At 62.1% G+C, this 57,387-nt stretch carries 52 protein-coding genes (2 of these 52 cut by a window edge); 23 read left to right on the top strand and 29 right to left on the bottom strand.

Going from position 1 to position 57,387, the window contains the following annotated elements; genetic code table 11:
• Both BUA36_RS06085 and BUA36_RS06080 read left to right on the top strand, forming a co-directional pair.
• Positions 1–38 carry the 3' portion of an SDR family oxidoreductase gene (locus tag BUA36_RS06085; protein ID WP_072782329.1) on the top strand. 628 nt of this gene lie to the left of the window's left edge, so the window shows 38 of its 666 coding nt (coding positions 629–666); its start codon lies off the left edge, out of view; the stop codon is at positions 36–38.
• Between the two features lie 59 nt (positions 39–97).
• Positions 98–1,009 (top strand): polysaccharide deacetylase family protein, encoded by a 912-nt coding sequence (locus BUA36_RS06080; RefSeq protein ID WP_084560035.1) that lies wholly within the window; start codon positions 98–100, stop codon positions 1,007–1,009.
• Here BUA36_RS06080 and BUA36_RS06075 read toward each other — a convergent pair.
• The 6 genes from BUA36_RS06075 to BUA36_RS06050 all read right to left on the bottom strand — a co-directional run bounded on the left by BUA36_RS06075 (position 980) and on the right by BUA36_RS06050 (position 11,429).
• Entirely contained in the window at positions 980–4,024 is a 3,045-nt protein-coding gene (locus tag BUA36_RS06075) for a sensor histidine kinase (protein WP_084560017.1), read from the bottom strand. The two genes, BUA36_RS06080 and BUA36_RS06075, sit on opposite strands and share 30 nt — an antisense overlap.
• A 5-nt stretch (positions 4,025–4,029) precedes the next feature.
• Entirely contained in the window at positions 4,030–7,047 is a 3,018-nt protein-coding gene (locus BUA36_RS06070) for a sensor histidine kinase (RefSeq protein WP_072782322.1), read from the bottom strand.
• Positions 7,048–7,114: 67 nt separating this feature from the next.
• Positions 7,115–8,449, bottom strand: coding sequence for an amino acid permease (locus BUA36_RS06065; RefSeq protein WP_072782320.1), 1,335 nt, complete (start codon positions 8,447–8,449; stop codon positions 7,115–7,117).
• 41 nt (positions 8,450–8,490) lie between these two features.
• Positions 8,491–9,834, bottom strand: coding sequence for an amidohydrolase family protein (locus BUA36_RS06060; protein ID WP_167544259.1), 1,344 nt, complete (start codon positions 9,832–9,834; stop codon positions 8,491–8,493).
• Position 9,835: 1 nt separating this feature from the next.
• Entirely contained in the window at positions 9,836–10,972 is a 1,137-nt protein-coding gene (locus BUA36_RS06055) for a dipeptidase (RefSeq protein ID WP_072782312.1), read from the bottom strand.
• 10 nt (positions 10,973–10,982) lie between these two features.
• On the bottom strand, positions 10,983–11,429 hold the full coding sequence (locus tag BUA36_RS06050; protein WP_084560016.1) for a RidA family protein: 447 nt from the start codon (positions 11,427–11,429) through the stop codon (positions 10,983–10,985).
• Between the two features lie 86 nt (positions 11,430–11,515).
• Here BUA36_RS06050 and BUA36_RS06045 point away from each other — a divergent pair, with 86 nt between their 5' ends.
• Positions 11,516–12,217, top strand: coding sequence for a helix-turn-helix transcriptional regulator (locus tag BUA36_RS06045; protein ID WP_072782309.1), 702 nt, complete (start codon positions 11,516–11,518; stop codon positions 12,215–12,217).
• Here the strand turns inward: BUA36_RS06045 and BUA36_RS06040 are convergent, their stop codons facing one another.
• Entirely contained in the window at positions 12,218–13,600 is a 1,383-nt protein-coding gene (locus BUA36_RS06040; protein WP_229255622.1) for a YfcC family protein, read from the bottom strand.
• A gap of 2 nt (positions 13,601–13,602) precedes the next feature.
• Positions 13,603–14,676 carry a succinylglutamate desuccinylase/aspartoacylase family protein gene (locus BUA36_RS06035; RefSeq protein WP_229255621.1) on the bottom strand — a complete coding sequence of 358 codons (1,074 nt, stop codon included), beginning with the start codon at positions 14,674–14,676 and terminating at the stop codon, positions 13,603–13,605.
• A gap of 251 nt (positions 14,677–14,927) precedes the next feature.
• Here BUA36_RS06035 and BUA36_RS06030 point away from each other — a divergent pair, with 251 nt between their 5' ends.
• The 3 genes from BUA36_RS06030 to BUA36_RS06020 are packed head-to-tail and all read left to right on the top strand — an operon-like array spanning position 14,928 to position 19,913.
• The gene (locus BUA36_RS06030; RefSeq protein ID WP_072782302.1) at positions 14,928–15,869 is read left to right on the top strand and encodes a MurR/RpiR family transcriptional regulator; all 942 of its coding nucleotides are present in this window, start codon (positions 14,928–14,930) and stop codon (positions 15,867–15,869) included.
• Between the two features lie 25 nt (positions 15,870–15,894).
• Positions 15,895–18,639 carry a TonB-dependent receptor gene (locus BUA36_RS06025; RefSeq protein WP_072782300.1) on the top strand — a complete coding sequence of 915 codons (2,745 nt, stop codon included), beginning with the start codon at positions 15,895–15,897 and terminating at the stop codon, positions 18,637–18,639.
• Positions 18,640–18,692: 53 nt separating this feature from the next.
• Positions 18,693–19,913: a cyanophycinase gene (locus BUA36_RS06020; protein WP_072782297.1), complete on the top strand. Its 1,221-nt coding sequence runs from the start codon at positions 18,693–18,695 to the stop codon at positions 19,911–19,913.
• On the opposite strand, the gene BUA36_RS06015 is transcribed toward BUA36_RS06020, so the two are convergent.
• Positions 19,891–20,175 (bottom strand): FlxA-like family protein, encoded by a 285-nt coding sequence (locus BUA36_RS06015; protein WP_072782295.1) that lies wholly within the window; start codon positions 20,173–20,175, stop codon positions 19,891–19,893. The genes BUA36_RS06020 and BUA36_RS06015 overlap by 23 nt on opposite strands.
• Before the next feature lie 114 nt (positions 20,176–20,289).
• Here BUA36_RS06015 and BUA36_RS06010 point away from each other — a divergent pair, with 114 nt between their 5' ends.
• The 6 genes from BUA36_RS06010 to BUA36_RS30920 all read left to right on the top strand — a co-directional run bounded on the left by BUA36_RS06010 (position 20,290) and on the right by BUA36_RS30920 (position 26,909).
• Positions 20,290–21,183: a MurR/RpiR family transcriptional regulator gene (locus tag BUA36_RS06010; RefSeq protein WP_072782292.1), complete on the top strand. Its 894-nt coding sequence runs from the start codon at positions 20,290–20,292 to the stop codon at positions 21,181–21,183.
• Between the two features lie 127 nt (positions 21,184–21,310).
• Positions 21,311–22,489 carry a polysaccharide lyase family 7 protein gene (locus BUA36_RS06005; RefSeq protein ID WP_084560014.1) on the top strand — a complete coding sequence of 393 codons (1,179 nt, stop codon included), beginning with the start codon at positions 21,311–21,313 and terminating at the stop codon, positions 22,487–22,489.
• Positions 22,490–22,491: 2 nt separating this feature from the next.
• A complete protein-coding gene (gene gspK / locus BUA36_RS06000) occupies positions 22,492–23,331 on the top strand; it encodes a type II secretion system minor pseudopilin GspK (RefSeq protein ID WP_072782289.1) in 840 nt (279 codons plus the stop codon).
• 109 nt (positions 23,332–23,440) lie between these two features.
• Entirely contained in the window at positions 23,441–25,765 is a 2,325-nt protein-coding gene (locus BUA36_RS05995; RefSeq protein WP_072782286.1) for a GH92 family glycosyl hydrolase, read from the top strand.
• A gap of 54 nt (positions 25,766–25,819) precedes the next feature.
• The gene (locus tag BUA36_RS05990) at positions 25,820–26,149 is read left to right on the top strand and encodes a DMT family transporter (RefSeq protein ID WP_072782283.1); all 330 of its coding nucleotides are present in this window, start codon (positions 25,820–25,822) and stop codon (positions 26,147–26,149) included.
• A 136-nt stretch (positions 26,150–26,285) separates the two neighbouring features.
• On the top strand, positions 26,286–26,909 hold the full coding sequence (locus BUA36_RS30920; protein WP_072782280.1) for a PEP-CTERM sorting domain-containing protein: 624 nt from the start codon (positions 26,286–26,288) through the stop codon (positions 26,907–26,909).
• A gap of 48 nt (positions 26,910–26,957) precedes the next feature.
• On the opposite strand, the gene BUA36_RS31415 is transcribed toward BUA36_RS30920, so the two are convergent.
• The 14 genes from BUA36_RS31415 to BUA36_RS05920 form a co-directional block, all read right to left on the bottom strand.
• A complete protein-coding gene (locus BUA36_RS31415; RefSeq protein WP_255490671.1) occupies positions 26,958–27,089 on the bottom strand; it encodes a hypothetical protein in 132 nt (43 codons plus the stop codon).
• 51 nt (positions 27,090–27,140) lie between these two features.
• Positions 27,141–27,410 (bottom strand): hypothetical protein, encoded by a 270-nt coding sequence (locus BUA36_RS05980; RefSeq protein WP_139260358.1) that lies wholly within the window; start codon positions 27,408–27,410, stop codon positions 27,141–27,143.
• A 27-nt stretch (positions 27,411–27,437) separates the two neighbouring features.
• A complete protein-coding gene (locus BUA36_RS05975; RefSeq protein ID WP_072782274.1) occupies positions 27,438–27,791 on the bottom strand; it encodes a hypothetical protein in 354 nt (117 codons plus the stop codon).
• Positions 27,788–28,579 carry a hypothetical protein gene (locus BUA36_RS05970; protein ID WP_084560013.1) on the bottom strand — a complete coding sequence of 264 codons (792 nt, stop codon included), beginning with the start codon at positions 28,577–28,579 and terminating at the stop codon, positions 27,788–27,790. Before BUA36_RS05970 ends, BUA36_RS05975 begins: the two co-directional genes overlap by 4 nt.
• Before the next feature lie 121 nt (positions 28,580–28,700).
• Positions 28,701–29,000 (bottom strand): YciI family protein, encoded by a 300-nt coding sequence (locus BUA36_RS05965; protein WP_072782271.1) that lies wholly within the window; start codon positions 28,998–29,000, stop codon positions 28,701–28,703.
• Positions 28,997–29,374 carry a glyoxalase superfamily protein gene (locus tag BUA36_RS05960; protein ID WP_072782268.1) on the bottom strand — a complete coding sequence of 126 codons (378 nt, stop codon included), beginning with the start codon at positions 29,372–29,374 and terminating at the stop codon, positions 28,997–28,999. Before BUA36_RS05960 ends, BUA36_RS05965 begins: the two co-directional genes overlap by 4 nt.
• 9 nt (positions 29,375–29,383) lie before the next feature.
• Positions 29,384–29,758, bottom strand: a complete 375-nt coding sequence (locus BUA36_RS05955; RefSeq protein WP_229255620.1) for a VOC family protein — start codon at positions 29,756–29,758, stop codon at positions 29,384–29,386.
• Positions 29,759–29,834: 76 nt separating this feature from the next.
• On the bottom strand, positions 29,835–30,461 hold the full coding sequence (locus tag BUA36_RS05950; protein ID WP_084560012.1) for a hypothetical protein: 627 nt from the start codon (positions 30,459–30,461) through the stop codon (positions 29,835–29,837).
• A 58-nt stretch (positions 30,462–30,519) separates the two neighbouring features.
• Positions 30,520–31,365, bottom strand: a complete 846-nt coding sequence (gene ppk2, locus BUA36_RS05945; protein WP_371851426.1) for a polyphosphate kinase 2 — start codon at positions 31,363–31,365, stop codon at positions 30,520–30,522.
• A 118-nt stretch (positions 31,366–31,483) separates the two neighbouring features.
• Positions 31,484–32,848 carry a wax ester/triacylglycerol synthase family O-acyltransferase gene (locus tag BUA36_RS05940; RefSeq protein WP_072782265.1) on the bottom strand — a complete coding sequence of 455 codons (1,365 nt, stop codon included), beginning with the start codon at positions 32,846–32,848 and terminating at the stop codon, positions 31,484–31,486.
• A gap of 23 nt (positions 32,849–32,871) precedes the next feature.
• Entirely contained in the window at positions 32,872–34,425 is a 1,554-nt protein-coding gene (locus tag BUA36_RS05935; RefSeq protein ID WP_072782261.1) for a fatty acyl-CoA reductase, read from the bottom strand.
• A 161-nt stretch (positions 34,426–34,586) separates the two neighbouring features.
• Positions 34,587–36,383, bottom strand: coding sequence for a thiamine pyrophosphate-requiring protein (locus BUA36_RS05930; protein WP_072782257.1), 1,797 nt, complete (start codon positions 36,381–36,383; stop codon positions 34,587–34,589).
• A 79-nt stretch (positions 36,384–36,462) separates the two neighbouring features.
• Complete coding sequence (locus BUA36_RS05925) at positions 36,463–37,443, bottom strand: 2-dehydropantoate 2-reductase (protein WP_072782254.1); 981 nt, start codon at positions 37,441–37,443, stop codon at positions 36,463–36,465.
• 135 nt (positions 37,444–37,578) lie between these two features.
• Positions 37,579–38,931, bottom strand: a complete 1,353-nt coding sequence (locus BUA36_RS05920; RefSeq protein ID WP_072782252.1) for an MFS transporter — start codon at positions 38,929–38,931, stop codon at positions 37,579–37,581.
• Between the two features lie 135 nt (positions 38,932–39,066).
• Between BUA36_RS05920 and cyoA the strand changes: the two genes are divergently transcribed.
• From cyoA to BUA36_RS05875, 9 genes are all read left to right on the top strand, one after another.
• On the top strand, positions 39,067–40,062 hold the full coding sequence (cyoA, locus tag BUA36_RS05915; protein ID WP_072782250.1) for a ubiquinol oxidase subunit II: 996 nt from the start codon (positions 39,067–39,069) through the stop codon (positions 40,060–40,062).
• Complete coding sequence (gene cyoB, locus BUA36_RS05910) at positions 40,059–42,065, top strand: cytochrome o ubiquinol oxidase subunit I (protein ID WP_371851420.1); 2,007 nt, start codon at positions 40,059–40,061, stop codon at positions 42,063–42,065. The genes cyoA and cyoB overlap by 4 nt, the downstream gene beginning before the upstream one ends.
• On the top strand, positions 42,058–42,687 hold the full coding sequence (gene cyoC / locus BUA36_RS05905; protein ID WP_072782246.1) for a cytochrome o ubiquinol oxidase subunit III: 630 nt from the start codon (positions 42,058–42,060) through the stop codon (positions 42,685–42,687). Before cyoB ends, cyoC begins: the two co-directional genes overlap by 8 nt.
• Positions 42,684–43,094, top strand: coding sequence for a cytochrome o ubiquinol oxidase subunit IV (cyoD, locus tag BUA36_RS05900; protein ID WP_072782244.1), 411 nt, complete (start codon positions 42,684–42,686; stop codon positions 43,092–43,094). Before cyoC ends, cyoD begins: the two co-directional genes overlap by 4 nt.
• Entirely contained in the window at positions 43,091–43,879 is a 789-nt protein-coding gene (locus BUA36_RS05895; RefSeq protein WP_072782242.1) for an SURF1 family protein, read from the top strand. The genes cyoD and BUA36_RS05895 overlap by 4 nt, the downstream gene beginning before the upstream one ends.
• Positions 43,880–43,904: 25 nt before the next feature.
• Positions 43,905–45,230, top strand: a complete 1,326-nt coding sequence (locus BUA36_RS05890; protein ID WP_072782241.1) for an ATP-binding protein — start codon at positions 43,905–43,907, stop codon at positions 45,228–45,230.
• A complete protein-coding gene (locus tag BUA36_RS05885) occupies positions 45,227–45,766 on the top strand; it encodes a response regulator transcription factor (protein ID WP_072782239.1) in 540 nt (179 codons plus the stop codon). Before BUA36_RS05890 ends, BUA36_RS05885 begins: the two co-directional genes overlap by 4 nt.
• Positions 45,767–46,351, top strand: a complete 585-nt coding sequence (locus BUA36_RS05880) for a 2'-5' RNA ligase family protein (protein ID WP_072782237.1) — start codon at positions 45,767–45,769, stop codon at positions 46,349–46,351.
• A 138-nt stretch (positions 46,352–46,489) separates the two neighbouring features.
• On the top strand, positions 46,490–47,638 hold the full coding sequence (locus tag BUA36_RS05875) for a putative peptide maturation dehydrogenase (protein ID WP_072782234.1): 1,149 nt from the start codon (positions 46,490–46,492) through the stop codon (positions 47,636–47,638).
• Positions 47,639–47,689: 51 nt separating this feature from the next.
• Here the strand turns inward: BUA36_RS05875 and BUA36_RS05870 are convergent, their stop codons facing one another.
• Both BUA36_RS05870 and BUA36_RS05865 read right to left on the bottom strand, forming a co-directional pair.
• Complete coding sequence (locus BUA36_RS05870) at positions 47,690–47,944, bottom strand: NHLP-related RiPP peptide (protein ID WP_072782232.1); 255 nt, start codon at positions 47,942–47,944, stop codon at positions 47,690–47,692.
• A 106-nt stretch (positions 47,945–48,050) separates the two neighbouring features.
• Positions 48,051–53,078, bottom strand: a complete 5,028-nt coding sequence (locus tag BUA36_RS05865; RefSeq protein ID WP_229255619.1) for a hybrid sensor histidine kinase/response regulator — start codon at positions 53,076–53,078, stop codon at positions 48,051–48,053.
• Positions 53,079–53,205: 127 nt separating this feature from the next.
• On the opposite strand from BUA36_RS05865, the gene BUA36_RS05860 reads away from it, so the two are divergent.
• Entirely contained in the window at positions 53,206–54,156 is a 951-nt protein-coding gene (locus tag BUA36_RS05860) for a 2-hydroxyacid dehydrogenase (RefSeq protein WP_072782229.1), read from the top strand.
• On the opposite strand, the gene BUA36_RS05855 is transcribed toward BUA36_RS05860, so the two are convergent.
• From BUA36_RS05855 to BUA36_RS05840, 4 genes are read right to left on the bottom strand one after another with little or no spacing between them, the layout of a single operon-like run.
• Positions 54,153–54,914: a GGDEF domain-containing protein gene (locus BUA36_RS05855; RefSeq protein WP_084560034.1), complete on the bottom strand. Its 762-nt coding sequence runs from the start codon at positions 54,912–54,914 to the stop codon at positions 54,153–54,155. The genes BUA36_RS05860 and BUA36_RS05855 overlap by 4 nt on opposite strands.
• 8 nt (positions 54,915–54,922) lie before the next feature.
• Positions 54,923–55,309, bottom strand: a complete 387-nt coding sequence (locus tag BUA36_RS05850) for a DUF1987 domain-containing protein (RefSeq protein ID WP_072782224.1) — start codon at positions 55,307–55,309, stop codon at positions 54,923–54,925.
• Positions 55,310–55,332: 23 nt separating this feature from the next.
• Positions 55,333–55,890, bottom strand: a complete 558-nt coding sequence (locus tag BUA36_RS05845; protein WP_072782222.1) for a SiaB family protein kinase — start codon at positions 55,888–55,890, stop codon at positions 55,333–55,335.
• 12 nt (positions 55,891–55,902) lie between these two features.
• Positions 55,903–57,105, bottom strand: a complete 1,203-nt coding sequence (locus BUA36_RS05840) for a SpoIIE family protein phosphatase (protein WP_072782220.1) — start codon at positions 57,103–57,105, stop codon at positions 55,903–55,905.
• A 204-nt stretch (positions 57,106–57,309) separates the two neighbouring features.
• Between BUA36_RS05840 and BUA36_RS05835 the strand changes: the two genes are divergently transcribed.
• On the top strand, positions 57,310–57,387 hold the 5' portion of the coding sequence (locus tag BUA36_RS05835; RefSeq protein ID WP_072782218.1) for a methyl-accepting chemotaxis protein. Its footprint extends 1,533 nt past the window's final position; the window shows 78 of its 1,611 coding nt (coding positions 1–78); the start codon lies at positions 57,310–57,312; its stop codon lies off the right edge, out of view.

The raw sequence follows: 57,387 nt of genomic DNA, 5'->3' as shown, positions 1-57,387 counted from the left end.
GCGCTGTGGTGGATGTCGATGGTGGAGGTGTGCTGTGAAGCGCCGCCAGTTTTTGTCTGGCGCGGCCGGCAGTGTGGCCCTGGCGGTGAGCGGCATCATGACCACCGATGCGCAGGCCGGCGATGCGCCAGCTGCTGGCAGCATTGGTAGCACTGGCGGTTTCTGGCCGGGTGACACGCGGCTGGTCATTTCCATCTCAATGCAGTTCGAGGCAGGCGGCCAGCCCGCCAAGGGCGCGGACTCGCCGTTCCCGAAAGTCGACTTTCCATTCAGCGTGAAAGCCGATGCCGTCACCAATACCTGGTTTGCCTACGGCTACCGCGAAGGCATCCCGCGCATGCTGGATCTGTGGGACAAGCACGGCGTCAAGGTGACCTCGCACATGATCGGCGAAGCGGTGCAACGCCATCCAGAGCTGGCGCGGGACATCGTCCGGCGTGGCCACGAGGCTGCGGGCCATGGTCCGCGCTGGAGTTCGCAGTTTGCGATGAGCCGCGCCGACGAACGCGCTTTCCTGGTGGCCGGCCGGGATATGGTGCAGCAGGTGACGGGCGAACGCACCGTCGGCTATAACTGCAACTGGCTGCGCCGCGGGCCGAATACGCTGTCGCTGCTGCAGGAGCTGGGCTTTGTTTATCATATCGATGACCTTAGCCGCGATGAGCCGTTTATTGAAAAGGTCGATGGCAAGGATTTCGTGGTGGTGCCATACACGCTGCGGAATAACGACATCCTGCTGATCGAGGGCCGTAATTATTCGCCGCAGCAGTTCCTTGACCAGATCAAGGGCGAGTTCGATCAGCTGTATGAGGAAGCGGGAAAACGCCGCCGCATGATGTCGATTAGCGCGCATGACCGCATCAGCGGTACGCCGCAGATGGTGCGGGTATGGGACGAATTCCTCACTTACGCCCGCAGCAAGGCTGGCGTGGCCTTTATGCGCAAGGACGATATCGCCCGTTATGCGCTGGCCAGCCCACTAACGCTGCGTGAAACGGAAACGATCTAGGCCTAGGCGCGGCGTGTCCAGATAGGCTGCGCGGGCCGGCACGGTCAGTGTCACGCGCAGGCCGCCGGCTGGATTGGCAACCAGCTCCAGTGCGCCGCCAGCGCGGGCGGCGCGTTCGCGCATGCCGACCAGGCCGTAATGCTTTTGCTTGCCCGCCGCATCCGCTGCGATGCCCACGCCGTCATCGCTGATCTGGAGTTTGAATGCGTCCTTCTCGTAGATGACACGCGCTTCCACATGGCGCGCATTGGCGTGCTGGAAGGCGTTGCGCAATGCCTCGCGCGCAATTTCGCAAGCTTCTTCGGCGACCGTGTCCCGCAGCTTGCGGCGCGGCCCGGCCATGGCGCTGCCAAACGCGGTGGCTGGATGCTCCTGCTGCAAGAACTGGCCAGCTTCCTCGATGGCTGTCTCTACATCGTCCACACGGCCGGTACGGAGTTCGTACACCTGGTCGCGGCCTTCAACAATGGTGTCGTTGGCCTGGTCCAGTATCGGCATCAGCTTTTGACGTGCTTCTTCCGGCAGGCTGTGCGACACGATATCCAGACGCAGTATCAGCGCCTGTACGCTTTGCAGGAAGGTGTCGTGCAGCGTGCGGGCGATGCGTTCGCGTTCGGCCATGCGTACCGTGAGCTGGTCGGCTACACGCCTGGTCGCCACCCGCATGCGGTATTGATACAGCAGGTAGAGCAGGGCCGCAGCGGCGATTGCGCACAGCGCCTTGAACCAGATGGTTTGCACAAACCTGGGTTCGATCGTGAACTCCAGCACGGCATCGTTCACGCCAGGCACGCCGTCTTCGTTGATTGCCCGGACCCGGAAGGTATAGCTGCCAGGCGCCACGTTGGTGTAGTAGGCGGTGCGGCGTGCGCCAGCTTCCTGCCATTCTTCATTGATGCCGGATAGCTGATACTGGAAGCGCATGGCTTCCGGCTTGCCCAGGCCCGGTGCAGTGAACTGGATGCTGAAGTTTTGTGCGCCCGGCGGCAGGCGCTGCCCCGGCACCGCTGCGTAGCTGGTGCCGCCTGCATCCAGCTGCATCACCTGCGGCACGGGCGCGATGGCGTTGCGGCGAATCTGGCCGGGTGACAGACGCAGCACGCCAGCGCTGGTAAGAAACCAGATCTGGCCGTCGCGGCCCATGTAGACGCTGGGCAGGCGGGTTTCCAGCATGGCTTGTCCGATGTAGCCGTCCAGTGCCCCGAGCAGTTCGTACTGGAGCGCGACATCGGGATTGGCTACTGCCGCGCGCCAGTCGTCGCGGCGCACATGCACCACACCGTGGCCGCCGTTGAACCAGCGGTCGCCGTCGGCGCTGACCGCCATGCCGGAGATGTTGGCCAGGTCCTCAGGCCTGGCGGCCTTGATCTTGCGGAAGCCATGGCCGTTGAAGATGGCCAGGCCAAGGTCGCCACCGATCAGGACATCGTCGTTGACAGCGACCATGGTGGCGAGGCCAATGTCTTTTGCATCGTAAGTGGTCAGCTTGCCGTTGTCGTTCAAGACCACGGTGGCGTCGCCGGTTGCCTGCCAGCGTACGCCGGGTTTGCGGCCTGCGCCCGCAATAAAGATACGCGGCGGCAGACTGAAGGCGCTGCGCGGTTGCCAGCGGCCGTCGATATATCCCATCAATCCGGTTTGCTGGGAAGTGGTCCACAGCACTTTGCCGTCATCCTGCAAGCCTGCGACGTCCAGATCCATCACTTTGCCGTCGCGCGCCGGCGGCAGTGGGATGTAGCTGACTTGCCCATGGAAGCGTCGCTCGATATCACGGGCTCTGACCATCAGTAACGCACCGTCGCGGTCATTGGTCATGGCCTGATAAAAAGTGCTGGAACGCTGAGGTTCGCCGCCGGCGGACAGGCGCCAGGTCATCTTATTGACCATGTCGGACAGCCAGACGCCGCCCTCGGTATCGCCGGCCATGCTGAAATGGCCGCTGACCGGCGGCAGGCGAACGGGGACCAGCCGGTTTTCACGAAAGCGATCCAGGCCGCCCTGGGTAGCGATCCATACGTTGCCTTCCTGGTCTTCCAGTACCGCATTGGCGGATGGCGAGGACAGCGTCAGTTGCGGATTGCGTTTGTCACTGGCTTCACGCGACGGGAAATACGCGCCGCCCTGGCGTTCGCCCGCGCGCGCGACGATGCACAAACCTTCTGGGCAGGACCGTGTCCATAAATTGCCATCACGGTCAAACTGGGCAAGGTAGCGTGATTCAGCGGAGTTAAAGCGTGCGGGGCGCGGCAGCGTTGCGCTGGCGCCGGCAGGCTGGGTCTTGTCAACTGCAACCGGATAAACCTGGTCGGCATCGGCGAGCCAGATACGGCCGTCGGGCGACTGTATCAGGCTACCCTGATTGTGCTGGGCCAGCACCAGCCTGAATTTTCCGCTGGCCTGGTCGCGCAGATAGACACCATCGGCAAACAAGGACCATAACTGGCCGTACTGGTCGATCAGGACGCCGCGCGCGGTGTCCTGCGGCAGCCCCTGTTCTGGTCCGATCTTGCGCAATTGCTGATGGGCGTAGTGATACAGGCCGTTGGCAGTGGCGATCCACGCGCTGCCGTCATCTACGATAGCGAAGGTCATGATAGGGCCGATCGGACTATCCAGCGGCACGATATCATCTATCCGGCCGTCCTTGTGCAGCACCGATACGCCGCCCACGGAATAGCTGATCCACAGATCGCCATTGCCATGTGCGCGCATATTGGCGATGCGGCGTTTGGCCACTTCTCCGCGGATGGGGAACTCGTAGCGCTCGAAACGCACGCCGTCAAAGCGGAATAATCCGGTGGAGGTGCCCAGCCACAGCCAGCCATCCGGCGTCTGCGCCATGACCGAGACTTCGGCTGGCGCACCGTCACGCGTGGTCCAGCTGGCGTGGTTATAGTCGGGGAGCCTCAGGTCAGGGTTGATGGCGTGGGCGGCGCCGGAGATGACAAGTGCAAGCGGGAGCGCGGCCAGCACTGCCCTGAATGAGCGGTGCCGGCCGATTTTTGATACGGGCATTCTGATTATCCAAACAGGCGGCGCCACCAGGATTTGCGGTGGCCCGCATAGGCGCGTGGCGCGGAGAGCGTCATTGTAACGCTGCTGCCGGCATCTTGTGTACTGTCGATTTTCAGCGCCGCACCGATGCGCGCTGCCCGCTCGCGCATGCCGACCAGTCCCCAGTGGCCGCTAGCTGGCGTTGGCGGCATGCCTTTGCCGTCATCGCGCACGCTGAACGTGAAGTGCTGTGCGCCGTAGTCCAGCTGCACCACGATGCGCTCGGCTTCGGCATGCTGGAAGGCGTTGCGCACCGCCTCGCGGGCGATTTCGCAAATGTCCTCGACCACGCCGGCACGCAGCATGGTGCGCTTGCCGCTGACTGCCAGCTCAAACGCGCTACCGGGATAGCTGGCCGATAGCAGGGCAGCGATGTCGCGCAAGCCGCTTTCCAGCTCATCGAGCTGCGATGCGCGCAGCTCATGCACCTGCGCACGGCCTTCCGTGATGCTGGCGCGGGCGCTGTCCAGTATCGGCGCCAGCGATTTGCGGGTGGCGCTATCGCCGGGCAGTCCATCGACCGCAGCGTCCAGCCGCAGTACCAGGCCTTGCACGCTTTGCAGGAAGGTGTCGTGCAAGGCGCGTGCGATGCGTTCACGTTCCGCCAGGCGTACTTCCATACGTTCTTCCAGCCGTGCCGTGACGACGCGCAGGCGGTAGAGGTACAGCAGATACAGGGCAATCCCAATCGCCAGCACACAGACTGCCCGGAACCACCAGGTTTGCACCACGGTTGGTTCGATTTCGAAGTCGACGCTAGCCGGCTGCGCACTCCACACGTCATCTTCATTGGCGGCACGGACCTGGAAGCGGTACGCACCTGGCGGCACATTGGTGTAATAGGCGGTGCGGCGCGGGCCGGCGTCCTGCCAATCGCGGTCCGCACCCTCCATCCGGTACTGGAAGTGCACCCCTTCGGGCTGGCGCAGGCTGGCCGCCGAATAGTTGATATTGAAGCTGTGGGCGCCGGCGGGCAGCTTCAGGTCGGGCTGGACGGCATAGCTGGCCGCAGCCGTGTGCAGGCCTTGCACGCTGACGACCGGGGCGACGTCGTTGCGGCTGATGTTACGCGTGTCGAAGCGCAGCAGGCCGCCCGTGCTGTTCAGCCAAAGCTGGCCGTCTTTGTCCAGCTTTGCGCTTGGATGGCGATTTTCCAGCATCGCCTTGCCGACATAGCCGTCGTCGGCGCCGAATAGCCTGTAGCGCATGGGCTGCTCCGGGTGCAGCAGGGCCGCCTTCCAGTCCTCGCCGCGTATGTGCACCAGGCCTTTGCCGCCATTGAGCCAACGGTCGCCATCCGGGGTCACGACCAGGCCGGAAATGTTTTGCAGAACCTCTGGATCGGCAGCCGTCAGTTGCCGGAACCGGTCGCCGACCAGCACGGCCAGGCCTTTGTCACCGCCGACAACGATCCCGCCATCGGTGAAGATGCCGGTCGCCAGGCCGGCCATCGGTGCGGGATAGATGGTTTGCCTGTCATTTTCGTCGAACAGCACAACCGTGCCGTCGGCGCAGGCAAGCCAGGTGTGGCCAGGCTTGGCGCCGGGTGTCCCCATGACTATTTTGGGCGGCAGCTTGTATTTTGAGCGCGGCAGCCATGGGCCGTCACCATCCTTGAGGAATAAGCCGGCTTGCACTGTCATCAGCCAAAGACGTTTGCCGTCGTCGGTGAGTCCAAGCACCATCAGGTCTTGTGGCCGGCCATCTTTGTCGGGAACCTCGGGCATCGCGATCTTGTCGATTTTTCCGTGGTAGCGGTGTTCGATATCGCGCTTCCACGGCAGCAGCAGGCCGCCGTCACGGCTCTTTGCGGTGACGCTGGCTGGCGTCGGGTCCCGTTCCGGTTCGGCGCCAACCTTGAGTTTCCAGACTGCGTTGTTATAGGGATCGGCCGCCCAGAACTGGCCATTTTCATCGACCGTCGTCATGTAGACAGCGCGGCTGCTCGACAAGCGGAAACGCTGCATGCGGTTGTCACGGTAGCGGTCCAGGCCTTCCATGGTGGCGACCCAGATATTGTGCTCGCGGTCTTCAAGGATGGCATTTCCCGCCAGGGCAGTCGCTCCCGGCGCCATTTTGAGTCCGTCCGCCGCTTTCGGCGCAGCCGCGATGGCATCGGTTTTTGCCACCACGTGGGCTGGCGTCACGCACAAATCGTTGGGGCATTTCAGCTGCCATAGATTGCCGTCGCGGTCAAAATGCGCGACCCAGTCGGTGCCGAAACCGGGCAGGCTGCCTGGCTTTGCTTGCGGCGCCATTCTGGCGCTGGGATCGGCGGGCGCCGGCAGGGCTTCGATCTTTTCGCTATTGGTGGTCCAGATGCGGCCATCGGGCGACTCAATCAGTCCTGACCTCACCGGTAGTGCGCGCACCTGCTGGAAGCGGTCGGTCGTGCGGTCGTACAGATACACCGCATTGAATCCGGCAGCCCAGAAGCGGTTATAGCGGTCAACGCGGATATCGGCAATCGCATTGGGCAGGCCCTGTTCGGCGCCGTAGCGCCTGACCTGGCCCTGGCGTATGCGGAACAGGCCGCGCGCAGATCCAGTCCAGACATCGCCGTTATCGTCGAAGGCCATTTGCGAGGAAGGCGGAATCTTATCGATAGGGACCACTTCCTCCAGCTTGCCGTCTGGGTGCAGCACCGACAGCCCGCCCGCACCGGCATAGCTGAACCACAGGTCGCCGTTGGGATGGGCGCGTACCATGAAGACCGGGAAGTTGGCGCCATGGGGCAGCTTGTACTGCGTGAAGCGCACGCCGTCGAAATAATATAAGCCGAACGGACTCGCCATCCACAGGCGGCCGTCACTGGTCTGCGCCATGCTGGCGATTTCCGCGGGTGCGCCGTCCTTGCTGGTCCAGGCGGTGTGGTGATAATCCGGCAGTGCGGTGGCGGGATTGAGCGCCTGTGCCGCGCAGGCCAGTGTGAGGAGGAAGAATCCCGCGAGGAGACGGGGCACTGCGGAGAGACGCGATGTCATGAATGATCCTGGAAGCCGGCACGCGCCGGAGCATCCAGGATTCTAGCTTGAAACCGATGTCAGGTAATTAAGCTTTTTTAACTCCCAGCTTGTAGCCCAGGGCCAGCACCACCAGCCATACCGGGATCAGATAGACCGACAGGCGCAGGTCTGGCGTCAGATACATCACCACCATGATCGCCGCCAGGAAGGCCAGGCACAGATAGTTGGTGAGCGGGTAGCCGAGGCTCTGGAACTGCGTGCTTTTGCCTTCGGCTTTCTTGTGCGCGCGGAAGCGCAGGTGTATCCAGCTGATTAGCCCCCAGTTGATCAGCAGCGCCGACACCACAAGACCCATCAGGAAACCAAACGCCTTGCCGGGCATGAAGTAGTTCACCACCACGCAGATGCCGGTCGCCACCGCCGACACAGCCAGCGCCGTGAGCGGCACGCCGCGCGCGTTCACCGTCAGCAGCGACTTCGGTGCATTGCCTTGTTTGGCCAGGCCGTACAGCATGCGGGTATTGGAGTACACGCCGCTGTTGTACACGGACAGCGCCGCCGTCAGCACCACCACGTTGAGCGCATGGGCCACCAGATTGCTGTTCAATGCGTGGAAGATCAGCACGAACGGACTGCCGCTGGTGACGACTTTCTCCCATGGGTACAGCGACAGCAGGATGCCCAGCGCGCCGATGTAGAAAATCAGGATGCGGTAGATGGCCTGGTTGGTCGCCTTCGGAATGGTGTGCGACGGGTTATCCGCCTCGGCGGCGGTAATGCCGATCAGCTCCAGGCCACCAAACGAGAACATGATGACGGCCATCGCCATCACCAGGCCACCGACACCGTGCGGGAAGAAGCCGCCGTGCTGCCACAGGTTGGCGACGGTGGCTTGCGGGCCGGCGTCGCCGGAGATCAGCAGGTATGCACCAAAAACGATCATGCCGACGATGGCCAGCACCTTGATGATCGCAAACCAGAACTCCATTTCGCCAAACGCTTTCACGTTGAACAGGCTGATGGCGTTGATGATGGCGAAGAAGGCCAGCGCCGAGACCCAGGTCGGCACGGCCGGCCACCAGTACTGGATGTAGATGCCGACCGCCGACAGTTCGGCCATGCTGACCAGCACATACAGCACCCAGTAATTCCAGCCCGCCATGAAGCCTGCCCAGTGGCCGCAGTATTTGTCGGCGAAGTAGCTGAAGGAACCGGCGACCGGTTCGTCCACCACCATTTCACCCAGCTGACGCATGATGAAGAAGGCGATCAGGCCCGCGACGCCATAACCGAGCAGCACGGAGGGGCCGGCCATCTGGATGGTCTGGGCGATCCCAAGAAACAGGCCGGTGCCTATGGCGCCGCCTAGCGCGATCAACTGAATGTGCCGGCTTTTCAGGCCGCGCTTAAGTTCACTCATCGAGTCCTCTGTGCGAGATTAAACATTGATTCTCGCATAACTCAGTCGTCATGCACAGGCAGTGGGGTGAACTTGTAGTCGCTGCGCGCGAACTCGTGCCCGCGCTTCACCGTCATGACGACAGCGCGGATGTTGGCGATGTCCTGCAGGGGATCGCGCTGGAGGAAGAGCATATTGGCGTATTTGCCCACCTCCAGCGTGCCGAACTCTGTTTGCTTGCCCAAGGCCTGCGCGGCATTGGCGGTGGCGGCAATGATGGCCTGCTGTGGTGTGAACCCCGCGTAGCGCACCAGCTTTTCCAGTTCGCCGTCAACCGCCGGGTAGGGATCTTCGCCGGTGTTGTCGGTATCGGTACCGGCAATGATCCTGACGCCGGCTGCATGCATGGCGCGTGTGATGTCGCCAGCCAGCGCCAGGTGGCAGTGCGGGCCATCGTTTTTGTACACGCTCAGCGTGGCGTCCATGATGGTGCCGGATCTGGCCAGTGCGGCGATGTATTCTTTGATGCCCGGATCTTCTGCGGTCAGACCTTCGTACGATGGTTCGCCGCCGTGGCCGTAGGCGGCTTTTCCCGTTTCACGTACATGGCGCGCGATCATGCAGGCGTGGGAAACGGCGGTTGCGCCCAGCGAATCGTAGGGCGTGGCAGGATAGACCTGCATGTGCGTCCATACCGGGAAATGCTGCGCTTTTGATTCCGCGATCAACTTGCGTACCAGCGTGCCAGGCAGATTGGCATAGATTTTCATGCCGGTGGCGCCGGTGCCGCGCGCCTGTGCGACGGCCAGCGGCAGGCTGGTTTGATCGTCAACCGCATACAGCCATGGCACGGCGCCGGGCTGTGCGCCCAGCGCCGCGACCACGGTACGCGGGTCTTTGAAAAAGCTGGGACCTGCGACCAGCGACGCATAGAAGATGTCCGGCGACGGGATGCGGTTCAACAGCGCGTCACGCGACAGTCCGGCCAGTTCGCGTGCATCACCGGCCATATCGCGCACGCCGGTCACGCCGCCGTAGATGCTGCGTTTCAGCTCCGCCTCGGCGTAAGGCCTATCCGGATTGGTGGCGTAGTGAACGTGGGAGTCGATCAGGCCAGGCAGCACGTATTGGCCGCTCACATCGACCATGCGGGCGCCGGCGGTCAGCTGCGGGCTTAGCTGGCTACTGGGGATGACGGCTTCGATACGGTCGTCCTTGACGATCACCGCCATGTTGGCGCGCGGCGCGGATGGCGTGCCATCAATCAGCGTGGCGCCGCGATAGATGACCCGGCCCAGTGCTTTGCCATTCAGCTTGTCGAGGCGGTCCTGCTGGGTGTTGGCGGTGCCGGCGTGTGCGGCCAGCGTGGCGATGCTCAATGCCAGTGCGGCGTACTTCAACGTCATCTCAGCTCCATATGCCATCGGCCACGCGCAGGAAGTTCGTGCCCAGGATTTTTTCGATGCGGCTGCTGCTGTGGCCACGTTTTGCCAGCAGGTCGGCCAGCTTTCTGAATTTGTCCCTGCCCGTCAAGTCAGGCAGGAAGGGCACAATGTCCGGACGTTCGCCGGGGGCGCTGATGCCGGCAGCGCGGCGTTGGCGGACCTCGTCTTCCAGGCCTTTCAGATACGTTTTCATGTCATCGATCGGCGTGACGGTACCGTCAGTGCCGATGCCGACATGGTCTTCGCCGCAGATATGGATGGCGTGTTCGATGTGGGCGACCAGGTCGGCGGCTAGCGGCTGCCGGCCCATCGCCAGGAAAGGCATGAAGTAAATGCCGACAAAGCCGCCTTTCTCCGCCACCAGGCGCAGTTCCTTGTCGGTCTTGTTGCGCGGCAGGTCAGCGATGGCGCGGCAGCCTGTATGGCTGATGATAATTGGTGATGTAGATGCGCCGATTGCATCAAGACAGATCTGCTCACCACTGTGGCTCAGGTCCACCAGCATGTGATTGCGGTTCAGCTCCGCCACTACTTCGCGGCCAAACGGCGACAGGCCTTTATTGGCCGGGACCATGGCGCCATCGCCCAGCTGGTTCGGGCCGTTGTACGTCAGCTGGACGACACGCACGCCACCCTTGGCAAATACTTCCACCCGGCGCGCATCCTTGCCCATCATGCTGGCGTTCTGGAATCCGAGAATCACGCCGATGCGGTTCTCGTTCTGGGCACGCCGGATGTCGGCAACGCTGCGCACCAGCAGCAGATCCGCTGAGCGGCGCTGTATGAGGGCGTTCCAGGATTTGATGTCCGCCAGCGTTTTTTCGTAAGGGTCGGCATCGCCGAACACGTAGCCGATGGTCATATTAAAGGCGTTCAGGCCCGAGGCCTTGGCGTCGGCGAGGGAGCGCGCGTCGATGCCAAAATCGGCTGCGGGATCGTCGCGGCGCACCGACGGCAGGTTCATATTGTCGATACCGCCCAGCGCATCGATGATGAGCGGATGCTTGTCGCGTGACGCCGGTGCCGCGGCAAACGAAGGGTGTACGGAGGCCAGGCTGGCGGCAGCGGCGCCATGCAGGAAGGTGCGGCGGGTGGTCATGCGGTTTCCCCTATTTCTTCAATGGCGCATAGGCCATGCATTCAACTTCCACTTCGCCACCCAGGGCCAGGCCGTTGGCGCCCAGTGCACTGCGCGCCGGCAGACGGTCCGGCTTGAAGTAGCTGACGTAGACCTTGTTGAAGTCTGCCCATTTCTTCATGTCGGCGATCATGATGGTGCATTTGATGACGTTGTCCATGCCCAGGTCCATGCCTTTGAGGATGGCGGCGACGTTCTCCATCGCCTTGCGTGACTGCGCTTCAAAGCCGCCCGGCACCAGACCCTTGTCGTCCGTGCCGAGTTGGCCGGACAGGTAAACCACATCTCCGGCGCGCACCGCCAGTGAAAATGGGCGGCCAGGCGGATTGCCTTGATTGTAGAACTCCGCGTCGGCAGCCGACGCAATCCCCGTGCACGCCAGCAGGGACAGGATGATGGTGAGGCGTTTGAGCGTCATTTCGGTCTCCTTTGCGTTTATGGTATCAACAATTTGTTTAAATGGTGAGAAAATATAAGAACAAATCAACAAACTGTTTTGACTTCATGAAACCAGTTGCATTGGCTGCCGAGCGCGCAGCCGTTATCAACGCCTTGCGGCCCATCGTCCACATGCTGGCGGCGATGGCCGGGCCGCATCTGGAAGTGGTGCTGCACGATGTGAGCAAGCCGGAAAATTCGGTCATCGCCATCGCCATCGCCAACGGCCATATTTCCGGCCGCAGCGTAGGCAGCTCGGTGCTGGAAGGGCCGCAGAACGACAAGGGTTTTGCGGCCGCCACGCGGATTAAATCGCAGGATGGCGCCGTGCATAGCCTGGTCGAGGATTATGTGACGGTGACTGCGGATGGCCGCGAATTGCGCTCCGCCTCTGCCATCTTCCGCGATGCAAGCGGCGAACCGTTTGCGACGCTATGCCTGAATGCCGATATGTCGGGCTTTCAGGCAGCGCATGGCTGGCTGTCGCAGATGCTGAAGCCGGTGGTGCAGCAGGCCCCTGTGTCCACGCCGCCGGCGGAATCGCAGATGGATACGCTGATGCAGGAAATTATCAGTGAGGCTGTCGGACCGGGAGGCAGCGCAGCAGCCCTGACGCGCGAGGAAAAGATACAGGCGGTCAGCGCCATGCAGCGACGCGGCCTTTTCATCGTCAAGGGAGGCGTGGAGCGCGCGGCAGCAGCGCTGCATGTCTCGCGCTTCACGGTCTACAACTATATGGAGCAGCTGCGTCGCCGCGAGCATGGCTGATTATTGCCACTCCATCAGGCATGGAGGGAGCAGCAATAACAAGGCCAAAGCTGCATAGGCAATTTGCAGCGGTATCATCCAGCGTGCCCAGGTGAGCCAGGGAATGCGCGCCAGTGCGAGCACACCGACTGTAATGCCGGACGTCGGTATCATCGGAGTGGTGAACTCGCCGAACTGATACGCCAGCACTGCCGTTTGTCGCGTAACGCCCACCAGGTCCGCCAGCGGCGCCATGACAGGCATGGTCAGCGCCGCTTGCCCGCTGCCGGAGTGAATGAAGAAATTGATCACGCTTTGAATCAGGAACATCTTTTGCGCGGCAAACACCGCGCTGGTCGAGGCGACCAATGGCATCAACGCGTGCAGCAAGGTGTCAATGATGTGTGCATCGCGCGCCAGCACCAGCGCGGCGCGGGCCAGCGCGATGACCAGTGCGGTGCCTACCAGATCCCTTGCACCGTGGATGAAGGTGGCGACCAGCGTGTCTGCATCGATACGCCCCGCAATGCCCGTTGCTATCGCCATCGCCAGAAACAATGCGGCAATCTCCTCGATAAACCAACCGTAGTACATCACGCCCACTACCATGGCGCCCAGTGTGGCGGCAAAGATCGTCAATACCAGTCTATGTCTGCGGTTGAGCGCGAGGTGGTCGCCGGCCGGCATGCTCAGTCGCTTTTCCTGATCGAGTGCATAGGTCGGGCTGTGCGTGGGATTGGCTTTGATGCGGGCGGCATACTTCATCAGGAACGCAATGGTGAGCGCCGTTGCCAGCAGCCAGACCAGCAGGCGGTATCCGATACCGGAAAATATCGGTATCCCGGCGATGCCCTGGGCGATGCCGACGTTGAACGGGTTGAGAAAGGCGGCGGCAAAGCCGACCTGCGAGCCGACAAAGGGGATCGCCACGCCGACCACTGAGTCATATCCCAAGGCCAGCGCCAGTGGCACAAACAGCAGGACAAACGGAATAGCCTCTTCGTTCATGCCAAAAGTGGCGCCGCCAAGCGAAAACATGGTGACAAACACCGGTATCAACGCCGCCCGCACGACAGGCGAGCGCGTATGGGCGCGCGCGATGGTGTGGATCAGCGCTTCGACCGCATCGGTTTTTTGCAGTACTGCGAAGGCGCCGCCGACGATCAAGACAAAGCCGATAATCAGTGCTGCTTCCGTGAAGCCTTTGATCGGAGCTGTCAGTAGCTGCACCACTCCTTGCGGCGCCGCGGCCACGTAATGAAAACTGCCGGCGTCGACCAATTGTTTACCATTCACCATGTGGGTGTCGTAACGTCCCCCCGGCACTATCCAGGTGGCGGCGGCGATCAGGATGAGTATCGAGAACAGCAGCACGAAGGTGTGCGGTAGCTTGAATTTTTTCATGGTCATAGGCTCAGTAGTTTGCCTTCGCGGAAGGCATCGCGGCCGGCGACCTTGCCAATATTCATCCCCCGCAGCACGTGCCGGTACCCACTGCGAGCGAAAAATACGCCCGCCACTTCTGTACGCAAGGGTGTGGCCTGGCCGCTGACAGGATCGATCAGCTCGGCGATCACGTCACCCGCTTCGACGCGCTCCCCTAACTGGCGCCGGTAGAGCAGGATGCCGGCGTGCGGCGCCAGCAATGGCTGCACCGCTTCCAGCGCCGTGGCGGCGCACAGGGGCTGCGGTATGGCCTGATTCTCGTCGAGCGCCAACGCGCCGTTCAGCGCCAGGTATCGCAGGATGGCGTCGGCGTCCGTCTCGGCCAGTGCTTCACTGACATCGCGTTCGCCGCGCAGCTCGATCGTGGCGGCAATGCAGGCGGCAGGAATCGGATAGCGGTCGCCGAAATGCCGCGCCAGCTCCCACCACAGACGGCTGCAGGCCTCGTCAAACGGCTCACCACCGGATGCGGTTGTCAGCAAGGTGGCGTGTGACTGCATCAGCGCTGCCAGTGGGGCAATGGCGCCGGCCAGTGGCGTGCCGCTGTAAATATGCAGCGCAGCCTCGTTGTCGCAGTGCAGATCGAGCACGATATCGGCGTCAATCGCCAGCCCGAGCAGCGTCTTTTTAAGGGTTTCGCTATCGTCGGCTGGCCGCCAGTCGGCCAGCGCTGCGCGCGCATGGCGCCGGACGATACGGACATTGGCCGCTGCATCGCTCCCCAATTGCCCTGTCAGCATGGTTTTCAGCTCTGCCGCTACATGCTTGTAGGCCCGGTTGAAATTGATGCCGGTGCGCAGGTCAAAGCGGCCAAAGGGTGCGCCATGCACTGCCTGTGCCAGTCCGATGGGATTGGCGGCTGGGACCAGCACGATTTCTGCGCGCAGCTTGGCCTCCGCCTCCAGCGCAATGAGCCGGCGGCGCAAGAACTGCGCGACCAGCATGCCGGGCACTTCATCGGCGTGCAGCGATGCCTGGATGTAGACCCGCTTTTCGCTAGCCGGACCAAAGTGAAAACTGTTTAGCTCATACACGGCGCTGCTATGCGGTGCGGATATTGCGTGTCTCTGCACTCTCATGGTGATCGGGTGCCCAGGTTTGGGGCATGGTGGTTGGGATGCGGTCGATTATGTATCGAAATTTTCACAAAGTAAATCGATGTAAATAAATTTACAGAAAATTGTTGAGTTTTGTTTTTGGCGTTGCTACAGTTGTCTGCAAATAGAGTTCCGTGTTTTCCGAAAATGTAAGTATCCTTACACTTTTCGGAAAGGGAGAATCAGGCATGAAATCAGTAAGTACGGCAGAAGTGGCTTTTGCACATTCCGAGCTCGGGCAACGCTTGTCCGGCGTGCTGGCGGAAGGTTCGGTGTCCAATCGGAGCATCGCCGATTATTTGTTGCGTAATCCGTTACGTGTGACGGCGCTGAAAATAGATGAGATGGCCGAAGTGTGCGAGGTGTCGAACGCCACGATCAGCCGGTTTGCGCGCGATATCGGCTTTGGCAATTATGCCGCCATGCGGAGCGCGGTGGCGGAAACCCTGCACACGGAAATGCAGCCGGTGGACAAGCTGCGCCACACGATTGAACACCGCAAGGGCACGGTCTGGCCGGGCGACGAAAGCATGGAATACGCGTTGGCCAATATCAGCAATACGCGCAACGCCCAGTCGCAGCAGGAGATGAAACAGGTGGTGCAAAAACTCAGCAAGGCGCGCACGGTGTATGTGCTGGGGTTCGGCCTGTCGTCCCATCTGGCGGGGCTGTTGACATTGCATCTGCAGCCGTTCTGCCATCACGTGGTGGAGGCGGCGGCGGCGGGCGGCACCGAGGTGGCGGCAGGGCATTTGGCGCATATCGGAGCGCATGATGTACTGGTGGTGATTTCCTTCCCGCGCTACGCGCTGGATGTCATCCGGTTGGCTCAATATGCGCGTGACCGCGGCGCTTGCGTGATAGCGATTACCGATGCGCCGGCATCACCGCTGGTTGAGATGTCCGAGCATGTGCTGTACGCCACCAGCAGCCATGCTGTGCTGCCGAGCAGTGCGACGGCAGCGGTTGCCGTTATCGAGGCGCTGGCCGTATCGCTGATGGTGTCGAACCAAAACAACGTAGAAAAAGCTGCGCGGCTGACCGAGGCGATTTCCGCCTATCTGTACGGCGCGGCAGGAAGCAACACCAGGAAGGTGAAGAAGCGCACCGCCAGGAGCGGGGCCACATAACGGCAATTTCAACAGGGGAGTGGGAATGAGTCTGCATCAGAAAAAAATAGCAATCAGGCTTGCGGCAGTAGGTGTTACGGCAGCGGTGGTGTTGCCGGCGCAGCAGGCGCAGGGGCAGGAAGACACGCAGAAGATCCAGCGCGTGGAAATCACTGGCTCCTCCATCAAGCGCCTGGACGCGGAAACCGCGTTGCCGGTGCAGATCATCGGGCGGGACGACATCGACAAGAGTGGCGTGACCACGGCCGCCGAACTGCTGAAAAATATCAGTGCCAATACGGCGCCGTTGTCGGATGGCGCCAGCATCACGGACGGCACCTCGGGCCAGCGCGGCTTTAATGGCGCCAATTTGCGCGGCATCGGCGTGTCGTCCACGCTGGTGCTGCTGAACGGCCGGAGGCTGGCCAATTTTGCCTCGCCAGGCGATAACGCCGGCGTCGATCTGAACAATATTCCGGCGGGCGCGATTCAGCGCGTGGAAGTGTTGAAGGACGGCGCATCGGCCATCTACGGCACCGACGCCATCGGCGGGGTGATCAACTTTATCACCCGCAAAGACTATACCGGCGTCGAGGTGAACGCCTCGGCAGCCGGCACGCAGCAGGGCGGCGCTGGCAAACGCACCGTCAGCATGAGCGCTGGCTATGGCAAATTGCAGGACGACCGTTTTAACCTGTTTGGCGTGCTCGATGTGCAGAAGCTCGATGCCCTGCGCTCAAGCCAGCGCGACTTTATCAAGGAACGGCCACTGGCCGCCAATCTGCCGGCCCTGATGTCCAGTAATACGTATCCGGCCAATATAGATATCACCAGCGCCCAGCGTAACGCGCTGATTGCCGCCGGCGTATTGCCCAAGGGAGTCAGCGCCAATCGCATCAATCCCAGTGCCCCGGGCTGCGCACCACCAGCGACGGTGTATGCGCCCAAGGGCCCGGGTGGCGCCCTGGGATGCAGCTACGACTACATGGAAGATACTGAAATCTATCCCGAGTCGAGCAAGATCGGTTTCATTGGTCGTGCCACGTTCCAGGCCAGCGCAGACCATCAGGTCTTCCTTGAACTGGTGCAGTCGGAGGCTAAAAGTGATTATGTTCTGAGTCCCAACCCGCAGCGCATCCGCAATTTGCCAATCGGCCTGCTGCCAGCGCAATACCGTGCGGCGCTCAGCGCGCCGGGGTTGCCGGCGACGTTCAGCGGTATCCGCTACCGCATGACAGAGGCGGGCAATCGCACCAACCAGGTGACCAGCGAGGCCCAGCGCGTCGTTCTCGGCGCAACCGGCACCATCGCTGACTGGGACTATGACATCGGCCTGTCGCGTGCCGAAAACCGCGCGGTTGACAAGTATGTCAATGGCTATGTCCTGTACGACAAATTCGAAGCGGGCGTGCGCAGCGGTGCAATCAATCCGTTTGGCCCCTCGTCCCAGGCCGGACTGGATCTGATTAACAGCATCAAGGTCAACGACGAGGCGCGCAAATCCAAGGGTACCTCGACGGCAATCGACGGCAAGGTATCGACCACGCTGACGACGCTGGAGGGCGGCGACCTGGGTCTGGCGATCGGTGCCGAGGCGCGGCGCGAGCGCGCCACTTTCACACCGTCGGCGCTACTGCTGTCAAATAATATTGCAGGGGACCGCGATACCGGCCTCACCGCGGGCTCCACCACGGACCTGGTAGCGACTGACGATGGCCGTACCGTGGCCTCGGTTTATGCGGAGATTAACGCGCCGCTCACGCGGCAACTGGAATTGCAGGCGGCGTTGCGCTACGACCGTTATAGTGAAGTCGGGTCGACGATCAATCCCAAGTTGGGCGTGCGCTGGCAGCCTGTCAAGCAGCTGGTGCTGCGTGGCTCGGCTGGTACCGGCTTCCGCGCCCCGTCGTTATCGGACCTGAAACGTCCGACCACCTACGGTAGTGCGTCCAGCTTCCTTACCGATCCGGAGTGCGTGAAAAATGGATTGGATAGCATCGACGGCTGTACTGATCAATGGCCGGTGGAGCGCCGCTCGAACCCGAATCTGAAGCCGGAAAAATCACGCCAGTTCTCGCTGGGCGCGGCACTTGAGGCGGTGCCGGGCCTGAATCTGACGCTGGATTACTGGGATATCCGCAAGACAGACGTCATCAGTACACTGGGAGAGCAAATCATCGTCGACAATGCGGCCAAATATGACGGCAAATATATTCAGCGGGACAGTGACGGCTTCATCACCAACATTATTTTGCAAAAGGAGAACCAGGGCAAGCTCACCACCTCGGGCCTCGATCTTGGCCTTGACTACAAGACGGCCGCTGGCGCCGCCGGGCGTTTTTCGGTCAATATGACTGGCACGCTGGTGCTCAAATACGACCGTCAATTTGGTCCACTGGAACCGGTGCGCAGCAATCTGGGCTTGTTCCTCAACGATCAGGTTATCCAGAAATGGCGTCATCGCATCAGTTTCGGCTGGGATCGCGGACCGCTCAACCTGACCCTGGCCAACCAGTTTTCGTCAGGTTATACCGACCAGAATACGACTTACGATCCGGTCGCCGACAGCTTGTTGCCGTCGCGTCGCGTCAAGCCATACTCGCTGTGGGACCTGACGGGCAGTTGGGCTGTGAGCAAGCAGATGAAGGTGCGGGCTGGCATACTGAATCTGGCCGACACGGCGCCGCCGTATTCAAATCAGGCTTATTATTTCCTGGCAGGGTATGATCCTACCTATACGGATCCACGCGGACGCAGCGCATTTATCAGCGCAAGCTACGCATTCAGGTAAGTCGGGCCGGGGGAGTGCGGGAAACGCTCCCCTTTTTGAAACAGGGATAAGGTATGACGATTTTAGTAAAAGCGGTACGCCTGCTCGGAGTGTCGCTGTTAGCGCTGAATATGCAAATGTCCTGTGCGGCCGAGGCGCCGCCGCAAGGCAACCTGCTGATCGCGGGTGGCGCGATACGTGCCGATAACACGGTTGTATGGCAAAAACTGGTGGAACTGGCCGGCGGGCAGGGCGCGCGCATCGCGGTCATGCCCAGTGCTGCGGGCAATCCGGAGCGTTCCGGTAAAAATCTGGCGGCGACGCTGAACAAGTATGGTGCATCGGCGTTTGTGGTGCCGGTGGCGGTGCGCTTCAAGGACCGCAACTACCAGCGCGACGCGGAAGACGAAACGCTGGCGCGCGCCATCCGCGAAGCGGGCGGCGTCTATTTTGTCGGTGGCGACCAGGGTTATATCACCAAGGCGCTGGTGCGCCCCGACGGTAGCCGCACCGCCGTGCTGCAGGCGATCTGGGACGTGTACAACAAGGGCGGCGTGATCGGCGGCACCAGCGCTGGCGCGGCGATCATGAGCAGCACCATGTATTACGAAGCAAAGACGGTCCTGGGTACGCTGGCCGCTGGCGTCAACGATGGGCGCGAACTGGCGCCGGGCCTGGGCTTTGTCGGCACCGACGTGTTTGTGGACCAGCACCTGCTGGCGCGCGGCCGCTTTGCCCGCATGCTGCCGGCCATGCTGAAGAAGAACTACAAGCTGGGACTGGGCATCGATGAAAACACCGCCATGGTCATCAATTCAAAACGGGAAGTTGAAATCATCGGCTATCAGGGCGCGTTGCTGCTGGACCTGACCCAGGCCACCACCAATGGCGACGTCAAGGAATTCAACCTGACCAACGCCCGTATCAGCTATCTGGATCATGGTGACCGCTATAACCTGGCGACCGGCCAGTACACGCCATCGGCCGACAAGATCGACGGCAAGCTGGATGCCAGCAAGCCGTATCTGAACGAGCAGGTATATTCGGCCGATATCCTGGGCCACAACACGGTGCTGGTGATGATGGAAAAGCTGATTACCAACGCGCGTACCGAGGCGATAGGCGTGGCGACCGCCATGCCGGGCGAGCCGCAGGATGATCTGGGATTTGAATTCAAGCTGACGCGCGATGCCCGCAGTGCGGGCTACGAGTCAGCCACGGCGGACGCTTACAGCATTCTCAATCTGCGCATGGATGTGCGCCCGGTGCATATTACGCGGCCTTGGTATCGTTGACTTTCTCGCGCAGCTTCTGCTTGCGCAGTTCTTCCTGCTGAATGTTGGCGATCTGCTGCTCCTGCATCTCGATCAGGCGCTGCAGATCCATGATCTGCTTCATCAGCATCTTCTGTTCATTGGGGTCGGTGGCTTTTTCCAGTTGCTTGCGCAGCGCCGTGAGCTGCTTGCGCAAGCCCCTGATCTGCGAGAGCAGCATACTGATCTGGTTCTGCACGGCGGGGCCGCCTGCGCGCGCGCTGCTTTCGATTGATAAGGCCATGATGTACTCCATAGTGTCGTTGTTTAGGTAAGGCGGCCACTTACGGGTAAATACTAAGTTCACAGTTGCCTGAAATGTACGTATGCTTGCACCTTTTTAAAAATCGAGTGCGGCATGACTTCAGGTAAATCAGTTCCGGCGGACGTCGCGTTTGTGCAATCGGCGCTGGGCAAGGTGCTAGCCACGGTGCGCGCCGAGGGATCTGCCTCCCATCGCAGCATCGCCGACTACCTGATGCGCAATCCCATGCGCGGCACCGCGCTCAAGATCGAGGAGATGGCAGACGGCTGCCAGGTTTCCACCGCCACCATCAGCCGTTTTGCGCGCGACATCGGTTTTGCCAGCTACGGCGCGATGCGCAGTGCGCTGGCCGAAACGCTGCACACGGCCATGCAGCCCGTGGAAAAGCTGCGCACCTCCATTGCGCGGCGCAAGGAAGCGCTGTCGCCGGGCGAGACCAGCATGGAGTATGCGCGCGTCAATCTGGCCGCCGCGCAGGACGCCAACAGCCAGCAGGTGCTGGACATGGTGGCGCGCCAGATCAGCGGTGCACGCACGGTGTATGTGCTGGGGATGGGCATGTCGTCCAGTCTGGCCGCGATGCTGGCGCTGCACTTGCAGCCGTTTTGCCAGCATGTGGTGGAGATGGCGGGGCCGGGCGGCGCCGAGGTGGCGGCCGGCCATCTGGTGCACATCGGACGCGGCGACGTGCTGGTGGCGCTGTCGTTCCCGCGCTATTCCGCCGATACCATGCGGTTTGCCCAATTCGCCCGCGATCACAAGGCCCGCGTTGTCGCGATTACCGACGTGCCGTCCGCACCGATGGTGGCGTTGGCCGACCAGGTGCTGTACGCAAGCAGCGCACACGGCGTGCTGCCCAGCAGCGGCGTCGCCACCGTCGCGGTGATCGAGGCACTGGTGGTGTCGCTGATGGTCTCCAGCAAGGCCAACGTTAAAAAGGCGGCGCGCCTGACGGAAGTGATTGGTGAATATTTGGTAAACGTTTAATTTATAAAATTAGCCTTAAATATTGAGTTGTTGCGTAAACCACGCGAACGATAGAAAAACGTTTACCTTCATTTTGAGCTTGAGTATGCTGACCCTGCATTAAAAACAACTTTACAGGGGACACACCATGCTGAAAATATCTGCTGTCGCTTTGCTTGCCAGCGCGATGCTGGCGTCGTTGCCGGTCCTGGCGCAGACCAGGCTGACAATACCGAACGCCAATGTCTCGGCCAGTTCCAGCGATTCCAACCTGCCGGTGAACGCGAACGACGGTTCGCTGGCCACGCGCTGGTCGGCCGACGCCACCAATGGCGCGCAGTGGCTGCAATACAATCTGGGCGGCTGCTACAAAATCTCGTATGCCAATCTGGCCTGGTACAGCGGCGACTCGCGCAAGTACAACCTGTCGCTCAAGATCTCCAACGACGGCAATACCTGGACCGATGTCTTCAACGGCACCAATAGCGGCACCACGGCGCAGCTCAAGCCTTACAGTTTTGCCGACCGCTCGGCGCGTTACGTGCGCCTGCAGGCGACCGGCAGCAACGTCAATAACTGGGTCAGCTTGTCGGAGATGGAAATCTGGACCAATGGCGCCGGCAGCTGTTCCGGCCTGAACCCGAACCAGCCGCCCGGCGGCAATTTCGACCTGTCGATCTGGCAGCTGCAATTGCCGGTCGGTTCGCCAGGTTCACCGGAGACCAAGACGCCATCGCAACTGGAGGGCGGCTACACCAGCGCTTACTTCTACACCGATACGGATGGCGCGATGACGTTCTGGTGCCCGGAAACCGGCGTGACCACGCCCAACTCCGACCATCCGCGCTCCGAACTGCGCGAGATGAATGCCAACGGCAGTGCCGCCAATTGGGATATCGCCGGTACGCACATCATGAATGCGACGGTGAAGGTGGTCAAAGTCCCGAGCAGCACGGCCATCGGGCAGATCCACATTGGCACGGCGCTGCAATCCGGGCTGCCGTCGTCGACCAAGCCGCTGCTTGAGCTGTACTACCGCAGCAGCGGCGACATCGTGCTGGGCATCGAAAACAGCCCGGCCGGCGGCCAGACGCCACATACGCTGACCAATATCCCGCTGAATACGACCTTCACTTATCAGATCAAGGCCACCAGCAGCACGATTACGGTGTCGATCAATGGCACGCCGTATTCCTTCCCGCTGCCACAGAGCTTTATCGGGTATGGCGAGTATTTCAAGGCGGGGAACTACATCCAGTCGAACGGCACCGATCCAAACAACGGCGCGCTGGTGAAGTTCTATGCCTTGAACGTATCGCATAACTGAGCATGAAAGGCAGTCAGCGCGGCGTGGCCGTGGTGACGGCCTTGCTGCTGACGGCGCTGTCGGTCACGCTGGTCACTGGCATCTTCTGGCAACAGCAGATTCTGGTGCGCGGCATGGAGGGGCAGCGCCAGCGCCTGCAAGCCCAGTGGCTGGCGCGGGCGGGGCTGGACGCGGCACGCCTGTCGCTGCTCGACGATACGGCGCACAGCAGCGTCACGGCACTGGATGGGGCATGGAGCACGCCGCTGCTGGAGGAGACGGAACAGGGTGGCCGCCTTGCACAGCAGGTCGCGGATGCGCAGGGCTTGTTCAATCTGCGTAATCTGGCTGGCGCTGGCGGCATCGACCTGTTTCAGGTGACGGCATTTGCCAGGCTGCTGTCGGCACTGAGGCTGGAGGCGGCGCTGGCGTACAGCATTGCCGAGGCGCTGGCGGCCGATCAGAAAGGACCGGTGATCCAGCAGCTGGATGATTTGCGCGGCGTGCGTGGCCTGAATGACGAAGTGCTGGAGCGTTTGCGTGGCTTTGTCGTGATCCTGCCTGCGCAGACGGCAATCAACGTCAACACCGCACCGCCCGAGGTGCTGACCTCGGTGGTGAATTTCTCGCTGAACGATGCGCGCCTGCTGGCCGAGCGCAGAAGGCAGGCGCACTTCAAGGGACCGAGCGACTTTGCTTTCCGCCTCAATGACAAGGAGACGCTGGAAGGCATTAACTACGGCGTCACCAGCGACTACTTTCTGGTGCATAGCACGTTGACGCAAGGCGCTGCCAAGCTGCAAACGGAGGCGCTGATCCGTCGCAGCGGCGCTGCCGCGCTGGTGTGGATGCGCTACGACTAGCCGGCTGTGTTTAGTGAACTCACTAAACAATCACACTCCCGGGGACGGGCGATTGACCGTGGCCTGGGCAAGCGCTATAAAGTTGCATCGTCTTGATAGCGAGTGCTGAATGAATGTGATTAAACTCTTCCCGGCTGGCGCACTGGCGCTGGCGCTGGCATTTCCTGCGCTGGCCTCTGCCCAGGCCACGCCTGCGGCGGCAGTCGATGTCTTTATCGGCACCGGTGGCGATGGCCACACCTTCCCCGGCGCCACGCGGCCTTTCGGCATGGTGCAGCTTAGCCCGGATACACAGGTGCGGCCGTTCCGGCAGAGCTATCCATGGGCGTCCGGTTACCGCTACGATGATGACTCCATCCTCGGTTTCTCGCATACCCATTTTTCAGGCAGCGGCCACTCCGACCTGGGCGATGTGCTGCTGATGCCCTATAGCGGCGAAACCAAGTGGGAGCCGGGCTACCCGGAACGGCCTTTCAGCGGCTACCGTTCGCGCTTCAGCCACAAGGATGAACGCGCCGAGCCGGGCTACTACTCGGTCAAGCTGTCGGACAACGAAGTGGATGTCGAGCTGACGGCGAGCGAGCGTGTGGGCTTGCATCGCTATCGCTACGCCAAGGGCGCGCAGGCCAAGGTCATGCTGGACCTGCGCAGCAGTATTTATGACTACGCCGCCAAGAACCTGTGGTCGCGCTTGCGCGTGCGTGACAACACGCTGATTACCGGCATGCGCGAGACGCGCGGCTGGGCGCCAGGGCGCCAGCTGTATTTTGCGATCCAGTTCTCGCATCCCCTCACTGCGCGCTCGCTGCGCAATTTTGAGCGTGACATCGAATACAAAGGCTTCGCCGGTCCGGGCAGCGGCCCTGGCGACAAGGTGGTCGTTGAAGGCAAGGCGCTGGCCGGCTCGCTGGAATTCGGCGTTCCTGCGGATGGCCAGTTGCAGGTCAAGGTGGCGATATCGGGCGTGAGCGAAGAGGGCGCAGTTGCCAACCTGGCCGAGATGCCGGGCTGGGATTTTGACGCCGAACGCAGCAAGGCAACGGCGGCATGGAACGAGGCGCTGGGTGCTGTCGCCATCGAAGCCGAGCCGGAGATGCGCAAGATGGCTTACACGGCGCTGTATCACAGCATGCTGGCGCCTAGCCTGTTCATGGACCGCGACGGCCGTTATCGCGGTCCCGACAACGAGGTTCACCAGGCCAAGGGCTTCCGCTACCATTCGACCTTCTCGCTGTGGGATACCTACCGCGCGCTGCATCCCTTGCTGACGCTGATACAGCCGGAACAGCGCAATGTGGACTTCGTGCGCTCGCTGGTGGAATCGCAGAAGGCCAGCCCTTACGGCATTTTGCCCGTGTGGCAGTTCCACGGCCAGGAAACCTGGTGCATGATCGGCTATCACGCCGTGCCGGTGATCGCCGACGCCTACATGAAAGGCCTGAAAGGCTTCGATGCCGAGGAGGCGTTGAAGGCCATGACCAGCAGCGCGGAATATGGTCCGTACGGCGGCCTGCAGCACTACATGAAGCTGGGCTATGTGCCGATCGATCTGGAACCGGAAGCCGCATCCAAGACGGTGGAATACGCGTTTGACGACTGGACCATCGCCCGCATGGCGGAGAAGATGGGCAAGAGGGATATCGCCGCGAAGTACTTCCAGCGCGCGCAGAATTATCGTAACTCGTTTGACGTCAAAACCGGCTTCCTGCGCGCGAAGAAGTCGGACGGCCAGTTCCGTGAGCCGTTCGATCCCGTGCTGTCCAACTTCGGCAGCGACTATACCGAAGGCAGCGCATGGCAGTATTCCTGGTATATGCCGCACGATAACGCGGGCCTGATCAAGATGCTGGGCGGCGACACCGCTTTGCAAAACAAGATCGACATGGTGTTCGATGCCAAGGTGGACGAGAACGTGTACGCGCATATGGAGGATATCTCCGGCCTGATCGGCCACTACGCCCACGGCAACGAGCCTTCCCACCATGTCGCCTACCTGTACAACTATGCGGGTGCGCCGTGGAAGACGCAGAAACGCCTGACCCAGGTGGTGGCGTCGCAGTACAACACGACGCCGGCCGGCTTGTCGGGCAACGATGATCTTGGCCAGATGTCGGCGTGGCTGGCCTTCACGGCGCTGGGCTTCTACCCGGTGGCGCCGGGCAGTAACGAGTATGTGATTGGCCGCCCATTCCTGGACAAGGCGGTGATGAATCTGCCGAATGGCAAACGCTTCACCATCCGCGCGGTTGGGCTGAGCAAGGAGAATATCTACGTGGCAGGCGTCACGCTGAATGGCAAGCCGCTGGCGCAGACTTTCCTGCGTCATGAGCAGATCACGGCCGGCGGCGAGCTGGTATTCACCATGTCGAGTCAGCCGAATACGGCGTGGGGCAAGGCCACCACTGCGCGCCCTTATACGCAGACGGCTTACTGATGACGTTCGCTCCTCTGTTCAGGCATACTGTGGCCTGAACAGAGGAGGAGTGCAATGAACAACTGGTTATGCCTGGCGATTGCGATTGTCGCTGAAACGATCGCCACATCTGCGATGAAGGCCAGCGATGGATTCACCAAAGCGGGGCCGTCCACCATTGTCATCGCCGGTTATGCAATCGCCTTCTACTTTCTTTCCCTGACCTTGCGTACGATACCGGTTGGCGTGGCCTACGCCATCTGGTCCGGCGTCGGCATCATCCTTATCGCGGCGGCGGGCTGGCTGCTTTACGGCCAGAAGCTTGATCTGCCAGCCGTCATCGGCATGGGCCTCATCATCGCCGGCGTCGTCATCATGAACGTGTTTTCCAAGGTCGGACACTGAGAAAATCACTGGAAAAAAAGCGCATCAGACTTCGGATAAATTTTTTTCTGTTTTTTTAAAACCTTTTCATCGTTGTCAGGAATATACGGTTGGTGCGCCCAGGCGCGCTTCCCACAACCCTATACGGACAACTGACATGAAAAAATTCCTACTGAAGACGCTTGCTGTTGCCGGCATCGCCGCTGCCGCGAATGCCCATGCTGTTACTGATCCAGCCAATGACTTCCTGTCGGTCTACACCGGTAGCAAGGATGCTGCGTTTGATGTGCTGTCTGCGGACGTCGGCTACAACGCGGCCACCAATGAGTTTGTGTTCCGCACCACGGCTGCCGGCCCGATCGCCGATGTCGCTGGCGCTGCTTATGTATTCGGTCTTGATGTGGGCGGTTCGAACAATGCGCCGTTTGCTTCCGTCGGCCTGCCTGGCGTGACTTTCAACTCGACGTTGACTTTGCGTGCCAACGGTACTGGCAGTGTAGGCGCCAATGCGGTTGCAACGCACATCGTTGGCAACCAGATTTTTGCGACGGTCGCCGCCTCGCTGCTGCCATCGAAAGGCCTGCTGCCGCAGGATTACACATGGACGGTCTGGTCGATTGATAGCCGTGTTTCGGGCCTGGGCCGCCTGGCCGATTTCGCGCCGGATGCCAACATCAAGGTGAGCGCGGTACCGGAACCGGGCACGTATGCGATGCTGGGCGCCGGCCTTGGCTTGCTGGGCTTTGTCGCCCGCCGCCGTTCGCGCAGCCAGCCGCAATAAAAAATGGCCCACTCCATCGCTGAAGTGGGCCACGCTGTTACTCAGGGCTTACAGGCAGCAGGCCAGCATCTTGATGCAGCAGATCACATCACCGCAGCAGCCGGCATTGGCTGCCAGTGCGAAAGCGGAGGTGGTCAGCAAGCCTGCTGCGACTGCGAGTTTGGCGATTTTCGATTTCATGTTAAGTCCTATCGGTATGGTTGAAAGAAGTGTGTCCGGGCCTGAGTGCGTTCAATCAGGCGGGGTCCAGACTTCTTCATAGCGGTCGGGCTGATACGCCGGAACGTGGGCGATGTAATCCCTGAACGTTGGCGTGGTTGATTCGATTGCCGTCGCGCCCATGGCGGCTGGTTGCATCGGGGCCGGTGCACAGCCCATATCAAGGCATTGCGCCACGCTGCATTGTTTGACGGGACAGCAGGTATGCACGGGCGCCATCGCATAGGCGGAGGAGCCTAGCAGGAAAAACAGCGCCAGCAGCAGAATGCGGATTTTGTGCATGCCGTATTGTATGCGCAATTCCCTGGTTCAGGGCTCCCGCTCCATCAGCTGGTATTTCTTCACCACGCCGCCCTTGTCGAACAGGATGGACAGTTCTTTTCGATTGTCCGCGCTGCTGACCAGCAGGTTCATATACGGGATGGAGTCTACCGTCTTTGAGTAGCCGACCTGGTACAGCCAGATCTCGTAACCATTGGGGAAGGTACTGATCGAGGCGGCGCCGAAGGTGCGGATGATGTCGGCCTTGGTCGATTTGCCGATGACGATGCTCTGTGCCGCGTTTTTTTGCGTCAGTGTTTTCACTGCGCCGTTGCCGGTCGATGCGCAGCCCACGATCGATGCGGTGACAATGAGGGCGGCGGCTAGTTTTACTCTGTTCATTCGGTGGCCTTGTCGTCGTCCATGTAGTCGAATTGCAGCAGGGTGTCGTCGGACCAGCCCTTTTCATACAGGGCCTTGAACTTCACCATGTAGACGCGCTCGCGCAGGAAGGTCCAGTCCTGCTGGCCCGCCATGACGGGGTATTCCGGTCCATGCAGCATGGTGGCCGGCATGGCGCTGCGGCGGTTGCCGTCGATCAGGGTCACGCTGAACAGCGCGCGGTCGGCGAAATTGAACATATTGATCGGCATGGAACGGCAGGGATCATCCATCTTGGTGATCATGATGTTGATTGGGTGATGGATGTAGGCCACCAGATCGCCTGCCATCGCCACTTTGCATTCGAGCAGCAGGTCGCCCAGGCGCTTGGCGTTGGGCGGCACGTTGGGGCTGCGGATGTCCGCGCGCCAGGTCAGGCTCTTGTCCTTGCGATTGGATCTGACCGTGGCATTGTCGTTGGCGGCATCGGCGTTGCGCGGCAGGGAGAAGGTCTGGTCCGCCGCCAGCGGCAGCGCGATTTTTGTATTGGCGCCGCTGATTTCCAGCGCCAGGCCTTCCATGGCAACGCCGGCCTGTCGCGGGAGCAGCTTGAAACGCAGCTCGGCGCCGGGCGCCAGATTGCGGTTTCTTTCGAAGATGTCCACGCCCGCCAGCATGCTGCGATAGGATTTTTCGTCACGGTCCTGTGCGGCGCCAGGGACCTCCACGGTGGGGCTGGCGGGTGTGTTTGCCTTGCCGGTATCGGCGGCAGCCGGTGCGAGGTAGCACAGGGCCAGCCACAGTGGCATTATAGTTAGCGTTCTCATTCCCCAACTCTAACTGCCGCCGCCGCGAGGCCGGCGGGAATCGTCAGAGTATTGCGAGGCAGTCCGCCTGGTACTCGCCTACGATGCTTCTGATGGCTGCGGTTTATTCCTCACGCGGCAGTTCGCGGATTTCCACGGTGCCGCCGGCTTCATAGGTCGGGTTACCGGCCAGGAAGTGGCGCGCGGCTTCCAGGCTGTCGGCGCGGATGCGGATGTAGCCGGTGAGTGGCGTCAGCGCGCCGGCCTGGCCTTGCTTGAAGGCCGCGCCGTGGCCGATGGAACTGCCGCCGTCGAACTGTCCCGAGGCGTGCAGTTGGCGGATGTAGTCGCCCCACAAACTGTTGTCGCTGGCTTTGGCGGCATCCTGCACGTCGTCGTGCATCAACAGGATGTATTCGTTCATGCGGAGATCTCCGGGTCGCGGTTGTAAAAGGTCAGGCGGTTGCCCGCCGGGTCCTGGATCGACATTTCGCGGCCGCCCCATGGCGCTTCTGTTACGCCGGGACGCGCGTGCCTGTATTCCTTGGCCAGCAATTCGGCCTGGTAGGCATCGACATCGGTAGTGGTAATGCGGATGGCGGCGCCGGGGCAGCAATCGCCGAAGTGGCCGGATAGCTGCAGCAGGCAGCCGTCCCTGGACACCTGCATGTACAGCGGGAAGTTGCCTTCAAAACGATGCTCCCAGTCGACCTGGAAGCCGAGAAAATCAACATAGAATTCGCGCGTCATGGTTTCGTCGAACAGGCGCAGGATGGGGGTGACAGTGCCCAGGCTCATGGCGTCTCCCTACAGATGCTGGTCGAACAGAACGGGATTGCCGTCCGGGTCCAGCACAATGAAACTGGCCGGGCCGGTGGTGGTTTCGTCGGCCTCGGCCTGGAATGTAACGCCTTGCGATTTGAGCTGGCGCTGGATCTCGCGCACGTCGGTGAAACCGTCCAGCGCCTGTGCGTTCTGGTCCCAGCCGGGATTGAAGGTCAACATATTGTTGGGGAACATGCCCTGGTACAGACCGATGACGTGGTCGCCGTTCTTCATGATGAGCCAGTTTTGCGCCGGGTTGCCGCCAAACTGGGTGAAGCCCAGCTTTTCATAAAACGCCCGCGAGGCTGCCAGGTCCTTGACTGCAAGACTGAGGGAAAACGCACCAAGCTGCATCATCTTTCTCCTTATCTGAATAGACCCATTACATAGCCAAGCCCGCCCATGAACAACAGATAGAACAGGACCGGCATTATCAGGAACCAGAACCTCGCCTTGTTTTTGTGGACAGTAAACGCTGTTGTCCCGCGCAGTAGCTGGTCCAGCATGACCAAAGCAAAAACACCAGCAACAGCATGCCGCCCGCGTCAGCGGCCTGCCAGGCTTGTGCATAATTGGGGTAGCTGACTGTCTGTATCAGCGTCCACAGCATCACCGGCAAGACATAGACCAGGTCCTGCAAGGCGCTGATCGAGCGTGCGCGTACTGGCGCGACGTCGCTGGCGCCCGACCACTCCAGACGCTTACGATACCACCAGCCGGCGATATACCACGACAGGATTGCGCTGACCATCCCGCCGCAGACCGCCAGCAGCCAGTAATGGCTCCAGGACGCAGTCATCCAGCTGGTCGTGACATCGAGATGCTCAATGTCACGATGCTGCATGCTGGTCTTGAGCAGATTCTGGTCGATGCGGCCCATCACATTGGTCATGCCGATGATGGCAGCGGCGATGAGGATGCCGCGGCGGTCCGATAGCAGGTCCGGCTGGGCGAAGTAGGCGCGCGGGGTAAGCAGCAGCGACACCAGGCGGTGCGGGCTGAAGACGGATGTGGAAGAGCCCGCGCCAGGCATGGCGCGGAGGCTATCGTCGCTGCTCATAAGTGCTGAATCCTGTGTTTATGTTGACAAGCTTAGCACTTTAGCAGCGATGCGGGAATTAATACACCTCGGGGACGATAATTTCCGGCGGCACCGGACGGCGTACGTAATCGTCGTGGTACTCGCGCTGCGGCAGCAGGATGGCCGGATGTTCCACTTCCACGTAAGGCATCTGGCCCAGCAGGTGATGGATGCAGTTCAGGCGCGCCTTCTTCTTGTCCACGCCTTGCACCACCCACCACGGCGCCTCGGGAATATGGGTCCGCTCCAGCATGATCTCCTTGGCCCGGGTGTATTCCTCCCAGCGGCGGCGCGATTCCAGGTCCATCGGGCTCAGCTTCCACTGCTTCAGCGGATCGTGAATGCGGCCGAGGAAGCGGGCATTCTGCTCTTCGTCGGAAATCGAGAACCAGTACTTGATGACCTGGATGCCGGAACGCGCCAGCATGCGCTCGAATTCCGGCACGGTCTGGAAGAACTCCTCGTACTGGTCGTCGGTGCAGAAGCCCATCACGCGTTCAACGCCGGCGCGGTTGTACCAGCTGCGGTCGAACAGCACGATTTCGCCGGCCGCCGGCAAATGCGACACATAGCGCTGGAAGTACCACTGGGTGCGCTCGCGGTTGTTGGGCGCCGGCAGCGCGGCGACACGGCACACGCGGGGATTCAGGCGCTGGACGATGCGCTTGATGACGCCGCCCTTGCCGGCAGCGTCGCGGCCCTCGAAGATGATGACGACCTTGTGGCCGGTATGGACCACCCAGTCCTGCAGCTTGACCAGCTCCGCCTGCAGGCGGAACAGTTCGCGGAAGTAGATGCGGCGCTCTTCCTTGGCTTCGGCAGTGCGTTCGCGTTCGACGACCTGGCGCGTGACTGGATCGATCTCGCGGTCTTCCAGTTCCATCTCCAGCTCTTCGTCGTAACTGTCGGTCAGCTCGCGCTGGACGCGGTCCAGCAGGTCGTGCTCGTTCAGGTTCACGCAATGCTCCTCATTTTGCAATGGGGAGCAGCATACGCCGGCTTTATGACGCGGTGATGACCATGCCTGGCAGGGCCGGTTCGCTGACCGGCTGAGGGGCTTCGACGTCCTGCGTGGCCAGTTCCAGTTCTTCAAACGCGTCGTAGGTCAGCTGCATCAGGCGGTCCGGGTCGGGCACCAGGTCGGTGTCCACGAACAGCGCCAGTTGAATCTGGCCTGCATACGAGATAAAGGCCAGGCCCACACCGAGCTTGCCTGCCTGCGGCACCCAGCAGATCAGGTCCGTCAGGCGCGAGCCGGCCAGGTAGCGGCGGCTGGACGGGCCTTCGATATTGGTCAGCACCACGGAACCCTTGGACGTGAACAGGTTCAGCGCGAAGTGCTGCAGGGCGGTCGGCAGGCAGCCGGCGATCGACAGGAACGCCATGGTGGCGCGCGGCTGGTGCGAGCGTTTGATGGCGGTCATGCGGCTGCTGGACAGGCGCAGGCGCTCGCACGGGGCTTCCTCGTTGGTCGGCAGGTCGACGGCGACCAGGCCAAATTCATTCCCGAGCTGGAAGGCATTGCCTTTCTCGCGCAGGTTGAAGGTGACAGCGGCGCGCAGGGCGCGGCCATCGGGCTTCTGTCCACGCTCGCCCAGATAGGTGCGCAGTGCGCCGGAGACGGCGGCGACCCAGACGTCATTGAGCGTGACGCCCATGCGCTTGGACATGGCGCGTACGCGGTCCATTTCCAGCGGCGGCAGCCAGACCAGCTGCTTTGCGCCTGTCATCGGCGTCTTGAACTGGGTCTGCGCATCGGGCCACAGCACCGACAGGCGCGCCACATGGGCAGCGACCTTGAGCGCCGACACCGCACGCACCACGGCCGAGCAGACCGGGTTGTGCGCGACAGCGCGGTGCGGATGGCCGACCGGCGATGGCGTCCTGCCATGCAGGCCGTTGTCGTCGGTGAGGTGGTTGAGTACATGCACCAGGCCCAAGCCGTCAGTAATGCAGTGGTGGACGCGGAACACGATGGCGTGGCCGCCGTTGACGCGGTCCAGCACCGTCATATGCCACATGGGACGGTTACGCTCCAGCGGCAGGTGGGCCAGGCGGGTCAGGTGATTTTGCAGCTCGTCGCGCGGCACATCGCGCTCCATGCGTTCCAGTTTGATGTGCTGCGTGATGTCGAACTGGTCGTCTTCCACCCAGTGCGGGCGGCCGCGCAGGCGGATGACCTTCTGCGTGAAGCGGGGATAGTTGGGCAGGCGGTGGCCAATGGTGGAGACCAGCCGTTCCATGTCCACCGGGCCTTCAAACAGCAGGATACTGTTGATGACCATCAGATTCTTTTCGGTGTCCATGCGGTGCCAGGCATAGTCGCGGCGGGTCATTGCCGCTGGTGCTGCAGGGGCTTTGCTCATTCTTGCTGTCTCCGGTGCTCGCTTTATATTTTTATAGGTGCTGCTTTTGCTTCTGTCTCTTCTGTTACGGGTACATCTGCTGCCGCCGCTGCCGCTTCCACCGACTTGGGCGACCGTGGCCGCAAGGCGTAGCGGTTCAGGCCCGTCATGTGGATGCGGCAGAGGTATTCGCGCCAGTCGATGGTGCCGGCGTCGACGTTGTAGCGGGCCTGGTCTTCGCTGCTGAAGCGCTGCGCCAGCGCCTGCAGGCGGTCGTTGTGGAATACATAGCGCGGCGCCGTGTAGAACGAGAACGTCAGGGCCAGCAGCTGGGTAGTGCGCAGGGCTTCGAGCCGGGGCGATTCGCCCGCGCCCAGCAGCTTGCGCACGCCGCTCCAGCCGCTTGCACCCAGGCGCATGGCGCGCAGCATGAGCAGGAAGACGGGGCGGCTGACGACGCGGAAATCGTGTTTCGGCTCGTGGTAGAACAGGCGCTCGTACTGGCGCCAGTTGCGCTGCGACTCGCCCTGAATCAGGTCGATGACACTGCCGACGGTAATCGGGTTGCTGGAGCCGGTGCAGGCCTGATAGATGCGGGTGGCTGGTTGGGTGCTCAGCGCTTCTGCGGAGGCCAGCACGATGCTGTTGGCGACGAGATCGGCCGGGACGATGTCCACCACCTCATTCGGCCGGGCCGGGAAGAAGCTGGTTTTGCCGCGTGCGTAGGCGAGGATGATGGCGTCCGCCACCTTCACACCTTCGATCCACCCCGGCGCTGGCTCCTGCAGGGTGCTCTCGATGATGGAAGGCCGGACAATGGTCAGCGCGCGGCCGCGCATGGCCGCCATGGCCAGTTGTTCACCCATCCATTTGGTAAAGGTATAGGTGTCGTTCCAGCCGTGGTAATTGGCCTCGGCGATGCCTAGCTCCGTCAGGCGACGGGCCAGTTCGTCGGGATCGCGCACCTCCGCGCGCACCATGGCGATGCGGTGTTTCAGGTGCTGGAGTAAACCGTATAAATCGTAATGGCCCTCGGTCAGGTGCGGGATGGCGGCGCGCGCCGGCGCCACGTTTTCCTCGTACATGGGGCCGCGGTTGTAGCCGTTGACGTAGCAGGTCGATACCTGGATCAGCGGCGCATTACCGGCGCGCGCCAGCTCGGTGATGTTCTGTACGCTGATGGCGTTGATGGCCAGCGCCTCATCCAGCGCTTCGCGGAAATTGACGCTGGCGGCGGCATTGATAATCAGATCGACGCGGCGGGCCAGCGCATTGAAGGCGCTGATCGGCATGCCGAAGCCCGGCTCCGTCACTTCGCCCGTGATGCATTCGATTTTTTCGGCAAAGAAGCCGGCCAGGAAAGCCGGGCGCTCGCTACGCAGGCGGTCGAAGATGGACGAGGTGGCGATGTCGCGTTCGAAGCGCGCACGGGCATCGGCGCCATTGGCGCTGCCGCGTATCAGCAGCACGATGCAGCCGATGTCCGGCACGCTGCGGATCAGTTTTTCCAGCACCACTTTGGCCAGAAAGCCGGTGCTGCCGGTGATCAGCACGCGCTTGCCTGAGAGTGCCGCTTGCACATTCAATGCTGGTGTCATAGGTTGCTCAAGAAACGGTGTCAGAACTGCAATGAGCCGATCTTAGAGCGAAACCACTTTGTTAATAGTTACTTTGCACTGGCTTGGGAAGCCAAACGCATGGCGTGGGGAGTCAGCAACGGTGGCGCCATAGTGTGGCAACTGAGGCATTTGTACAACGATCAGCTGTGTTTCCTCCCGGGAAATATGCCGTCCCAGACTTCCTTGATGGTGGAGGTGACCACGCCCAACGCTTCCTGGTCGCCGCGCAGCAGGGCGCGCAAGTAGTGGGCCGCCTGTTTGCCGGACACGTGCGGCGGCAGCGGCGGCACATCGGGATCAGTGACCATTTCCAGCAGCGTCGGCACCGGCGAGCTCAGGGCTTCCTCCCAGGCCGCCGCCACCTGTCCGGGCTCATTCACGCGGATGCCGCGCAGGCCCAGCAGCTCGGCATACGCGGCGTAGGGGAAGGGCGGCAGATCCTGCGAGGCTGGCAGCTTGGCGTCGCCTTCGGTAATGCGCTGCTCCCAGGTGACCATATTCAGGTCGCCGTTGTTGAGGACCATGATGACCAGGCGCGGGTCGGCCCACTGGCGCCACATCTGCGCCAGCGTGATGAGCGCGTTCACGCCCAGCATCTGCATGGCGCCATCGCCCAGCATGGCGATCACGGGACGGTCGGGGTGGACGCACTTGGCGGCCAGCGCGTACGGCAGCGCGCAGCCCATGGTCGCCAGGCCACCGGACAGCGAGGCGCTCATGCCGGGACGGATTTTGAGATCGCGCGCATACCAGCTGGCGCAGGAGCCGGAATCGCAGGTCAGGATGACATTGTCCGGCAGGCGTGGCGACAGTTCCCAGAAGACGCGCTGCGGATTGACGGGATGGGCGTCGTTCATGGCGCGCGCTTCGAGCACCTGCCACCAGTCGGCGACGTTGCCTTCGATGCGCTGGCGCCAGCTGCGGTCGGCCTGATGGTCAAGCAGCGGCAGCAGGGCTTCCAGTGTGGCGGCGCTGTCGCCGGCGAGGCAGACTTCCATCGGATAGCGGATATTGAGCATGCGCGCGTCGATATCGATTTGCACGCCGCGCGCCTTGCCTTCCTTCGGCAGGAATTCGGCATAGGGAAAGGAGGAGCCGACCATGAGCAGCGTATCGCATTCGTTCATCATGTCCCAGCTGGCCTTGGTGCCGAGCAGACCGATAGCGCCCGTCACATAGGGCAGCGTGTCCGGCACGGCGGCTTTGCCCAGCAGGGCTTTGGCGATGCCGGCGCCGAGGCGTTCGGCGACAGCGATCACCGCGTCGGTGGCGTGCAGCGCGCCGGCGCCCACCAGGATGGCGACCTTCTTGCCGGCGTTCAGCACGGCGGCGGCGCGTTGCAGGTCTTCGTGACGTGGCGCCAGCGCGTGGCCGGTGTAGCCGATGCCGCTGTGGACGGTGCCGTGTTCGTGCGGCGGCGTCTCGACCGCCTTCATGTCCTGCACGTCGTTGGGCAGGATCACGCAGGTGACGGTGCGGCGTTCGATGGCAATACGCATCGCGCGGTCGATCAGGTGGCGCACCTGTTCGGGCGTGGTGGCCATGTGCACGAAGTCATGGGCGACGTCCTTGAATAGCGACACCAGATCCACTTCCTGCTGATAGTCGCCGCCGAGCGACATGCGGCTTTGCTGGCCGACGATGGCGACCACCGGCTGGTGGTCCATCTTGGCGTCGTACAGGCCATTGAGCAGATGGATGGCGCCGGGGCCGGAGGTGGCAAGGCAGACGCCGACTTCGCCGCTGAATTTTGCGTGTGCGCAGGCCATGAAGGCGGCCAGCTCCTCATGCCGGGTCTGCACGAATTCGATGCCGGTATCCTTGTGGCCAAAGGCGCCGATCACGCCGTTGATGCCGTCGCCCGGATAGCCGTAGATGCGGCGCACGCCCCATGCTGCCAGTCGTTTGAGTACAAAGTCGCCTACGGTTGACGCCATCTCGCACCTCGCTGTGATCAGGTTGTTGGGCCGATTCTAGCGAGGATGTCTGGTATTGCGCAGCGATAACGTGCGCGGCTTACTCCGGGTAGAGCTTGTGTATGCGGCCGAACAGACGCGTCAGGCCGAGCAGGGCATCGATATTCGGTGTCGCCACTTGCAGGCGCTGGCCGATCTCGCGCACGGCTGCAACCAGCGCGTCCAGTTCCAGCTGACGGCCCGCTTCGGCGTCCTGCAGCATGGAGCTTTTGAAGGCGCCCAGCTTGCGCGTAACCAGGTGGCGCTGCTCCGGCGTCTCGCTGATCGGGCAGCCGATACGCTGGCCGATGGCGCCCGCTTCGCGCATGGCGGCGCGGCAGAATTCGGCGACCAGCTGATCGTCGAGGATGCGGTCGGCGGTGGCGCCGGTAATCGCCGAAACGGGATTCAGCGTCATATTGCCCCACAGCTTGTACCAGATGTCATAGCGCACGTTGGCCGACACGGTGACGTCAAAGCGGCCCAGGCGCAGCAAGGCGGCCAGCTGCTGCGCGCGTGCGGAGTCGCCGCCCTGGGGGGCGCCGATAATCAGGCCGTTGCCCATCTTGTGCGCCACCAGCCCAGGTTCCGGCGTGGACGTGCTGGCGTGGACCACGCAGCCCAGCACCTGGGCGTAGGGCAGGGCGGCGGCAATCACGCCACCGGGATCGACGCTGTCCAGCGGCGCATCGCCGATCGCGGCCACGCCCTGGCCAAACCACCATGGCACGCCATTCATGGCAGGCAGGATCAGCGTGTCCGGCCCGACCAGCGGCGCAATCTGCTGCGCGACGGCGGCCAGCGCCGGCCCTTTGACGGCAATGATCACCACATCCTGCGAACCCAGCTCGGCCGCGTTATCGCTGGCGTGTGCGGGGGCGGTGTGCAGCACGCCATTCTCTTGCAGACGCCAACCGTGCTCGCGCAACGCCGCCAGCGTCGCGCCGCGCGCAAACGCGCTCAATTCGCAAGCCTGAGCCGCAGCCAGGCGCGCACCAATAAAACCGCCGATGGCGCCGGCGCCAACAATACAAACTTTCATGGATTTAGTCCTTTTACCGTGCAGTGCAGCATGGGGTTTTGCTGCTCGTTGTGATCTTGCAACAGTTTAACGCAGGAAGGGAGGGGCAGGAGGGAAAGCGCCCGGCCAACGGTGTGGTCGGGCGTGTGGAGCTACTTAGTTATCGCGGATGGCCCAGGCGCGGTTGATGCTCAGCGCGGCCAGCGAACTGACGGCGCCGGACAGCAGGTACAGGCCCGCATACGCCAGACCGAAGTGCGAGGACACGCCGAGCGCCACCAGCGGTGCGAAACCGGCGCCGACCAGCCAGGCCAGATCGGACGTCAGCGCCGCGCCGGTATAGCGGTACTGCTGCGGGAAGTTGGCGGTCACGGCGCCGGCAGCCTGACCGTACGACAAACCCAGCAGCGAGAAGCCGAGCAGGACGAAGGCATCCTGGCCTGCCTCGCCGGCACCGATCAGGTAAGGCACGCTGAAGCTGAAGATGGCGATGCAGGTGGCCAGCGTACCCAGCGTGCGGCGGCGGCCAACGCGGTCGGCAATGAGGCCGGAGATGATGATGCCGATTGCCATGAGCACCACGCCCACCATCTGCACCTGCAGGAAGCCCGCCAGTGAACGTTGCGACGTCAGCGTGATCCACGACAGCGGGAACACCGTCACCAGGTGGAACAGCGCGTAGCTGGCCAGTGCTGCCAGCGCGCCGATGATGACGTTGCGGCCTTGCGAGCGCATCAGGTCACCGACCGGCACCGGATCCAGCTGGTGCTCGTCCAGCAGGTGGGTGTACTCGTGGGTGGTGACCAGGCGCAGGCGGGCAAACAGTGCCACCACGTTGATCGCAAACGCGACATAGAACGGATAGCGCCAGCCCCAGTCGAGGAAGTCCAGCGAGCTCAGATTGGACAGCATGTACGAGAACAGGCCGGCAGCGATCAGGAAGCCGATCGGGGCGCCGAGCTGGCCCAGCATCGCGTACCATCCGCGCTTGTGCTCCGGCGCATTCAGCGCCAGCAGCGACGGCAGGCCGTCCCAGGAACCACCCTGGGCGATACCTTGTCCGACTCGCAATACTGACAGAATGACCAGGGACGTAGTGCCCAGGCTGGCGTAATCCGGCAGGAAGGCGATGCCGGCCGTGGACACCCCCATGATGAGCAGGGCCAGCGTGAGCTTGGCTTCTCGTGTGAAATGATGCTGAACTGCCATAAAAGCCACAGTTCCCAACGGCCGCGCAATAAAGGCGAGCGCAAAAATGGCAAAAGCGTATAGTGTGCCGTCAAGCCTGCTCTCGTACGGGAAGAACACGGACGGGAACACCAAGGCTGAGGCGATGGCGTAGACAAAAAAGTCGAAGTACTCGGAAGCGCGCCCGATGACCACGCCGATTGCTATTTCCCCAGGAGAGATATGCCCATCCCTGGCGTTGATGTTGCGCGCACCAGGGCTCGTTTGATGATGTTCGTGGACGCCAGCTTGGCTACCACTGATGGAAGTCGTATTAGCCATAATCTCTTTGTCTCTTGTTAAGTAATTGTTATCACAAGGGCTGCCCGGACGGGTAGGACAAAGTGTCCAATGGCAAGAACAGTCCTTAGTGAGTACAGTAGCATGTTCCCAATATTCTGTAACGTACATTACCGCATGATTCCTCCTATCGTTCGTCGTGGATTGCTCCTCGCACCGTTATTGTGGCTCGCTGGCTGCGATACGGTCGTGCTCAATCCGTCCGGGGATATCGCAGCGCAGCAGGCCCACCTCGTTGTGGTGTCGACCTTGCTGATGCTGTTGATTATCGTACCTGTCATGTTCCTCATCTGTCTGTTCGCTTGGCGCTATAGAAAGTCAAATACCGCCGCCGAATACAAACCAGACTGGGACCACTCGACCAAGCTCGAACTGCTGATCTGGGGCGCTCCGCTGCTGATCATCATCGTGCTGGGCCTGATCACCTGGATCTACACCCACTTGCTGGACCCTTACCGTCCGCTGAGCCGCCTGGACGAAAACCGTCCGATCGCCGCCGGCGTCAAGCCGCTGGAAGTGCAGGTCGTGGCGATGGACTGGAAGTGGATGTTCATCTATCCGGAGCAGGGCATCGCCACCGTGAATGAACTGGTGACGCCGATCGACGTGCCGGTACGTTTCCACATGACCGCCAGCACCGTCATGAACGCGTTCTACATTCCTGCGCTGGCCGGTATGGTCTACACCATGCCCGGCATGGAAACGCAGCTGAATGCAGTGATGAACAAGGTAGGCGTGTATGACGGCTTCTCCGCCAACTACAGCGGCGCCGGCTTCTCCGACATGAGGTTCAAATACCACGGTGTATCGCAGGCGGACTTTGACGCCTGGGTGGCCAAGACCAAGGCCGGCACCAGCGCGCTGACCCGCGCCGAGTTCGTGGCACTGGACAAGCCGACCATCAAGCATCCGATCATGCACTTCGGTACCGTCGACCAGGGCATCTATGACCTGATCCTGAACCGTTGCGTGGCTGAAGGCAGCACCTGCATCAATACCCAGATGCACCAGGATGCAACGCGCATGAAGGCAGCGGCAGCGATCAAGAACCTGCCAAAAGACGTATGTGAACCGAACGTCGCCGCCACTGCTCAACCTACCCGTAAAGAATGACCATGTCTGATCTGAATCTCACCAATCTGATCTTCGGACGGCTGTCGCTGGAAGCAATTCCATACCACGAGCCTATCCTGATCGGCACTTTCGCCATGGTGGCGATCGGCGGCCTCGCGCTGCTGGCTGCCATGTTTAAATTCCGTCTGTGGGGCCCGCTGTGGCGCGACTGGATCACTTCCATCGACCACAAGAAAATCGGCATCATGTACATGGTGCTGGGTATCGTCATGCTGCTGCGCGGCTTTGCCGACGCGCTCATGATGCGCGCGCAGCAGGCCATGGCCTTCGGCGACAATCCCGGCTTCCTGCCGCCGCACCACTTCGACCAGGTGTTCACCGCCCACGGCACGATCATGATTTTCTTCGTCGCCATGCCGCTGGTCACGGGCCTGATGAACTACGTGGTGCCGCTGCAGATCGGCGCGCGCGACGTTTCGTTCCCGTTCCTGAACAACTTCTCGTTCTGGATGACCACCTTCGGCGCCATGCTGACCATGGTCTCGCTGTTCGTTGGTGAATTCGGTAAAACCGGCTGGCTGGCATTCCCGCCGCTGTCGGGCATCGCCGCGTCGCCGGACGTCGGGGTCGACTACTACATCTGGTCCCTGCAGGTTGCGGGTGTCGGTACCACGCTATCTGGCGTCAACCTGCTGGCCACCATCATCAAGATGCGCGCCCCAGGCATGAGCATGATGAAAATGCCGGTCTTCACCTGGACCGCACTGTGCACCAATGCGCTGATCGTTGCGACCTTCCCGATCCTGACCATCACCCTGGCCATGCTGTCGCTGGACCGCGTTGCCGGCTTCAACTTCTTCACCAACGAATTGGGTGGTAACCCAATGCTGTACGTGAACCTGATCTGGATCTGGGGCCACCCTGAGGTGTACATCCTGATTCTGCCGGTCTTTGGCGTGTTCTCGGAAATCGTCTCGACCTTCTCCGGCAAGCGTCTGTTCGGCTACACCTCGATGGTGTATGCAACCGTCGTGATTACCGTGCTGTCCTACCTGGTATGGCTGCACCACTTCTTCACCATGGGCTCCGGCGCGAGTGTCAACTCGTTCTTCGGCATCACCACCATGATTATCTCGATCCCGACGGGCGCGAAGATCTTCAACTGGCTGTTCACCATGTACAAGGGCCGCATCCGCTTCACCGTGCCTATGATGTGGACCGTGGGCTTCATGCTGACCTTCGTCATCGGCGGTATGACCGGCGTGATGCTGGCCGTGCCACCTGCCGACTTCGTGCTGCACAATTCGCTGTTCCTGATCGCTCACTTCCACAACGTGATTATCGGTGGCGTGGTGTTCGGCCTGTTCGCCGGTATCAACTACTGGTTCCCGAAAGCCTTCGGCTACAAGCTCAATGAGTTCTGGGGCAAGGTATCGTTCTGGTGCTGGCTGGTCGGCTTCTGGGTCGCGTTCACGCCGCTGTACATCATGGGCTTCATGGGCGTTACTCGCCGCATGAACCACTTCGATGATCCATCGCTGCAGATCTACTTCATCATCGCTGCACTGGGTGCCGTGATCATTGCTGCTGGTATCGGCGCCTTCCTGCTGCAGATTTTCCTGAGCTGGAAAGACCGCGCCAAGCTGCGCGACGTCACCGGCGATCCGTGGGAAGGCCGTACGCTGGAGTGGGCAACCTCGTCGCCACCGCCAGACTACAACTTCGCGTTCACCCCGGTGGTGCACGACAGCGACAGCTGGGCTGACATGAAAGCCAACAACTACAAGCGTCCGTTGACCGGCTTCGTGGATATCCACATGCCGAAGAACACCGGCGCCGGCTTCATCATCTCGGCACTGGCCTTCGCCTTCGGCTTTGCCATGGTCTGGTCGATGTGGATTCCTGCAGTCGCGTCCTTCGTGGCGATGGTTGCTGCCATCATCATCCACACCTTTAACTACAACCGCGACTTCTACATCAAAGCCGATGAAGTAGTTCGTACCGAAGAAGCGCATACCCGTTTGCTGGAAAGCCATGTCTGAAATTAACGCTAATGGCGCCCTGAGCGCAGATCCAAGCGCGCGTTACTACGTGCGTGACCATCATCCTGAGAACAGCACGCTGCTGGGCTTCTGGATCTACCTGATGAGCGACTGCCTGCTGTTCGCAGGCCTGTTTGCCGCTTACGCAGTCCTGGGCCGCAACTATGCGGGCGGCCCGTCGGGCGCGGAACTGTTTGACCTGCCGCTGGTGGCCCTGAATACGGGCTTCCTGCTGCTGTCGTCGATCACCTACGGCTTCGCGATGATCGCGTCGCAGCGCAAGAACCTGAAAGCCACCATCATCTGGCTGCTGGTGACCGGCGCCTTCGGCCTGTGCTTCCTGTACCTCGAGGTGTATGAGTTCCTGCACCTGATCCATGAAGGTGCAGGTCCGCAGCGCAGCGCGTTTCTGACCTCGTTCTTCGCACTGGTCGGCACCCACGGTCTGCACGTGACCTTCGGTTCGATCTGGCTGCTCACCCTGGTGTTCCAGCTGGCGAAACATGGCCTGACCCATGAAAACAACCGTCGCCTGATGTGCCTGTCGATGTTCTGGCACTTCCTGGACGTGATCTGGATCGGCGTCTTTACCTTTGTCTACCTGATGGGAGTCCTGCCATGAGCGCACCACATAATCACTCTGAGCACGGCCACCATGACGACCATGGCCACGGCCATGAAGGCGACGGCCACCACGGCAGCCTGAAGGACTACGCGATTGGTTTCATCCTGTCGGTGATCCTGACCGCGATTCCATTCTGGCTGGTGATGGCCAAGGTGTTCGACAAGTCGAGCACCACCGCAGTGGTGATCCTGGGCTTTGCGGCGATCCAGGTGGTGGTCCACATGATCTACTTCCTGCACATGAACGGCAAAGCAGAAGGCGGCTGGTCCTTGCTGGCCACCGTGTTCACGCTGGTGCTGCTGGTGATCGTACTGGCTGGCTCGATCTGGGTCATGTACCACATGAACATCAACATGATGCCTTCGATGGGTAACGACGCTCACAACATGCAAGACATGCAATGATGACAGGCGCCATCAAGCGCCAACGTCCCCGCGCCCTGCGCGTCATCCTGGCCCTCGTGGCCGGGGTGATGTTTGCAGGGTTTTTTGCTTTGGGGACTTGGCAGATATTCAGGCTTCAATGGAAACTGGCGCTGATCGAGCGCGTCGACCAGCGCGTGCATGCGGCGCCCGTCGCTGCGCCATCGATGGCGCAATGGCCGCAGCTGAACGCCGAAGCGGATGAATACCGCCGCGTGCAGCTCAGTGGCGTGCTGCTCGATGGTTCGACCACGCAGGTGCTGGCATCGCTGGACCGCGGCATCGGCTACTGGGTGCTGACGCCGCTGTGTACGGCGGACGGCGGCATCGTCATGATTAACCGTGGTTTTGTGCCGGCCGGTATCGGCGGCTGGAAGCCGCAGGCGGTGCCCGCGATGGCCGCCGCCGATGCCTGCAAGACGGCGCAGGGCGCGACGGTGGCGTTCAGCGGCCTGCTGCGGCTCAACGAGCTGGCCGGGCGTCTGCGCCAGAACGAACCGGCGCGCAATTACTGGTACACGCGTGACCTGCAGGCGATTGCGCAGGCGCGCGGCCTGCCGGCGGTGGCGCCGTACTTTGTCGATGCAGACGCGCCTTCCGCGCAGGCAGCGGGGCCGGTGGCGGGTGAGCAGCCGATGGGCGGCCTGACGGTTATTTCCTTCGTCAACAACCATCTGGTTTATGCTATCACCTGGTACGCACTGGCCCTGATGGTGGCTGCTGCGACGGTATGGGTCATCCGAGATGCGCGCAAACAAACAACCTAATCCTTACGACAGAGGCCGGCCAGGCATGCCGGTGGTGGAGCCACTGGCCTCGGTGAATGCGTCGGCCAACACCATCACCCACGCGGCCGGCCACAAAAACATGCAGCAGCTGATCCAGCTGCGCTGGATCGCGGTGATCGGCCAGATCACCACGATCGCCACGGCCTCCATCCTGCTCGGCGTGCGGCTGCCGATGCCGGCCATGCTGAACGTGCTGGCCTGCCTGATTGCGTTCAACGTCGCCAGCATCCTGCGCTGGCAGGAAAACCAGGTGGTGTCCAACAGCGAACTGCTGCTGGCGCTGACGGTGGACGTAGCCAGTCTCACGGCGCAGCTCTACCTGAGCGGCGGCGCCACCAATCCCTTCGTGTTCCTGTACCTGCTGCACGTGATTCTGGGCGCAGTGCTGCTGGAGACATGGTCAACCTGGACCATCGTGATCGTCACCGGCGCCTGTATCGTCGGGCTGGCGCTGTTCTCCGAGCCGCTGCCGCTGCCGCAGGACCATGCGCTGGGCATCTTCAGCCTGTACGTGCAGGGCATGCTGATCTGCTTCATCCTGGACGCGGCGCTGCTGGTGATCTTCATTACCCGCATCACGCAGAACATGCGCAGCAGCGCGGCCAAGCTGGCGAACTTGCGCCAGCGCGCGGCAGAGGAAGAGCACATCGTGCGTATGGGCCTGCTGGCGTCAGGCGCCGCGCATGAACTGGGGACGCCGCTGGCGACGCTGGCCGTGATCCTGGGCGACTGGAAGCACATGCCCGAGTTCAAAGGCAATCCGGTGCTGCTGGAAGAAATCGCCGAAATGCAGACGCAGCTCAAGCGCTGCAAGTCCATCGTCAGCGGCATCCTGCTGTCGGCGGGCGAAACGCGCGGCGAATCGTCGGCCGCGACCACCATCAACACCTTCCTGGATGAAGTAGTGGCGGAGTGGCGCATCGGCCGTCCCGTGGTAGATTTCGAGTTTGACAACCGCATCACGCCGGACCATCCCGTGGTGTCTGATTCCACGCTAAAGCAAATGATCTGCAATGTGCTGGATAATGCGCTGGAAGCGTCGCCCGCGTGGCTGCGCATGCAGACCAGCGTCGAAGGCGACACGCTGGTGCTGCAAGTGACAGACAAGGGCGCCGGCTTCGATCCGTCTATACTGGCGCAGTTCGGCAAGCCATACAACTCCAGCAAAGGACGTCCGGGCGGTGGCCTGGGGCTGTTCCTGGTGGTGAATGTGGCGCGCACGCTGGGCGGAGAAGTCACTGCGACCAATCTGCCGCAGGGCGGGGCGATGGTGCGTTTGACGCTGCCGTTGTCCGCCATCGAGATCAAATCGGAACAACAAACGACATGACAATAGAAGAACGAGTACTGCTGCTGGTCGAAGACGATGCGGCCTTTGCCCGGACCTTGGGGCGTTCTTTCGAGCGTCGCGGCTACAAAGTGCTGCTGGCGGAAAATGTGGACGAAGCCAGCGCGCTGCTGGTCGATCATTCGCCCGGCTATGCGGTGGTGGACCTGAAGTTGAAAGGCAACTCGTCCGGCCTGGCGTGCGTGCAGATGCTGCACGAGCATGATGAAGAAATGCTCATCGTGGTGCTGACCGGCTTCGCCAGCATCAACACCGCCGTGGAAGCGATCAAGCTCGGCGCGTGCCAGTACCTGGCCAAGCCATCCAATACCGACGACATCGAAGCCGCGTTCGAGCACGTGGCTGGCGCGGCGGACCTGGAACTGAGCACGCGCGCGACATCGGTCAAGACGCTGGAGTGGGAGCACATCCACGCGGTGCTGGCCGAGACCGATTTCAACATCTCCGAAGCCGCGCGACGACTGGGCATGCACCGTCGCACCCTGGCGCGCAAACTGGAAAAGCAGCGAGTCAAATAAATGTCAGAACAAGCCTCCCTGTTCGATTTCGAACCGCCACCGAAGAACACCGACCGGCTGTTCTTCGCCGTGATGCCGGACCAGCATGCCATCACCGCCATCAGCGCATTGGCTGCGGAACTCAAGACGCAGCATGGCATGACGGGCCGGCCGATCAACGACCTCAAACTGCACGTCACCTTGTGCGTGCTGGGCGACTTCCCCGGCATGCCCGACGCGCTGATCAAAAGCGCATCAAAAGCCGCAGCGCTGGTGGCCGACAGCACGTTACCGTTTAAAGTCAGCTTCGACACCGCGCAAACCTTCATCACCGGTCCGCGCCACCGCCCGCTGGTGCTGACTGGCACCGAAGGCATCGTCGGCCTCAATGGCTTCTACAAAAACCTGGCCACCGCGCTGCTGAAAACCAGCGGCGTGCGCAGTCCGGCGAGCTACACACCGCACGTGACGATGCTCTACGACGACGTCACCGCCGCACCGCAAAGCGTAGCGCCGGTCGAATGGACTGTGCGCGAACTCGTGCTCCTGCACAGCCACATCGACCAAGGCCGACCCTATACCATCCTCAAGCGCTGGCCTTTTTAACGGCCAATCCGGGGTCAGGTCCGTCATTTCTACACGGCCTGGTCTGTAGCGTCCGTTACTGTTGGGTTCGTGTAGAAATGACGGACCTGACCCCGGATTTATGGTAGCTTTGGGGTGTCGATTTCTGTCGGGGGCATCATGCAAATCAGGCGTTGTGCTGTGCTGTTTGTGGAACCGCGCGAGGATCTGGATGTCGATTGGGCGTCGCTGTTTGCCGGGCAGGGGGCGATCGCTGCGACTATTCAATGGATAGCCCTGGCGCCGCATCTGGGGGATGAGGTCTCGGTCGATGCTGCGCAACTCGCGGCGCTGGGGGCGATCAGTCTTACGCTGTGGCAGGATCGCGTTGCTTGCGAAGCGCAATTCGGTGCTGCGACGATTACCCACCTGCTGGACCTCGGCCTGCTGCTCAGTGATGCGCCAGAAGGCGCGGCCTTGCGCGAGCGTGATGAGGTGCTGCGCTCGCAGCATTGGCGGCCTTTGTCAGCCACGATTCATATGTTTAGCCGCTGGGCCGATATGCGGGTCGATAAGGGCATGCAGTTCCCCAGCTTTGAGGAGCTGGTGGAGAATTACGGCACGCCGCCCGGTCCGACCATTGACCGCCGCAGCGATGGCCAGTCAATCGCGCTGCCGCAGCCGGAACGTGCGCGTCTCGATGACACGCTGTTCCAGCGCTATACGGGCCGTAATTTTGATCCGCAGGCGGTGCTGCCGCTTGCGACGGCCTCGCGGCTCTTGCAGCGCGCCTTTGGCTCGCAGGGAGAACGCGAGATGGCGCCGGATGCCTTTGTGCTCAAGAAGCTGAGCCCTTCGGCCGGCGGCCTGCATCCAACCGAAGTCTATGTACTGGCGCAGCGCGTGGAGGGGCTGGAACCCGGCCTGTATCACTATCAGCCGGTCAGGCATGCGCTGGAGCCGCTCTCCGGCATGACGACGGCGCAGACGGAGGAGCTGGCGCTGCGCATGGTGGCCGATCAGGACTGGTTCCAGCCGGCGCCGATGATGGTGGTGCTGGTTTCGCGCGTCGAACGCAATTTCTGGAAGTACCGCAATCACGCCAAGGCTTACCGTGCCTTGCTGCTGGATGCGGGCCATCTGTCGCAGACTTTTTATCTGCTGGCCACGGAGGCGGGAATGCCGGCCTTTGTCACTGCGGCGGTCAATGAAATCGATATCGAACGCGCGCTGGGCCTTGATCCGCTCAAGGACATGGTGATTGCGGTGTGCGGCTGCGGTCCCGCTTCCGGTGCGCAGAATACGGTGGAGATGCGCTACGAGCCATAAAAAAAAGCCCGGCCCTTTTCAGGGGCGGGCCATACTGCCGGGGAGGAGCGCTCAACGCTGGCCGGACAGGAAGAAAGGGATGGCGCCGGCGGCGTTTTCCAGTTTGCCTTTGATGGCGTGACGGCTGGCGGCGATCAGCTCTTTCGATGGCAGGCTGCGTGCCGCCGGAATGCTGCTGGCGTCCAGCTTGATACCCAGGCCGCCCAGCGCCAGTTGCGGATCGCTCAGGAAGCTCTGACGGAAGCTGTCGTCACCCGACAGTTTGGACAGCAGGAGGTCGAGATCTTGTGGGGAATGCGTGGCCATGTCTTGCCCTTTCATGTTGAGGAGGAGAACGATGCGTGTGGGGAACGCAACTTCATCGTAAGACATGCACAATACGATCTCAAGGCATTTTCACCCTACCATTTCGCTAGGGAGTGGGCGCAGTTTCGTCTTCCCTTGCGCTGGTTTCACGTTGCGCGCCATGCATGACAACATCAAATGACTGTACAAATGCACGCAGTAAATCCGGCAGCGCCAGCGGTTCCGCTCTGAGGCGGTCTTCGAGGGCGGTTGACGTTTTAAAAAGTTCGTTTGCAGAAAGATTACCCGCCGCGCCGCGGATTTTGTGGACCAGATCGGCCGCGCGTAACAATTCGCCCGAGTGAATTGCATCTTGAATCTGTTGCAAACTGGTTTCAAAATCGTGCGCGAACAGGCGCAGTAGCTGAGATAACAAGGCGTCGTGGCCACCCAGGCGCTCCATCGCAGCGGTGATGTCGATGCCGGGGCGTGGCGTCGCTGGCTTGCCAGAAGGCGGCACGCGCGGCGGCAGCGGCTCGGCGTCCGCTGCGCGCGCCAGGTCCGGCGTGACCCAGGTGGCCAGCACGGCGTACAGCGTGTCAGGATCGATCGGCTTGGTGACGTAATCGTTCATGTCCATTTCCAGACAGCGCTCGCGGTAGCCGGCCACGGCGTGCGCGGTCATGGCGATGATGGGCAGGTCGGCCTGGCGTTCGTCCTTGCGGATCAGGGCGGTGGCCTGGTAGCCGTCCATGTCGGGCATCTGAATGTCCATCAGCACGGCGTCGTAGTGGCCGGTGCTGACCATGTTGGCCGCTTCTTCGCCGCTGCCGGCGACGTCGGCGCGCACGCCGGCGCGTTGCAGTATCTCGCTGGCGACCTGCTGGTTGATGGAGTTGTCGTCCACCACCAGCACGTGGGCGCCACGGATGCGCTGCACGGCGACGGAGGGCGGCGCGGTCATCGCGACCACGGGCTGGCTGGCCTCCAGTCCCAGCGCGGCAAGGATGGCGTTGCGCAGCAGCTGGGGATTGGCGGGCTTGTCGAGGAAGGGCATGATGCGGGTTTGCTCGATGGTTTCCTTGTTGTGCTCACGCGCATAGGCGGTGACCATGAGCACCGCCGGCACGGCTGCCAGTTCAGGATCTTCGGCGATGCGGTGCAGGGTGTCGATGCCGTCCAGCTCCGGCATGTCGGCGTCGATCAGCAGCACGTCGTAGGGATCGAGCTGCATGGCGGCGACGGCTGCGGTGCCGCTGGCGACGGCGCGTGTTCTCAGCCCCAGGCTGGTCAGCTGGATCTTGAGCATGTGGCGCGTGGCTTCGGAATCGTCGACCACCAGTACGCGCTTGCCTTGCGCGGCGGCGGGCACCGGTTGCAGGCGCGGCGTCTGGTCGTTGGCGGCTTGCAGGTGGACGGTGAAACTGAAGCTGCTGCCGACGCCTGGTTCGCTATCCACCTTGATTTCGCCGCCCATCTTGCGCACCAGCTGCTGCGAGATGGCCAGGCCCAGACCGGTGCCGCCGTACAGGCGCGTGGTGCTGGCGTCGGCCTGCGCAAAAGCCTGGAACAGGCGCGCCTGCTGCTCCTGGCTGATGCCAAGGCCGCTGTCTTCCACGGTGAAGCGCAGGATCAACGGGCCGCCAGGTGTGACGGCCGGGCTGGCCTTATCCAGTTCAACCCGCAGTTCGATGTGGCCGCGCGCCGTGAACTTCAGCGCGTTGCCGGCCAGGTTGACCAAAATCTGGCCCAGCCGCAGCGGGTCGCCCAGCAGGTTGGACGGCACATCGGGCGCGGCCCACACCACCAGTTCCAGGCCACGCTCGGCGGCGCGCCACGAGAACAGGTCGGCGATCTGGTTCAGCGTATCGGGCAGGTCGAAGGGCAGGGCTTCCAGTTCCAGCTTGCCGGATTCGATCTTGGAGAAGTCCAGCACGTCGTTGATGATCTGCAACAGGCTTTGGCCGGCGCGGCTGATCTTGCGGAAGTAGTCGAGCGGCTGTGCCGGCAGGTCCATATGCGTGCCCAGGCCGGCGAAGCCGAGGATGGCGTTCATGGGGGTGCGGATCTCGTGGCTGATATTGGCCAGGAAGTCGCTCTTGGCGCGCGTGGCTGCTTCCGCGTTGGCACGCGCCTGTTCGACCATCCGCATCGAGCGTGCCTTCTGATAGGCGGAGACAAAGGGCTCTTTGAGCGCCTTGAGCAAATCCAGGTCGCTGGGTTCAAACACCGCCTGGTACTGGTAGTTTTCGAAAATCAGATAGCCTTCGACCTGGCTATCGATCACCACGCGCACCGACAGCAGCGCGCACACGTCGCCGGGCAGCGAGTGCTGGTGGTGAACTTCAAAAATATCCGGCGCGATCATGCCGTCGGGTGGCGCGTAGCGCAGCTCCGCCTGGCGCAGGTCGATGCGGTAAGCGTCAGCCGTGGCGTCGATGCGGCCCCAGGCCGCGCGCAGGCTCAGTGTTTCGGTACCGTCTTCACGCACCAGCGCCAGCGCCGAATCGATGCCCTTGATAATGGTCGATTCGTGCAGGATGGTGTGCAGCAGGGCGTCGAAGTCGATCTGTTCATTGATGGATTTGACGATGGCGTTCAGCTTTTCCAGGTGCTGGGTGCGCGAGTAGACCAGTGTCTGCAAGGCTTCGCCCTTGCGGTGCAGATGCCTCAGGCGCCAGCGCACCAGCGCCCACGCCAGCGCGCAAGTAGCGAGCAAGTAGCACAGCCATGCCCACCAGGTCTGGTGCCATGCTGGCAGCACCACCACGCGCAGCGATACTTCGTCGGCATTCCACAAGCCTTCACGGTTACTGCCGCGCATGCGCAGCACGTAGGAACCGGGCGGCACGTGGCCGTAGGTGACGATGCGGCGGCTGGCATCCACCTCGATCCAGCGCTGGTCGAAGCCTTCCAGCAGGTAGGCGTAGCGGTTGCGTTGCGGCGCCGAGTAGTCCAGCGCGGCCAGCTCGACTTCGAAGCTTTGGTTGGACGGTTTCAGCACCAGTGTCGGACCTTCCTTGGCGGCCAGTTCGGACGGCGTGAGCGCGCGCTGGTCCAGCCGCACGGCGCTGATGACCAGCGGTGCGCGGTACGTCCAGTCGTTCAGGCGGCCCGGGTAGACGATGGCCATGCCGGAGGTGGCGCCGAACAGCAGGTCGCGCTCCTGGGTTTCCGTGCTGGCGCCGATGAAGAAGGTGCGGAACGCCAGGCCGTCGGCGCGTGACAGTGCGCGCGCGTGCAAGGTGCTGGAATCGATCACGGCAATGCTGTCTGCGGTCGCCGCCCAGATGCGGCCCACCGGGTCGGACTGCAGCGCCATGATGGTGCCGCTGGACAGGCCGGAGGCGATGCCGATGCGTTCGAACACCGGCTCGCCGAGCGGATCGCGGCCGGTCATGACGCAGATGCCGCCGCCATAGGTGCCGACCCACAGGCGGCCGCGCCGGTCGATGGCCAGCGAGCTGATGATGGCTTCCGACAGTGCATCCGGCTTGGTGGCGTTGGCCTTGATCTGTTCCACCTTGCCGCTTTCCGGGTCCAGCCGGTTCATGCCGTTGCGGGTGCCGACCCATAGCGAGCCGTCAGCGTCGGGCGCCACAGCGTGGATGCGGTTATCGGTCAGGCCGCCGCTTTCTTGCAAGCCCTGGGCATACTGCACCAGCGTGTTGGTGGCCGGGTTGTAGCGCAACAGGCCCTCAAACGTGCCCAGCCACAGTTCACCCTTGCGGACCAGGATGGCGCCGATGCGCGGATAGGCGTTCTCCTGTGGCAGCGTGACGCGTTTGACCACGGCGCCATTCTGGCTGGTGTGGTACAGGCCCAGTTGCGTGCCGATCCAGGCTTCACCGGGTTCCGCTTCCGCCAGCGACAGGATCATGCGGTTGGGCAACGCGGTCTCGGGCTTGTGCGGGTCAGGGCGCAGTGCGGCGCGGCGGGCGCCGTTGCGGGGCACGATGTCGATGCCCTGGTCGGCCAGGCCGATCCACACCTGGCCGCGGCTATCGGTCATCAACGCCGTGACGGCAGCTTCCTGCGTGCCTTCGGCGCCGAAGACGGAATCGATGGCTTCATTGTGCGGATCGTAGATGTCAACGCCGCGCTCGGTAGTGACCCATATGATGCCGCTACGGTCGCGCAGCAGTGCCGCCGTGCGGTCGTTGCTGAGGCTGAAGGAGACGGCGGGCTGGTGCAGGATGCGGACGCTGGTGTTGCTGTCCGTACGGTATTCGATGACACCGCCGCCGTAGGTGCTGGCCCACCAGGTGCCTGCTACCGTTTCCGTCACGGCCAGCACCATATTGGCCTGGGTGTCTTTCACGCCGCGCAGGTTGACGATGCGGCCTGCGCCGCTTTGCGGATCGACGATGCCGAGGCCACTCTTCAAGGTGCCGAAGGCGATCTGCCCCCGGCTGTTCTCTCCCAGCGCCAGCACGGCATCCGACCAGGCCGTGTGGCCGTCATTGCTGACGGCGACGGTCACGATGGTGCCACCCGGACGCATGCGCGACAGGCCGGTGGCGCTGCCGATCCACAGGTTGCCGGAGCGGTCCATCAGCAGCGAGCGGATCTGGTTGTCGGGCAAGCCGGGCGTGTCTTCGTGCGTGTAGCGGCGCAGGGTTTTCTGGACCGTGTCGTAGTATTTGAGGCCGGTTGGTGTGCCGATCCACAGATTGCCTTTGGCATCGCTGGTCATTGCGCTGATGAGGCCGTGGCTCAGTTCATCGGTCAGGCGCACGAAGTGGTCGGTCTGTTTGTCGTACATGGCGAGGCCGGCGGCGGCCGTGCCCACCCACAGCCGTCCGGCCACATCCACGTGCAGGGTCTGGATAAAGTCGCCGGGCAGGCTGGAGGGATCGGCGGCGTCGGCATGGTAGCTACGCACGCGGTAGCCATCCCAGCGTGCCAGGCCGCTCTGGGTGCCGACCCAGATAAAGCCGTCGCCATCCTGCGCCAGCGCCATGCCGACCGGGTGCGGCAAGCCCTGTTCCAGGCCCAGATGCTCGAACAGCGGCGTGGCCAGCCGATCCCAGCGTTCCGGACTGGCGTTGCTGATACCGCACATCGTCAGGCAGGCCGCCAGCGCACACAGGGCGGCGCGCAGCCCGCGCAGGACGGCGGCTAGGGCGGAGTGATGGGGGGCGTGGTCTTTCAAATCAGGGCGCGCTCCTCTCTGGGGTAAGTCAAGCATACGGAAATGCTGACTGAAAGTCTATGACTCCCAACGGGAAATCGCCCGCGCTTGTACAATCGCCACAATGCTAACGACAGTAGGTACCTATATGAAACCTGAAGTATTAGTCATGGCCGCCAGCCCGTCCGCCGATGTCATGGCGCAGCTGGAGCAGCGGTTTGATTGCCACCATCTGTGGCAGCAGCCGCGCGAGGCGCAGGCGGCGTGGCTGCAAAACGTGGCGCCCGGTGTGCGTGGCGTGCTGACGACAGGTGCCATCGGTATCAACGCCGCGCTGCTGGCGCAGTTGCCAAAAATAGAAATCGTGGCGGTCAACGGCATCGGCACGGACGCGGTGGATCTGGCGGCAACGCGGGCGCGCGGCATCGCCGTGACCAATACCCCGGGCGTGCTGACCGACGACGTGGCCGACCTGGCGCTGACGCTGCTGCTGTCGGCGGCGCGCCGTCTGCCGGCGCTGGACTTTTATGTGCGGACTGGCGCCTGGGAAGCCGGCAAGCCGGTAGCGCCCACGCGTGCCCTGCGCGGCAAGGTATGCGGCGTGTTTGGCTTTGGCCGCATCGGCCAGGCCATCGCCGCCCGGGCGCAGGCGTTTGGCATGCAGGTTCAGTATTTCCAGCCGCGCGCGATCGACGGCGTCACGGTACCGCGTGCCGCGTCGCTGCTGGCGCTGGCGCAGGCCAGTGACTATCTGGTGGTTGCCGCTCCCGGCGGCGCGGCGACGCAGCATGCGGTGAATGCGGAAGTGTTGGCGGCATTGGGTCCACAGGGGACGCTGGTGAATATCGCGCGCGGCTCGCTGGTGGATGAGGAGGCGCTCATCACTGCGCTGCGCGGGCGCACGCTGGGCATGGCAGCGCTGGATGTCTTCGCCGATGAGCCGCGCGTGCCGGTGGCCTTGCGTGAGCTGGACAATGTGGTGCTGACGCCGCATATCGGCAGCCTGACGGTGGAAACCCGCCACGCCATGGGGCAGCTGGTGGTGGACAATCTGTCGGCGCACTTCAGCGGCAAGCCGCTGCTGACGCCCGTCGCCTAGGCTTCGGTGCTCAGGCTGACGCTGGCGGGGACGTGGGCGGTGACGGGCAGCGGCAGTTGTGAATAGACTTTCACGCAGTTGCGGCCCGCGCGCTTGGCGGCGTACAGTGCTTCGTCGGCGCGGCTGTAGGCCAGCTCGAAGCCGGTGCCTGCCGTATTCCAGCTGACACCCACGCTGGCCGTGATCTGGCGGTCGATCGGCGTGCCGAAGACCTGGTCGGCGATGGCCTCGCAGATGTGCAGCGCCACCTCGCGCGCTTCCTCGACGTCGGAGGTCGGCCAGATCACCGAGAACTCTTCGCCGCCGACGCGGCCGACTGCCACTTCCGGTCCAAGCAGGCGGCGCAAGCAGACCACCACGGTCTTGATGACGGTATCACCGGCCGGGTGGCCGAAATCGTCGTTAATCCACTTGAAGTGATCGATGTCCAGCACGATCAGCGCCATATCGCTGTGTTGCAGGCAGGCGCTGGCGGTGTCGATGACGGCGGCGCGGTTCAGGGCGCCGCTGAGCGGATCGTGGGTGGCGCGGTATTCGAGCTGCTGCGCCAGTTCGTGCAGCTGGCGGTTCATCTGGTTCATGTCGAGCTCCGCGCGGTCGCTGCGGCGGATCAGGCGCCGGCTCTCGCGCATCAGGCGCTCGTAATGAACAATCATCTCGGCCAGCGCTGCGCGGGCGTCGGCGCGTGGGTCGGCATGTGCCGCCTTGGCGTTGGCCAGGGCGGCGCTCTCCAGCGCAAACAGGTCGGCGTCGGCCATGGGTTTCATCAGTTGCTCACTGCATGGTCGTGGAAGTCGAGAGCGCCGAAATCGTCCTGCAATTCCTGGCCGAATTCGAGGATGGTGTCGTCGTCCTCGTCGTGGTACCAGTTCAGGCGTACCTGGTTGCCGGCGATGGCGGCATTGTTGAGCGCTTCAAAAAAGGTGAACAGCATCTTGGTGCTGGAGCTGTTGAAGTAGGCCAGCGAGACGTTGACGGTAATCTCTGCATCCTTGTAGCTGTCCAGATAGGCCTGCACGCGCGCGATCACCGGGCCGTAGAAGGCGGCGGCGTTCTCTGGATAGGATTCGCCCTTGATCGACAGCGTGTGCTGGTCGAAGCGGAAATCGACTTCCGGCGAGGTGGGCGAGGCGGCGATAAAAAGTGGTTCCATTGTCGTTGTTCTCAGTATTTGGTTCAGATAATCGCTTTGATGCAGAAGACCGTGGCTTCGGGGTTGTGTTCATCCTGCACAAATTCGAATTCCAGCGGCTCGCTGGCGTCGCGCGCCATGGTCAGGAAGCCCAGGCCCGCGCCCTTGCTGTCGGCCGGGGTTTCTTCACGCAGCGCTTTTTTATAGGCGGACTTGATCTCTTCCATGGTCATGCTATGCAGCGGCTCCAGGCGGCTGCGGATGCGTTCCACATTCTCGCTGTCCACCGGATTGGCGCACAGCAGGAAGAAGCTGTCGCCCTTCATGCCGATGCAGAACGAGCCGCGGCGCATCTGGTTCTCGGTCGCCGTATCCGGCGTCAGCGTGTCCGACGAGTAGTGCATGATGTTTTGCGACATTTCGACAAACGAGGAGAAGATGCGGCGGCGCGTTGGGCCTGCCGCACCGGCCGTATCGAGCCGCGCCTTGATGGTCTCTGAAATGGCGGCGACCACGTGCTGCGAGAAATAGCCCACGTAGAAAAAGATGATGTGGCGCTTGCGGGCCACTTCATAGAAATCGCTGAATTCTTTGTACAACAAATCGTGCTCCTCTTAGGGGCGGAAACAGAAAAAGGTGAGGTCGTCGCGGCGCGGCTGTTCGCCCTGCCACGTCTGGTAGTCGTCCAGCATGGCCTGGGCCACATGGCGCGCGCACTCGGTACGCGTGGCCAGCAGCACGTCGCGCATGCGGCGCTTGCCGTAGGCGATGTCCTTGGCGCCGCCGATCTGGTCGATCAGGCCGTCGGTGGTCAGGAACAGCAGGCTGCCTTCCGGAATCGGGATGACTTTATTGGTCCACTGGTAGTCCAGCGGCGAATCGACATAGCCGACGCCCATGCGTTCGCCGTCCACGGTCTGCACCGCCTGCTGGTCCGGGTCGAGCTGGAACAGCGACAGCTTGGCGCCGGCGAAGTGCAGCTGGCGCGTAGCGTTGTCGAACCACAGGAAGGCGGCATCCATGCCATCGTTGGACTCGGCCGTGCCGTGGCCTTCGACCTGGCCCAGCATGCCTTTGACGCCGCGGCTGACTTCGGCAATCAGGCGGGCCGGATCGCGCGGCCCCAGTTGCTGCAAGGCCTGGGTTAACGTCGAGGAAGAAATCAGGGTCATGAAGGCGCCCGGGACGCCGTGGCCGGTGCAGTCGGCAATCGCGGCGAACCAGCCGTCCTCGTAGCGGGCAAAGTGGTAGAAGTCGCCGCCCACCACATCGCGCGGCTGCCACTCCAGGTGGGCGTCGTCCAGCGCTTCGGACAGGGCCAGGTTGGAGGGGCGCAGCAGCGAACGCTGGATTACGCTGGCGTAGTCGATGCTGTGCATGATCTGGCGGTTTTTCTCGGCCTGCATATTGGCCACCACGTTCATGAGCTGCAGGCCGAAGCCGACGCCGGCCAGGACGCCGTCACGCGTTACGATAAATCCGTCGGCCAGCGCTTTTTCGCCCGACTCCACGGCACGGAAGGTCAGCGCTTCAATGCTCATGTTGGCATCGACGATCAGCGGTTCCTTGTCCATGAAGGCGATGCAGCTCTTCTTGCCATACAGCTCGTGATAGAAGGGCTTGGACATCTGCGACATGAAGATGTTGCGGCTGATGAGGCCGATGGGGCGGCCGGCCTCGATCACGGGCAGGCTCATCAGGTCACGGCGCTCGGTGAACAGTTCCAGGACGGCGAAATTGCTGGTATCCGACAGGACCGAAATCGTCTCGACGCACAAATCGGCGGCCACAGACAGACGAAAACGAGGCAGGTGCAAACGAGAGGCATTGAACTCCACGGCCGGAAACCCTTTATCAACACTGAGCCTTACATGCTACTGGGAAATTGTTACATCCTCATTACATCTTAACCAGAAGAAAATAGTATTGCTTAAATTGCCTTGCGGTAACATCGACGTCATATTCGGTGTGTAGATTGGTGAGTATTCGTGCAGTAGGCACTTTTCCTTAGATGAATGGCTATGAAATTCCCCCAATTGAATACGGGTATGCGTGTGGTGGCATCGTTCGCGGTGCTGTTGTTTGTGATGGCGTGCATG

This window comes from Duganella sacchari, assembly GCF_900143065.1.
Lineage (GTDB): Bacteria > Pseudomonadota > Gammaproteobacteria > Burkholderiales > Burkholderiaceae_D > Rugamonas > Rugamonas sacchari.
Note: the sequence above shows the minus strand (reverse complement) of the source record. Positions and strands in the feature narration are given on the sequence as shown.

Bases quoted from the DNA above. Each gene is read 5' to 3' on its own strand.
- BUA36_RS06080 (WP_084560035.1), top strand. From the start codon at position 98: ATGACCACCGATGCGCAGGCCGGCGATGCGCCAGCTGCTGGCAGCATT.
- BUA36_RS06075 (WP_084560017.1), bottom strand. From the start codon at position 4,024: ATGCCCGTATCAAAAATCGGCCGGCACCGCTCATTCAGGGCAGTGCTG.
- BUA36_RS06070 (WP_072782322.1), bottom strand. From the start codon at position 7,047: ATGACATCGCGTCTCTCCGCAGTGCCCCGTCTCCTCGCGGGATTCTTC.
- BUA36_RS06065 (WP_072782320.1), bottom strand. From the start codon at position 8,449: ATGAGTGAACTTAAGCGCGGCCTGAAAAGCCGGCACATTCAGTTGATC.
- BUA36_RS06060 (WP_167544259.1), bottom strand. From the start codon at position 9,834: ATGACGTTGAAGTACGCCGCACTGGCATTGAGCATCGCCACGCTGGCC.
- BUA36_RS06055 (WP_072782312.1), bottom strand. From the start codon at position 10,972: ATGACCACCCGCCGCACCTTCCTGCATGGCGCCGCTGCCGCCAGCCTG.
- BUA36_RS06050 (WP_084560016.1), bottom strand. From the start codon at position 11,429: ATGACGCTCAAACGCCTCACCATCATCCTGTCCCTGCTGGCGTGCACG.
- BUA36_RS06045 (WP_072782309.1), top strand. From the start codon at position 11,516: ATGAAACCAGTTGCATTGGCTGCCGAGCGCGCAGCCGTTATCAACGCC.
- BUA36_RS06040 (WP_229255622.1), bottom strand. From the start codon at position 13,600: ATGAAAAAATTCAAGCTACCGCACACCTTCGTGCTGCTGTTCTCGATA.
- BUA36_RS06030 (WP_072782302.1), top strand. From the start codon at position 14,928: ATGAAATCAGTAAGTACGGCAGAAGTGGCTTTTGCACATTCCGAGCTC.
- BUA36_RS06025 (WP_072782300.1), top strand. From the start codon at position 15,895: ATGAGTCTGCATCAGAAAAAAATAGCAATCAGGCTTGCGGCAGTAGGT.
- BUA36_RS06020 (WP_072782297.1), top strand. From the start codon at position 18,693: ATGACGATTTTAGTAAAAGCGGTACGCCTGCTCGGAGTGTCGCTGTTA.
- BUA36_RS06015 (WP_072782295.1), bottom strand. From the start codon at position 20,175: ATGGCCTTATCAATCGAAAGCAGCGCGCGCGCAGGCGGCCCCGCCGTG.
- BUA36_RS06010 (WP_072782292.1), top strand. From the start codon at position 20,290: ATGACTTCAGGTAAATCAGTTCCGGCGGACGTCGCGTTTGTGCAATCG.
- BUA36_RS06005 (WP_084560014.1), top strand. From the start codon at position 21,311: ATGCTGAAAATATCTGCTGTCGCTTTGCTTGCCAGCGCGATGCTGGCG.
- gspK (WP_072782289.1), top strand. From the start codon at position 22,492: ATGAAAGGCAGTCAGCGCGGCGTGGCCGTGGTGACGGCCTTGCTGCTG.
- BUA36_RS05995 (WP_072782286.1), top strand. From the start codon at position 23,441: ATGAATGTGATTAAACTCTTCCCGGCTGGCGCACTGGCGCTGGCGCTG.
- BUA36_RS05990 (WP_072782283.1), top strand. From the start codon at position 25,820: ATGAACAACTGGTTATGCCTGGCGATTGCGATTGTCGCTGAAACGATC.
- BUA36_RS30920 (WP_072782280.1), top strand. From the start codon at position 26,286: ATGAAAAAATTCCTACTGAAGACGCTTGCTGTTGCCGGCATCGCCGCT.
- BUA36_RS31415 (WP_255490671.1), bottom strand. From the start codon at position 27,089: ATGAAATCGAAAATCGCCAAACTCGCAGTCGCAGCAGGCTTGCTGACC.
- BUA36_RS05980 (WP_139260358.1), bottom strand. From the start codon at position 27,410: ATGCACAAAATCCGCATTCTGCTGCTGGCGCTGTTTTTCCTGCTAGGC.
- BUA36_RS05975 (WP_072782274.1), bottom strand. From the start codon at position 27,791: ATGAACAGAGTAAAACTAGCCGCCGCCCTCATTGTCACCGCATCGATC.
- BUA36_RS05970 (WP_084560013.1), bottom strand. From the start codon at position 28,579: ATGCCACTGTGGCTGGCCCTGTGCTACCTCGCACCGGCTGCCGCCGAT.
- BUA36_RS05965 (WP_072782271.1), bottom strand. From the start codon at position 29,000: ATGAACGAATACATCCTGTTGATGCACGACGACGTGCAGGATGCCGCC.
- BUA36_RS05960 (WP_072782268.1), bottom strand. From the start codon at position 29,374: ATGAGCCTGGGCACTGTCACCCCCATCCTGCGCCTGTTCGACGAAACC.
- BUA36_RS05955 (WP_229255620.1), bottom strand. From the start codon at position 29,758: ATGATGCAGCTTGGTGCGTTTTCCCTCAGTCTTGCAGTCAAGGACCTG.
- BUA36_RS05950 (WP_084560012.1), bottom strand. From the start codon at position 30,461: ATGAGCAGCGACGATAGCCTCCGCGCCATGCCTGGCGCGGGCTCTTCC.
- ppk2 (WP_371851426.1), bottom strand. From the start codon at position 31,365: ATGGAACTGGAAGACCGCGAGATCGATCCAGTCACGCGCCAGGTCGTC.
- BUA36_RS05940 (WP_072782265.1), bottom strand. From the start codon at position 32,848: ATGAGCAAAGCCCCTGCAGCACCAGCGGCAATGACCCGCCGCGACTAT.
- BUA36_RS05935 (WP_072782261.1), bottom strand. From the start codon at position 34,425: ATGACACCAGCATTGAATGTGCAAGCGGCACTCTCAGGCAAGCGCGTG.
- BUA36_RS05930 (WP_072782257.1), bottom strand. From the start codon at position 36,383: ATGGCGTCAACCGTAGGCGACTTTGTACTCAAACGACTGGCAGCATGG.
- BUA36_RS05925 (WP_072782254.1), bottom strand. From the start codon at position 37,443: ATGAAAGTTTGTATTGTTGGCGCCGGCGCCATCGGCGGTTTTATTGGT.
- BUA36_RS05920 (WP_072782252.1), bottom strand. From the start codon at position 38,931: ATGGCTAATACGACTTCCATCAGTGGTAGCCAAGCTGGCGTCCACGAA.
- cyoA (WP_072782250.1), top strand. From the start codon at position 39,067: ATGATTCCTCCTATCGTTCGTCGTGGATTGCTCCTCGCACCGTTATTG.
- cyoB (WP_371851420.1), top strand. From the start codon at position 40,059: ATGACCATGTCTGATCTGAATCTCACCAATCTGATCTTCGGACGGCTG.
- cyoC (WP_072782246.1), top strand. From the start codon at position 42,058: ATGTCTGAAATTAACGCTAATGGCGCCCTGAGCGCAGATCCAAGCGCG.
- cyoD (WP_072782244.1), top strand. From the start codon at position 42,684: ATGAGCGCACCACATAATCACTCTGAGCACGGCCACCATGACGACCAT.
- BUA36_RS05895 (WP_072782242.1), top strand. From the start codon at position 43,091: ATGATGACAGGCGCCATCAAGCGCCAACGTCCCCGCGCCCTGCGCGTC.
- BUA36_RS05890 (WP_072782241.1), top strand. From the start codon at position 43,905: ATGCCGGTGGTGGAGCCACTGGCCTCGGTGAATGCGTCGGCCAACACC.
- BUA36_RS05885 (WP_072782239.1), top strand. From the start codon at position 45,227: ATGACAATAGAAGAACGAGTACTGCTGCTGGTCGAAGACGATGCGGCC.
- BUA36_RS05880 (WP_072782237.1), top strand. From the start codon at position 45,767: ATGTCAGAACAAGCCTCCCTGTTCGATTTCGAACCGCCACCGAAGAAC.
- BUA36_RS05875 (WP_072782234.1), top strand. From the start codon at position 46,490: ATGCAAATCAGGCGTTGTGCTGTGCTGTTTGTGGAACCGCGCGAGGAT.
- BUA36_RS05870 (WP_072782232.1), bottom strand. From the start codon at position 47,944: ATGGCCACGCATTCCCCACAAGATCTCGACCTCCTGCTGTCCAAACTG.
- BUA36_RS05860 (WP_072782229.1), top strand. From the start codon at position 53,206: ATGAAACCTGAAGTATTAGTCATGGCCGCCAGCCCGTCCGCCGATGTC.
- BUA36_RS05855 (WP_084560034.1), bottom strand. From the start codon at position 54,914: ATGGCCGACGCCGACCTGTTTGCGCTGGAGAGCGCCGCCCTGGCCAAC.
- BUA36_RS05850 (WP_072782224.1), bottom strand. From the start codon at position 55,309: ATGGAACCACTTTTTATCGCCGCCTCGCCCACCTCGCCGGAAGTCGAT.